Genomic DNA, 55,387 nt, shown 5'->3' with positions numbered 1-55,387 from the left:
GAAGACCGAGTGGCACTCGGTCGTGATCTACAACGAGAACCTTGCCCGCGTGGCGGAGCAGTACCTGCGCAAGGGCTCGAAGGTCTACATCGAGGGCCAGCTCCAGACGCGGAAGTGGACCGACCAGTCGGGCGCCGAGAAGTACACCACCGAGGTGGTGCTGCAGCGCTTCCGCGGCGAGATGACGATTCTTGACGGGCGCGGCGGTGGCGGCGGCGACTTCGCGGGCGACGACGAGGGCGGCGGCCAGATCAGCCGCGGCGGCGACCGGGGTGGCGACCGCGGCGCCGGACGCGACGATTACGGCTCCAGCCGCTCCGGCGGCGGCGACCGCCGGCCCTCCTCGGGCGGTGGCGGCGGCGGTGGCGGCAAGCCGAACTACGACCTCGACGACGACATCCCGTTCTAGGATTTTTTTGGATCGACGGACGGCACGGTGAAGGGACCGGCGCGGACAGCGCCGGTCCCTTTTTCCGTCTCTTGAAGCCGCCGGTATCGGGACGAATGCGAGCCGGAACAGCAACTTGAGCCCTGGCTTTGCCGGTTTTCACCGTCCGAGATCAGGCGTCGGACCGACGACGACTTACGATTCTCAACAACTGTGCCCGGTGGCGTCCTCGAAATCCTGCGTCATAATGGTTTTCGCGCCGCAACGGCGAAAGGAGCAGTCCGGGATCCATGCTGAGCACAGCGTCGAACGCGCCCGTCGTCGAGGAGCGCCCCCTGGAGAAGGCGCTGGGCCATCAGGTGCGCCTGCTGCGGCGCGAGCGCGACCTGTCGGTAGCCGATCTCGGCAGCGCGGCCGGCATCTCGCCGGGCATGATCTCGAAGATCGAGAACGGCGCGATCTCGCCCTCGCTGGCCTCGATCAACGCCATCGCGTCGGCCCTCAACGTGCCAATCACCGCTCTCTTCGCCGCCTTCGAGGAGACCCGCGACTGCAGCCACGTGAAGCGCGGCCAGGGCGTGCCGATCGAGCGGCGCGGCACCAAGGTCGGGCATCTCTACGAGCTGCTCGGCGCCGGCATCCGCGGCGACGTGGTGGTGGAGCCCTACCTCATCACCCTGCAGGACGAGGCCGAGGCCTATACGAGCTTCCGCCATATCGGCACGGAATTCATCTACATGCTGACCGGCGAGGTGATCTATCACCATTCGGGCCAGGATTATCACCTGGAGCCGGGCGACGCGCTGATGTTCGACTCGAACGGCCTGCACGGCCCGGCCAAACTGCTCAAGACGCCGATGACCTATCTCTCGGTCATCGTCTATCCGCGGGCGTGAGCGGTAACGATCCATTCACCATGACCTGCGACGCATCGTCGGTGTGGGAGCGGGAGAGCGATGCGATGACGGGCGGTTGGCAGCGGGCCCTCGGCGCTCTCCTCGCCGTCGGTCTCCTCGGCTCGTCCGCCGCCGCCGCCGACCTGCCGCCGTTCGAGCCGGGTCCTGCCGCCGGTCCGCTCCCGGCGCCGCGCTTCTTCCCCCGCGGGGACGGGGATGCCCTGAGCGACGGGCCGCCCCGGCTTCGGCCGCGACGCCTCGTGGCTTGCGCACCGCGCATCGCCCCGGTGCCGACCAACGCGCCGGACGATCCGAGCTATGTCGGCTCGGAATATGGATTGGGCAAGCCGAGCTATTACGGCTTCCGCCCCGGCCTCGGCTACGACGACCCGTTCGATCGGCCCCTGCGCTACTGCCCTTGAGCCGGGGGTGAAACGCTGGCGTCCCGCGGCCGGGGGGCTTACCTGTGCGGCGCGTGTTTCCCGATGCCGAGCCGCCCGATGTCCGACACCACCCTCCGCTTCGACAATCTTGAGGCCCTGCGCGCGCGGGTCGATGCGTGGCGGCAGGGCGGCGACCGGATCGTGCTGGTGCCGACCATGGGTGCGCTGCACGCGGGCCACCTCGCCCTCGTGGCGCATGCCAAGGCGATCGGCCGGCGCGCCGTCGTCAGCATCTTCGTGAACCCGACTCAGTTCGGCCCGAACGAGGATTTTTCGCGCTATCCGCGCGACACCGAGGCCGACCTCGATCTGCTCTCGCGGGCCGGCACCGACGCGGCGTGGCTCCCCTCCGTCGAGACCATGTACCCGACGGGGTTCTCGACCCGGATCGAGCCCGGCCCGGCGGCGGAGGGCCTGTGCGGCGCGGTCCGGCCCGGCCATTTCTCCGGCGTCGCCACCGTGGTGACCAAGCTCATCAATCAGGTCCGGCCCGATCTGGCCCTGTTCGGCGAGAAGGATTTCCAGCAGTTGCAGGTGATCCGCTCGGTCGTCCGCGACCTCGATCTGGCGGTGACCATCGAGGGCGTGCCGACGCTCCGCGAGGCGGACGGCCTCGCCCTGTCCTCGCGCAACCGCTATCTCGACCCCCGCGAGCGCGAAATCGCGCCGCGCCTGCACGCGGTGCTCGCCGACATGGCCGGTCGCCTCGCCCGCGGCGCCGAGGCGGCTCCGCTCGTCGCGGAGGGCATCGCCGCGCTGGAGTCGGCGGGCTTCGGGCCGGTGCAATATCTGGAGGTGCGCGACGCGCAGACGCTGGCGCCCGTGGCCCGGGCCGAGCGCGAGGCGCGGGTGCTGGTGGCGGCCTATCTCGGCCGCACGCGGCTCATCGACAACGTGGCGGTGGTGCCGGCCTGAAGCGGCTCGACAAGGTTACGGCCGCGCACGGCCGGAGACTTCGCCCCGGCCGTGCGCGTGGAAAAAGCCGTCACGCCGCCCGCAGCGGACCCGTCCGCTCGTGGAAGTCCGGCCCGTTGCTCGTCTTGGCCACGAAGCCGGCGCGGATCACGAAATCGCCGAAATGCTCGCCCGGCTGCCGGTCCTTGGCGTAGGCGGCGAACAGCGGCTCCAGCGTGTCCTTGATCTCGCTGGCCAGCACATCTTCGCGGTAGAGCTTGCTCAGCCGGGAGCCGTCGAAGGCGGCGCCGAGATAGAGGTGGTAGCGCTCGGGGCCGCGGCCGACGAGGCCGATTTCCGAGATGAACGGCCGGGCGCAGCCATTGGGGCAGCCGGTCGAGCGGATCGTGATGGGCTCGTCCTGCAGCCCGTGGCGGGCGAGGCTCTCCTCCAACTCGGTGAGCAGGTCGGGCAGGTAGCGCTCGCTCTCGGCCAGCGCCAGCCCGCAGGTCGGCAGCGCCACGCAGGCGAGCGCGTTGCGGCGGATCGCCGAGGCGCCCCGGGTCAGGCCGTACTCGTCGACCAGCGCGTCGATCTCAGGCTTCTTGCCCGCCGGCACGTTGGCGATGATGACGTTCTGGTTGCCGGTGAGGCGGAAATCACCCTCGTGCACCTCGGCGATGCGGCGCAGGCCCGAGAGGAATTGCGGACCGCCGTCGATGTCCTTGATCCGGCCCGACGGCACGTAGAGCGTCAGGTGGTGGCGTCCGTCCTCGCCCTCGACCCAGCCGTAGCGGTCGCCGTTGTTCTCGAAGGTGAAGGGCTTGGGTTCGCCGAGCTTCTTGCCGATGCGCTTCTCGACCTCCGCCCGGAAGGCGTCGAGGCCGAACCGCTCGATCGTGTATTTGAGCCGGGCGTTCTTGCGGTTCTTGCGGTTGCCCCAGTCGCGCTGGACCGTCATCACCGCTTCGGCCGCCTTTAGCGCATCCTCGGGCTTCACGAAGCCGAGCACGTCGGCGGTGCGGGGGAAGGTGTCGGTCTCGCCATGGGTCATGCCCATGCCGCCGCCGACAGTCACGTTCCAGCCCGTCACCCGGTTCTTCTTGTCGAGGATGGCGATGAAGCCGAGATCGTGGGCGAAGATGTCGACCTCGTTCGAGGGCGGCACCGCGACCACGGTCTTGAACTTCCGCGGCAGGTAGGTCTTGCCGTAGATCGGCTCGATCTCCGCCTCATCCTCGCCGCCGACCACGCGCTCACCGTCGAGCCAGATCTCACGCCACGCGCCGGTCTTCGGCAGCAGGGTGTCGGAGATGTCCTTGGCGAGCTTGAGCGCGGCCTGGTGCGCGCCGGCCTGAGCCGGGTTTGTCGCCGCCATGACGTTGCGGTTGACGTCGCCGCAGGCCGCGATGGTGTCGAGCAGCGCCGAGTTGATCGCCGCCATGGTGCGCTTGAGGTTCGACTTGATCACGCCGTGATACTGGAACGTCTGGCGCGTGGTCGCGCGCAGGGCCCCGCCGGCATAGGTCGTGGCGATGTCGTCGAGGATCAGCCACTGCTTCGGCGTCACGACGCCGCCCGCGATGCGCAGGCGGATCATGAAGCTGTAGGCCTTCTCGAGCTTCTTCTTGGTGCGCTCCGCCCGGATGTCCCGGTCGTCCTGCATGTACATGCCGTGGAACTTGACGAGTTGGCCGTCGTCCTCAGAGATTGCGCCGGTGGCGTGCTTGAGGAGCCCGTCGGCCAAGCCCCCGCGCAGGTAGCGGCTAGCGATCTTCAGGTGCTCGTTATGCGCGAGCCCCGCGGCGCGCGCGGCCTCGGCCTCCGTGATCGGACGGTCGGTCGGCGGCGTCTCGTAGCGGTGCGCGCCGATGCCGGGCGTGTCCACGGCGGGGCCGTCAGGGGTGTCGATCGGCTTGTGGTCGTCCATGGCGGTGATCCGTTTCGCACTCAGCCCTCCCCCCTCTGCGGGGGAGGGTGGCCCTCGCGTCGGCGAGGGTCGGGAGAGGGGAGCGCCCTATCCGGAAAAGTTTCGACAGCACGGGCCGCGCCTTCCTCGGCGCCGTCGCGCTGCCCCTCTCCCGCCTCGCTGCGCTCGGCACCCTACCCCCAACCAAATCGGGCTTGCCCGATTTGGGCAACCCTATTGCAGACCTTGGGCAAGCCCAAGATCTGTCGGGGGGAGGGCTAGGTGAACTTCAGTAAACGTCCTGCTGGTAGCGCTTGGCCCGCTCCAGCGAGGCGACATGCGCCTCGGCATCGGCGCTGCTCAGGCCCTTCACGGTCTCGAAGGCCCGCACCACCGCGGCGCGCACGTCACGCGCCATGTTCTTGGCATCACCGCAGACGTAGAAATGGGCGCCGCCGTCGAGCCACGCCACCACCTCGGCGGCGTTCTGGTCGATCCGGTCCTGCACGTAGACCTTCTCCGGCTGGTCGCGGGAGAAGGCCACGTCGATCTTGGCGAGCGAGCCGTCCTCCAGCGCGTCCTGCCATTCGAGCTGGTACAGGAAGTCGTGGGTGAAGTGGCGGTCGCCGAAGAACAGCCACGAGCGGCCGGGTGCCTCGGTGGCGCGGCGCTCCTGCACGAAGGCGCGGAACGGGGCGACGCCGGTGCCGGGGCCGACCATGATGATGTCGGTGGAGCCGTCCGAGGGCAGGCGGAAGTGCTTGTTCGGCTTCACCCGCACCCGCAGCTTGGCGCCGTTCTTGATGCGGTCGGCCACATGCACCGAGGCGACGCCGGACCGGGCGCGGCCGTGGGTCTCGTAGCGCACGGCGGCGATGGTGAGGTGGACCTCGTCGCCGACTTCCTTGCGCGACGAGGCGATGGAATAGGCCCGCGGCGGCAGCGGCCGGGTCACGGTGTTGAGATGCTCGGCGGTCAGCTCGGCGGGGAAGCGCTCGATCAGGTCGATCAGGTGCCGGCCCTCGATCCAGGCCTTCACCTCGCCGCTCTCCGCGAATGCTTTCGCGTCCGCATGGCCCGTGGCCTTGGCGAAGCGCTCGACCGTGGTGGACGACAGCGTGGTGATGTCGCGCTCGGCGAGCAGGGCCCGGCGCAGGCCCTCGTCACCGGACAGCCCTGTCGCGCGCAGGATCTCGTCCACGAGCTGCGGGTCGTTCTCCGGAAAGATCTCCAGCGAATCGCCTGGCTCGTAGGCCGGCGCCCCGTCCTCGAATTCGAGGGCGAGGTGGATCGTCTCCTTGTCGGAGCGCGAGGAGTTGAGGTTCACGTGGTCGATCACCTCGACCACCACCGGCTCGCGGCTGACCTCGGCGTCCTCATCCTCGCTGCCGGCGCGGAAATCGACCGCCACGACGTTGTCGCTCGGGGCCTCGGCCGGGGCCAGCGCCTTCAGCGCGCCCTTGATCCAGTCGGCCGCCGGCTTCTCGAAATCGAGGTCGAGATCGGCACGGTCATAGGCGCGCTTGGCGCCGAGCGCCTCGAAGCGGGCATCGAGCGCCTTTCCGATCGCGCAGAACTCCGCGTAGCTCGTATCGCCGAGCGCCAGCACGCCGAACTGCACGCCCTCCAGCCGCGGCGCCGCATCGCCCATCAGCTCGCCATAGGCGCGCACCGCGCGGGCCGGCGGCTCGCCCTCGCCCCAGGTCGCGGCGATGGCGATGACCTTGCCGGCCTTCGGCAGCGTGGCGAGGTCGAGGTCTGCGAAATCGACGACCTTCGGCTTGAAGCCCTGCTTGCGCGCGAGCTTGCCCACGTCGCTCGCGAGCTTTTCCGAGTTGCCCGATTCGGACGCGAACAGGATCGTCAGCGGCTCGGCGGCCTTGGGGGGCGCGATGGGGGCGGGCGCCGCCGCGGCCGGCTGGCCGGACGCCGCGTCGAGCCCGGCGAGGAAGCCGGTCAGCCACGCGCGCTGGATCGGCGTCGCCGCGCCGAGCGCCGCGTCGAGATGAGCCCGTTCCTGGTCTCCGAACGGAGCCGTGCGGGGGAGGAGTGCTTGCCTGGACATCGTGGGTGCCATGTCGTCCGCCGGAGCGCCGCTGTCAACGTCGAAACGTCCGTTTTAAAGAACGCCCCGCAGAGAGAAGAGATTGTTCGTTGTTGCGTCGCAAAAAAGAAAATTATTCCCCAACCACCGAGAGCCTCGGCTCGGAGCGCCCCCGTGGCGGGGGGACCGGCAGCGGTAGGGCGGTGGTCGACTTCACCTTCTCCATGGCGAAGCGCGAGGTCACATTCTTGAGAGGAAGCGTCGCGATCAGGTTCTTATAGAAGGTGTCGTAGGCCGCCATGTCGGCCACGACGACGCGCAGCATGTAGTCGACGTCGCCGGCCATCCGGTAGAATTCGAGCACTTCCGGCATGGCCGAGATTCGGTCGGCGAATTGCTCGAGCCAGTCCTTGGAATGGTCGGCGGTCTCGATGGAGACAAAGACGGTGAGGCCAAGGCCGAGCTTGACCGGATCGAGCACGGCCACGCGTCGGTCGATCACGCCGTCGGCCTCAAGGCGCTGGATCCGCTTCCAGCAGGGCGTCTGCGACAGCCCGACCTGCTCGCCGATGGCGGCGATGGAGAGCGTGGCATCCTTCTGCAGGAGCGCGAGGATCTTCAGGTCGATCGAGTCCAAGGGGCCTCTCCGAAGCTGGTGGCGAGGATGCGCTCGTGGGCGGCTTCCGAAGCGCCGCGACAGGCCAGTTCTGGCGCCGCACTGAGAAGATTCTTTTCTAGTCGGGCAACGATCCGCCGCGGCAACCGTTGCCGTGCCATTCGCGCCGCAGCGGTGAATTGCGTTCGCGGCGGGCCCTACGCCTTGACAGCGTTCGTTATAGCGAACATCTCAGAACTCCGACAAGCAGGCAACCGAATTTACGCACATGACCGCTGCCCTCGTCCGGGCGGCCGGGGACCTCGCCGGGGAGATGGCGGGGCTGGACCTCCGGGGGCGCATCCGCCTCGTCGAGGACCGCATCCCGGGCCGGCTCGTCTTCACAACCAGCCTCGGCATCGAGGATCAGGCGCTCACGCATGCGCTCGCCCTGAACAAGGGCCGCACGGAGATCGTCACGCTCGATACCGGCCGGCTCTTCCCCGAGACCTACGACGTCTGGACCGAGACGGAGGCCGCCTACGGCATCCGCATCCGCGCCTACGCGCCCGAGCGTGTTTCGGAAGAAGAGTTCGTCGCGCGCGAGGGCATCAACGGCTTTCGCCACTCGGTCGCCGCGCGGCAGGCCTGCTGCGGCTTCCGCAAGGTCGAGCCGCTGGGCCGGGCGCTGGAGGGCGCGGCGGCGTGGTTCACCGGCCTGCGCGCCGGGCAATCCGCCAACCGGGCCGACACGCCGCTGGCCGAGGCCGACGAGGGCCGCGGCCTGATCAAGGTCAACCCGCTCGCCGACTGGTCGCGCGCCGACGTCGATCGCTTCGTGCGCGACAACTTCATCCCCTACAACACCCTGCACGACCGCGGCTTCCCCTCGATCGGCTGCGCCCCCTGCACCCGCGCCGTGAAGATCGGCGAGGACGAGCGGGCGGGCCGCTGGTGGTGGGAGCAGGAATCCAAGAAGGAATGCGGCCTGCATCTGCACAGGCCCGAAAGCGACGTGGCGCCCGGTCAGGAAGCCGCCGCTTTCGAGGAGCCGGCGAGCGCCGCCACCTTACGCGAACACAGAAGGGAACTGGTCTGATGAGCGCCGCCGTCGCCGCGCCCGCGCGCACCCGCCTGACGCATCTCCAGCGCCTGGAGGCCGAGAGCATCCACATCTTCCGCGAGGCGGTCGCCGAGGCCGAGAACCCGGTGATGCTCTACTCGATCGGCAAGGATTCGTCGGTGCTGCTGCATCTGGCGCTGAAGGCCTTCGCGCCGGGGCGCCTGCCGTTTCCCCTGATGCACATCGACACGACCTGGAAGTTCCGCGAGATGATCGCCTTCCGCGACCGGCGCGCGAAGGAACTCGGCCTCGAACTCATCGTGCACACGAACCAGGAGGGTCTCGCCAAGGGCATCGGCCCGGTGAGCCACGGCTCGGAAGTGCATACCGACGTGATGAAGACGCAGGCCCTGCGTCAGGCGCTCGACAAGCACAAGTTCGACGTGGCCTTCGGCGGCGCCCGCCGCGACGAGGAGGCGTCTCGCGCCAAGGAGCGCATCGTCAGCTTGCGCAACGCGCAGCACCGCTGGGATCCCAAGCGCCAGCGCGCCGAGCCGTGGCACCTCTACAATTTCAAGAAGCGGCGCGGCGAGAGTTTTCGCGTGTTCCCGCTGTCCAATTGGACCGAGTTGGATATCTGGCTCTACATCGAGCAGGAAAACATTCCGATCGTCCCGCTCTACTTCGCCGCCGAGCGGCCGGTGGTGGAGCGCGATGGCCAGCTGATCATGGTGGACGACGAGCGGCTGCCGCTCGAAGCCGGTGAGACGCCGGAACTGCGGAAAGTTCGGTTCCGCACGCTCGGCTGCTACCCGCTGACCGGCGCGGTCGAGAGCCCGGCCGCGACCCTGCCGGAGATCATCGGCGAGACGCTCGCCGCCCGCACCTCGGAGCGCCAGGGCCGGGTCATCGACAAGGACGGCGCCGGCGCCATGGAGCGCAAGAAGCAGGAGGGCTACTTCTGATGACGATCCATCAGTCTCCGGAAGCGTTCGGCTACGAAGCCTTCCTGCGCAAGCATCAGTCCAAGGAAGTGCTGCGCTTCATCACCTGCGGCTCCGTCGATGACGGCAAGTCCACCCTGATCGGGCGGCTCCTGCACGACACCAAGCAGATCTTCGACGATCAGGTGACGGCGCTGCAGCGCGATTCGCGCAAGCACGGCACGCAGGGGGCCGAGGTCGATCTCGCCCTGCTGGTCGACGGGCTCCAGGCCGAGCGCGAGCAGGGCATCACCATCGACGTCGCCTATCGCTTCTTCTCGACCGACCGGCGCTCCTTCATCGTCGCCGATACCCCCGGCCACGAGCAGTATACCCGCAACATGGCGACCGGCGCCTCGACCGCCGACGTCGCCGTGATCCTGGTAGACGCCCGCCACGGGCTGACCCGCCAGACCCGGCGCCACGCGCTGCTGGTCTCGCTGCTCGGCATCCACCGGGTCGCGCTCGCCATCAACAAGATGGATCTCGTCGGCTGGTCGCAGGACAAGTTCGAGGCGATCCTCTCGGGCTTCCAGGCATTTGCCGCGCCGCTGAACTTTTCCGAGGTGCGGGCGATCCCGCTCTCGGCCAAGAACGGCGACAACGTCGTGCTGCCGGGCACCGCCGCGACCTGGTACGACGGCGTTCCGCTGCTGCGCTACCTCGAAGAGGTGCCGGTTAAGTCGGAGGAGCGCGCCGCCGCCTTCCGCATGCCGGTGCAGTGGGTGAACCGCCCGAATTCCGACTTCCGCGGCTTTTCGGGGCTGATCGCGAGCGGTTCGGTGGCGCCGGGCGACGCCGTCACCGTCGCGCCCTCGGGCAAGACCTCGACCATCGCCCGCATCTTCACCGCCGATGGCGATCTGGAGCGGGCGAGCGAGGGACAGTCGGTGACGCTGGTGCTCGCCGACGAGGTCGACGCCTCCCGCGGCGCGGTGATCGCGACTTCGGACGCGCCGCTGACGCTGACCGACAGCCTCGACGTGCGCCTGTTCTGGGCCGCCGAATCCGATCTCGTCCCCGGCGCCAGCCTGTGGGCCAAGGTCGGCACGCAGACGGTCAACGCCGTGGTGAAGGCGGTCCACCGCCGGATCGACCCGGAGACCGGGCAGGCCGGCCCGGCCGACAAGCTCGCGGTCAACGATATCGGCGACGTGACCCTGACCCTCGACCGTCAGATCGCCGTCGATCCGTATGTCGAGAACCGCGACACCGGCAGCCTGATCCTGATCGACCGCGAGACCACGGACACGGCGGCGCTCGGCCTGGTCCAGACCGTCGTTGCCGCACCCAAGGCTTCCGCCCCGGCGCCGACGGCGTCCGAGACGAAGGCGCAGGAGCCCGCCCGCAGCGGCGGCCTGCTCGCCGGCCTCAAGCGGCTGTTCGGCGGATAGGTCACGCACCGGCAGATCCCTCCCCCTTCCGCGGGCCCCCTCCCCCGCAGAGGGGGAGGGTTTGGCGGCGGCCGTCCGCCCCGCTAGAACCACCCCATGATCTCCGCCCCCGACCCGGCCGCTGATGTGTACGAGGGCCGGGACGGCTGGCTGTTCCTGATCCGCGGCAACAACCGAGTGCTGGAGCAATACGGCCGGCCGGGCGTCTCCCGGGCGACGCTGTGGCGCTGGCGGCGGATGATCGAGACGCGGGTGCGGCGCTGTGCCCGGCTCGGCGCGACCTACCTCCACGCCCTCGCCCCGGAAAAGCTCACCGTCCATCCCGAACGCGCGGAAGAGCTCGTCTTCGATCCGGCCCGCGCCCCGGCCCTGCGGCTCGCCCGCTGGCTCACTGCCTCGCCCGGCGCCCGCGCCTGGGTCGATCTCGCGGGCGCGTTCCGGGCGGCGAAGGACGGCCCACCGCTCTATCTGCGCACCGACACCCACTGGACGTTTGAGGGCTGCGTTCTCGCCTACCGCACCGTCGTGGCGCGGATGGGCGTCCGCCCGCGGGACGACATCGAGGCCCGGCGGGACCGCACCGCCCTCCCCTTCTCGGGCGATCTCGGCCGCAAGTTCGCCCCCCATCGCGCGGAGCTCGCGGAGGGCACGGCATTCGCGAGCCGGGCCCGGCGCGTCCACGCCAACGATCTCCTGCGGGAGATGGAGGCCCTCGGGCGCGGCGGCGATGCTCATCTCGGCACGCACGCGGTGTTCCGCAACGACGACCCGAAGGCCGACCCGCGCCGCCTCGTGATCTTCGGCGATTCCTACGCCCAGCACACCGCCCACAGCCCGGTCGCGACGCTGACCGCGCTCTTCGCCGACACCTTCCGCGAGGTGCATTTCCTGTGGTCGACGGGAATCGACTGGCGCTATCTCGAAGAGGTCCGGCCCGATTTCGTCCTCGGCGAGATGGCCGAGCGCTTCGTGATCGACCTGCCGCCCCCGAACATCCGGATCGAGCGGCTCGCGGAACTCGCCCGCGAGCGCAAGCTGATGGGCGAGATCACGGCAGCGGGTTCGCCACCCGCGCCGCTTCCGCCTGACGCGCCCGCATCCGCGCCTGAAGCCGCTGACGCCGCGCCGCGATGATCGTGCCGTTGATCTCGCCGCCGAACAGAAACATCGCCGCGAGCCAGTAGAGGAACACCAGGAAGATCATCGCGGTCGCGAGGCCGCCATAGGTGGAGGCGTAGGCGTTCGAGAACCGGTCGAGGTAGAAGCCGAAGCCGAGGCCGGCGAGGAACCACAGGCCGAGCGTCACGGCGATGCCCGGCAGCACCGACAGGACCGGGCGCCGCCCGGCGGCGACGAATTTGTGGGCGATCACGAGAACGAGCGCGATCAGGAAGGCGGTGACGCCGATCCGGCCGATGGCGACGGTGAGGCCCAGCGGCTCCAGCCCCGGCGCCACGAAGACGAGCTGGCGCCAGATCAGCGGCCCCAGCACCACGAGCAGCGCGAAGGCCAGCATCGCGAAGGCACCGCAGACCACGTAGCCGATCGATTCGAGCCGGGTGAGCCACCAGGGCCGCATCTCGCGGATGCCGTAGGCTCGGTTGAGCCCGACCCGGAGCGACTCGACGCCGGAGGACGAGAAGTAGAGCGCGAGCAGCGCACCGAGCGTCAGCACGCCGCCGCGCTGCTCGGTGAGCAGGCGGTGCACCTCGCCGACGATGGGCTTGGCCACCTCCCGCGGCACGGCGTCGAAGATCAGCGTGCCGGCCTCGTCCGCCAGCGACTTGGTGCCGATCAGGCCGGCGAGCGCCGCGAGCAGGATCAGGAACGGAAACAGCGAGGTCAGCATCGACAGCGCGATGTGGCTCGCGATCGCCCAGCCGTCATGGGCGACGAAGCGCTGCGCGGCCAGCCCCATCACGTCGAGGATCTTTTTGAGGCGGCTCAAGGCGACGGGTTCCGCGACACGCTGAGAAGATTCGTCCGCGACATACGGGCCCCGGCCGCCGGGTCAACGCAGGACAGCCCTCATCGGCCCGCCGCCGCGCGCTCCTGATTCAACGCGAACAGCCGCGCCAGGATCTCGTCATCCGACAGGTCCGCCGGCCAGCCGTAGGCGGCGGCCACCGCCGCGTCGAGCGCCCGGTGGGCGTTGTCGAGCCAGGTCGGACGCTCGTTGTAGAGGTTGGTCAGCGTGCGCTTCTTGAGAACCGCCGCGGCGGCCGCGTCCTTCGGCAGGATTCGGTCGGGGTAGCCGGGCACGACCTCCGGCTCGATCCGCACGAGATCGGGCGGGTTGAGCTAGTTTTCGCGCAGCCGGTTCAGCTCCACCGCTGCCGCTGCAATTTTCTGCGCGCGTGGATCGTCGGCGTAATCTGCGGCCGGGATGTTCGGAGTGAGCCCCTCCGGGAAGGGGAAAGTTTCGAAGGTAGTCGATGGTGTATAGGTCGGATCATTTCCAGCACCTATCCACGCACCCGAGCGAAGAGACCACTTTTCATGAAACGATGAAGAAAGAATCCCCATAGTTATATCATCATCTCTCGCAATAGCTATAATTAGATTGTCCGGCAATATCTTCGACGGAAGCCAAACAAATACCCGTTGCCGTGCCACTTTAGGGGTGGCGATGTATCTTTCAATCCCGTTTAATTTTCTTCGGAATCCAGGCCTGACCTCACTGAAAAGCCACCAATTTTGTCTATATAGATCTCTTCGATTTTTAGATCTCTGCGGATAAACATAGTTTCTGACGTATTGGAACGGCTCTTCAAAAAGCGCAGCATCGGCCTCGCTTATACCTGTAAAATCTATGACCCACCCTGCTTCTTTTTTCCTAACAATATCGCCACCGCTCATAATGGGAGCAAGGACAGCTTGATTCTTTTTTCCATTGGGATTGGCGGGCAAAACTAGCCATGCCCGTGCCTTGTCAGCGTCGACTTCGAAATCAGCACCTTTTGTTATACCCTGAAAAGCTATCTGTGTATTTTCAACAAGCTTCTGCGCGCGAGCAATATTCACTTCATTGGTAAGATCAGGATTGATTGTCCTAACGATCTTGCCGTTGAGGCGACATTCCGAGAAGGCATCTCCAAACCCGATCATCGACACGCGCACGGCAGCGCCTTCGAGCGCCCATGGCTCGTCGGCCCAGGCTTCCCGCAGGGCGCCCGCATCCGCCACCGGCTCCAGCACCCGCCGGCTGGCGCCACCCCGAATCGAGTTGGTCGTCACCAGCCCGGCGCGGCGGCTGTACCCCGCGCCGATGGCCCGCCACGCCTTCTCCACCCAGTAGCAGACGAAATCCGCCTCCGCCGGCACGCGACCGCGATAGGTCTTGAACAGCCGCTCGACGGTCTCGTCGCCGAGGCCGTCGCGCAGCCGCTTGCCGCCGAGGAAGGGCGGATTGCCGACGATGACGTCCGCCTCGGGCCATACCGCCTCGCTGCCATCCGGGTTCAGCAGGGCGTCGCGGCACTCGATCGTGTCGAGGCTGTGCAGGATCGGCTCGGGCGGGTTGGTGTAGCCGTTGCGGCGCTCCCATTGCAGGTTGCCGATCCACAGCGTCACGCGGGCGAGCTCGGCGGCGTAGGCCTCGATCTCGATGCCGCGCACGGCGTCGAGACCGACCCGGGGCCGCGCCTGCGGCACGCCGAGGCGGTCGGCGTCGAGGAGGGCGCGCAGCTCGATGTCGCGCAGGGCGTGCAGCGCCACGTAGAGGAAGTTGCCCGAGCCGCAGGCGGGGTCGAGCACGCGGAAGGTCGCGAGCCGATCGACGAACCGGTCGCGGATCGCCGTCGCCTCGTTCAGGGCGAGCGTCCGGCGCCGGGCGATGGTCGCGAGCTGCTTGCGGCGGCCCGCCTCACCGGCCCGGTAGGCCGCGGCATCCTCCGCCAAAGCCGCCGCTGCCTGCTCCTGCACCGCCTTGCGCTCGTCATCCGCCGCCGCGATGGCCTCGGCCTGCTCGCGGATCGCTGCCAGGGCCGTCGCCCATTCCGCCGCGAGCGGGCGGATGATCACCGGCTCGACGATCTTCAGGATCTTGTCGCGGTCGGTGTAGTGCGCGCCGAGCGCCGCGCGGCGCCCGGTCGTGTTGAGCGCGGCCTCGAACATCGTGCCGAACACCGCCGGATCGATGTTCGACCAGTCGTGCTCGCGGGCGGTGCGGGCGATCAGTTCAAGATCCTGCCGCTCCAGGGGGAGTGCGGGCACCGCATCGAACAGGCCGCCGTTGAACCACGCGATGACATCGGCGCCGAAGAAGCCGCCCTCCCGCATCTTGGCGAACAGCTCGTCGAACTGAGCCGCCGCCTTGGCGGGCTGGTGGTACTGCACCCGCGATAGGGCGAGCACCATGCGGGTGAACAGCTCCTTGGGCAGCAGCTCGGCATCCTCGGCGAACATGCAGAAGATGACCCGGTTGAGGAAATGCGCGACCGCCTGGGGCGCGTGCCCACGCTCCTGTAAGCGCTTGCCGAGATCGCCGAAGCGCTCGGCGACCTTGGCGGTCAACTCCTGCGGGCTCAAGCCCGGTTTCAGAGCGTCCGAGCCGCGGAAGACCTGCCGCAGCTGTTCGAGCTTGGCCGGTTCGCGCAGATCGTCGAAGGTGTAGGTGAGGATGCGCCGGACCGTGTTCGTCCAGTTGGTGTGGACGATGATCCGCTCCATGTCGGAGACGACGAGGTAGGGCGGGTTCTCAAGGTCGGGCGCGTAGATCTGGAGCTGGCGCAGGGCCGCGTTCAGATCCTTGTGCTTGCCCTTGTATTCCCAGCCGAAGCAGCCGCGCTTCCACACATCGGCCCAGCCATCGCCGCCACCGACCTTCGTCGCACCGCGCTCGAAGCAGTAGCTCCGTCCGGTCGGGTCGGCCTTGGCGGGGGTCGGCTCGCCGAGCAGCGCGCACAGGTCGTTGAAATGGGTCTGAGCACCCTGCCGCTCCCGCAGCTCGCTGCGGCTCCACGTCTCAATGAAGGCGGCGGGGGTCATCCGGATCCGGGCACTTTCTCGCTGACAGACAGCCAGATGAACGGGAATGCGTTGACGGGCCGTTTACCCCGATCGCGGCTTCGGCGCCGGGGAGCGGCCCAACATGGGGGCATGGCCGCCCTCAGCTTTTCCCGATTGTCACGGGACCGGCCGCGTGCTGCCTGCCGGGCGCCATGTCGAGCCTTCTCTCCAGCCTGATCCCCGCCGCCTTCGTGCTGATCTGGGCGAGCGGTTTCGTCGCCGCGCGCTACGTGGCGCCCTACGCCGAGCCGCTGGCCTTCGTCGCGGTCCGCCTCGCCCTGGTGGCGCTCGTGCTGGCGGGCCTCGCGTTCGCCCTCCGCGCGCGCTGGCCCCGGACGGGCGCCGCCTGGCGCGACGGCATGATCGCGGGCGTGCTGATGCAGGGCATCTACGTGGCTGGCGTGTTCTGGTCGGTGCATCGCGGCCTGCCCGCCGGCATCGCGGCGCTGGTGGGCAGCCTCCAGCCGCTGCTGACGGCGGCCGTGTCGCAGCCGCTGCTCGGCGAGCGGGTCGGGCCGAGGCGCTGGGCCGGGATCGGGCTCGGCTTCCTCGGGGCGGGGCTGGTGCTCGGGCCGAAGCTCGGCGCGGTTGATGCCGCCGGCATCCCGCCCATCGCCCTCCTCGTCTCGCTCGCCGCCATGCTGGCGATGACCGCCGGCACGCTGTGGCAGAAGCGGCGTGGCGCCGGCACCGACCTCGTCACCAATGCCTGCCTGCAATTCGTCGGCGGCACCGCTTTCGCGGTCCCGCTCGCGCTCGTCGCCGGCGAGACGCAGCTCAGCCCGAGCCTGCCCCTCGGCCTCGGCATGGCGTGGTCGGTCCTCGTGAACTCGGTCGGCGGCATTCTGCTGCTGCTGGCGCTGATCCGGCGCGGGGCCGTGGCCGGCGTCGCCTCGCTGCTGTTCCTCGTACCGCCCGTGTCGGCGGTGATCGCCTACGTCATGTTCGGTGAGACGCTGACGGCGATGCAGGTCGCCGGCATGGCGGTCGCCGCCGGTGGCGTCGGCCTGGCGAGCGGTCCTCAACCCCGTCCAACACGGTGAACCGTATGATGAATTCAGCCTAAAGACGGGGGATGCGGCGATGAGAAACCACTATTGTGCCGGCGATCCTGTCTATAAAGAAACCCACCATCCATCTTCCTAGAAGTCCCGCTCTGTCACACCGGAACGCCATCCACTTCGGCTCAGAGCGCCCGAGAAGAGAGTTCGCCATGGCAGCATCTCCCGCGATCCAGCCCGCCAACGACCCGAGCGATTTCGTCGCCCTGGCCAAGGACGCCGCCGCGGGCGCCAAGGCCCTCGTCGCCGAGGCGACCGCCCGCGTGAAGGCGCGGGTGACGGGTCCCGAGGGCAAGCTCGATGCGGGCGCGCTGGAGCGCGAGCAGCACGCCGCCCACGGCCTGTCCTGGCTCGCCACCTACGGCGAGGCTGTGCGCGAGCTCGCCGACTACGCCGAGCGCCTCCAGGGCGAGGGCATGTTCGGCGAGACCGAGGCGCTGCTCGTGAAGATCGGCGTCGGCGAGTATCTCGACCAGATGTTCGGCGGCATCCCGATGAGCCAGGGCGAGATCGTGCGCCCGACGGCGCTCGGCTTCACCGCGGCCGAACTCGCCGCCCTGCGCACGCCGGCCATCGACGCGGCGATCGCCGAGGGCAACACGCCGGCCAACCGCGCGGCGCTGGTGGCCAAGATCCGCGAGGCCACGACCTCGGGTGCGGCCACGATCGGCGTCTCGGGCCTCGACGAGGACATGGAGGCGATCCGCTCCGAGATGCGCCGCTTCGGCAAGGCCGAAGTGGTGGAGCAGGCCCAGGAGTGGCACCGCGAGAACGCCTACATCCCGATGGCGATCATCGAGAAGATGGCCGAACTCGGCGTGTTCGGCCTCACCATCCCCGAGGAATACGGCGGCATGGGCATGCCCAAGGCCGCGATGTGCGTGGTCTCGGAGGAATTGTCCCGCGCCTATATCGGCGTCGGCTCGCTCGGCACCCGCTCCGAGATCGCCGCCGAGCTGATCCTGTGCGGCGGCACCGAGGAGCAGAAGCAACGCTTCCTGCCGCGCATCGCGTCGGGCGAGATCCTGCCGACCGCCGTCTTCACCGAGCCGAACACCGGCTCCGACCTCGCCTCGCTCCGCACCAAGGCGGTGAAGGAGGGCGACGTCTGGAAGATCACGGGCAACAAGACCTGGATCACCCACCCCGTGCGCGCCGACATCATGACGGTCCTCGTGCGCACCAAGCCGGAGGAGAAGGGCCACCGCGGCCTCTCCATGCTGATCGCCGAGAAGCCGCGCGGCTCGGACGAGAACCCCTTCCCCGTCGACGGCCTGTCCGGCGGCGAGATCGAGGTGCTCGGCTATCGCGGCATGAAGGAGTACGAACTCTCCTTCGAGGGCTTCTCCGTGCCCGCCGGCAACCTGCTCGGCGAGGTCGAGGGCAAGGGCTTCGCCCAACTGATGCAGACCTTCGAATCGGCCCGCATCCAGACCGCCGCGCGTGCCATCGGCGTGGCGCAGTCGGCCCTCGATATCGGCCTGCGCTACGCCGAGGAGCGGGTGCAGTTCGGCAAGGCGCTGGTCGAGTTCCCGCGCGTGGCCGACAAGCTCGCGATGATGGCGGTGGAGATCAATATCGCCCGCCAGCTCACCTACTTCTCCGCCCGCGAGAAGGACGAGGGCAAGCGCTGCGACCTCGAGGCCGGCATGGCGAAGCTGCTCGGCGCCCGCGTCGCCTGGGCGGCGGCCGACAACGCCCTGCAGATCCACGGCGGCAACGGCTTCGCGCTGGAATACCCGATCAGCCGCGTGCTGTGCGACGCGCGCATCCTCTCGATCTTCGAGGGTGCCGCCGAGATCCAGGCCCAGGTCATCGCCCGGCGCCTGCTGGAGCAGTGACGGAGACTTGATCCGACCGCGACCGGCGCTGTGCTGGTCGAGGGCGGGCCTTGGTCTTCGAGCCGTCCTGTATAGCCGGCTCATATACTTCCCTTCAATGAACGCCTGCTAGGCCGTGCCCCGACATCCTCGGAGCACGGCCTTCGTTTGCCCATCCCGACATCGGACGCGCACGCCACCGCGCTGATCCAGCACTGGCGCAACTGTCGAAGCCGCCCCGGGGCGATGCCGAGCTACGACGCCGTCGTTCTGGGCCGTCTCGGACGTCTGGCCGATCGCTGCGCCCTGATCGCCACGCGCGAGGGCCGGGCCGAGCGCATCCTGTGGGGCGGCCCGGGATTTTGCGACTGGTTCGAGGACGAGATCCGCGACCGGCCGCTCGCCCGGATGCCCGACGAGATCCGCCGGCCGATCGAGGAGATCGGCGTTGCCGCCCTGCGCACAGGCGAGCCGGCGAGCGCACGCTGTGACCGCATCACCGACGGCATCGTCACCACCTGGAGCCTCGTGGGCGTCCCGCTCGCCAATGGCGGCGGAACCCCCCTCCTCCTCATCCACGTCGACAGCGAGGGCGTGCGCACCGAATTGATGCAGGCGATGTTCGGTGCCACCGGCCAGGGGCTGATGGCCCTCGGCGCCATCCGCGACGCCGAGGGCGGGGTCGCGGATTTCAAGGTCGTCGCCCTGAATCAGGGCGCCGCCGAGATCTTCGGCCGATCGATCGAGAGCCTGCAGTGGCAGCGGCTGTGCGACTTCGTCCCGGCGCGCCTCGGTGTGGCGCAGCGGCTGTCCGGCATCCTCGGCTGCTCCGAGCGGGCGGTGTTCGAGCTCGCCACGCCGCGCTCCGACGGGACGACGCTCCACCTGAAGGTCGAGGCGCAGGCCATCGGCGACCTCATCGCCGTCGCCATGACCGATGTCGGCGATATCAAGGCGCGGGAGGATTCGTTCCGCTTCCTGTTCGAGAGCAACCCGCTGCCGATGTGGCTGGTCGACCAGGAATCGGCCCGCTTCATCGCCGTGAACGAGGCGGCGGTCGCCCATTACGGCTACAGCCGGGACGCTTTTCTGGCCCGGAGCCTGACGGACCTCTCGGAAGCCGGCGCACGCGGTCCCGCCCGTGACGGCCACCCGCAGCGTCACCTGCGGGCCGACGGATCGCTGATCGAGGTGACGCTGTTCGAGCGGACCCTCGCCTTCGAGGGACGCCACGCCCTTCTCGGCGCGGCCATCGACGTCACCGAGCAGCGCCGCGCCGAGGCCCGCATCACCCACATGGCGCATCACGACTCGCTGACAGGCCTGCCGAACCGGGCTCTGTTCGCCCTCCGCCTCGCCGAGGCGATCGCCGAGCAGGCCCGGACGGGCACAGGCGCCGCCCTGCTGTGCCTCGACCTCGACAAGTTCAAGTTCGTCAACGACACGCTCGGCCATCCGGCCGGCGACGCCCTGCTCCGGGTGGTCGCGGAACGGATCACCGCCTGCCTGCGCCGGGAGGATCTCGTCGCCCGGCTCGGAGGCGACGAATTCGCCGTGCTGCTGCACAGCCCCGACAGCGCAACCGTCTCAGCCGTCACCGGCCGGATCATCGAGGCCCTGTCACGCCCGGTCAGGCTCGGCGACCGGGATTGCCAGATCGGCGTGAGCATCGGCATCGCCCGCCTGCCGGAACACGGAACCGACCCCGATACCCTGCTGCGCAACGCCGATCTCGCCCTCTATCGGGCGAAGGCCGACGGCGGCAGCGTCGCCCATTGTTTCGAGGCGGCGATGGACGGCTGGGCCCGATCGCGGCGCCGGCGGGAAACCGACCTGCACGAGGCCTTTGCCCGGAGCGATCTCGGGCTGGCCTTTCAGCCCGTCATCGGCGTCGGTTCGCGGGCGGTTGTGGGATTCGAGGCGCTGCTGCGCTGGCACCATCCCATCGAGGGCGCAATCCCGCCGGCCGAATTCGTGCCGCTCGCCGAGGAAGCGGGCCTGATCGTGCCGATCGGCGCCTGGGTGCTGCGGCAGGCCTGCGCCGAGGCCAGCCTGTGGGCCGATCCGGTGCGCGTCGCGGTGAACCTCTCGCCGGTGCAACTCCGCGATCCCGGCCTCGTGGCGACGGTGCGCGAGGCGCTCGCCCTCTCCGGGCTCGCACCGCACCGGCTCGAACTGGAGGTCACCGAATCGGTGCTGCTCGCCGCGAGCGAGGCCAATGTGGCGACTCTGCACGCCCTGCGGGGGCTCGGCGTGCGGATCGCGATGGATGATTTCGGAACCGGCTACTGCTCGCTGAGCTACCTGCAGAAATTTCCGTTCGACAAGATCAAGATCGACCGCTCCTTCGTCAGCCAGATCGGCGAGAACCCGCATTCGACGGCGATCGTGCGGGCGGTGATCGGCCTCGGCGCCAGCCTCGGCATCGTCACCGTGGCCGAGGGCGTCGAGACCGAGGCCCAGTTCGCACATCTGCGGGCCGAGGGCTGCGGGGAGGTGCAGGGCTACCTGTTCGGCCGGCCGAGCCCCGCCTCGACGGCCCGCGGGCTGACCCGGCAGGAGCCGGATCTCGCGGCCTGAGCCCGAGCTACTTCGTGATCTTGACGGAAACCGGATCGCTTGAGGGGAACGTCTCCTCCAGCGCCTCGTCGAGGCGCTCGTCCTTCTCGTCCTTACGGTTCTCGGGGATCGCCTTGTCGCCCTTTCCGTCCTGCTGGAAGCCTTTGGACTTGGTCTCGTCGGTCGGCTGGGTCTTGTCGGACACGTCTACCTCGCGGTCTGTCGTCATGCGTCGCGCGTGGCCGCGCGGCTCTGATGCGGACCAACGCGAGCGCGGCCTTCCTGTTTCGTGCGATCGCGCGATCGGTCACGGTCCTGCGGGCGCCGCGCCGCGCAGGCCCGGCCGCTCGGTCGGGTGCGGAGCGGGACGGACCTCGCGCATCACGAGGCCGTAGACCTGCTCCAGGCGATCGAGATGTGCGTCGACGCTGAGCGGCGCCGACCAGTAGCGCTCGTAGGCGCGCTCGGCCATGCGGGTCGCCAGCACGTCGTCCGACAGCCGGGTCAGGTGGGCGGCCAGCGCCCCGGCATCGCCCGAGCGGAACCAGAACCCGTTCTCGCCGTCCTCCACCGCCTCGCGCCCGGCGCAGGCGTCGGAGACGATGACCGGGCAGCCGCAGGCGAGCGCCTCGTAGACGGTGAGCGGCTGGCCCTCGTACCAGATGCTCGGGAAGACAAGGGCGCGGGCGCGCCGCATCAGGGCCTGCACCTCGGGCCCGCTCTTCCAGCCGAGCATCACCGCCTCGGGATAGCGCGCCTTCAGCGCCTCCGCGCTCGGGCCGTCGCCGACGAAGACCGGGCGGATGCCGGCCCGCCGCGCGGCCTCGGCGAAGATCGGCGCCCCTTTCTCCGTCGAGATGCGGCCGACGAACAGGACGTCTTCGCGCGCGCCGCGTTCGGGCGGCTGCCGCTCGACCGAGATCGGGTTGTCGATCCGGTGGAACACCGTGCGCGGGGGCAGGAGCGGCGCGATCACCCGCTCCTGCAGCGCGCTGATCGTGATCACGTGGCGGAACAGGCCCGGCAGCCCGGCGACGTGCTCCAGGCCGAGATGGCGCACCACCCGCAGCAGCTTGCGCGGATAGGAGCGCGCGTCGCAATTCGTCGTGAGGCAGGCCGCCGACATCGGCGTGCGGTGGCAGATCCGGTCGGCCGGATACTCGTAGAATCCCCCGTTGGGGCAGACGAGGAAGAACTCGTGCATCGTGTAGAGGCACGGCAGCCCCGAGCGCCGGATCGCCGTGCCGATCGCGGGCGAGAGCGCCTTGGCGAAGGCGTGGACGTGGACCAGCGTGTCGCGGGGATCGCACAGCCGCAGTTCCGCGGCGAGGCGGGCGGAGGCGCGGGCGTTCCAGATCGCCTGGACGGCGAAGGCGAGCTTGTTGGTGGTGGAGGTGATGTCGTCCTGCCCGAGGCAGACCACCCGCGCACCGCTCGCGGCGAGACGGGGATCGACCGGGCCGACGGCGGCAAAGACCGTGACCCGGTGGCCGCGCTGCCGCAGGCCGACGGCCGAATCGAGGGCGACCTTGGCCTGCCCGCCATTGATATGGGCATGGTCGAGAACGAGGACGACGTGCACGGCGGCTCCCGACTCTTTCCCACGCGTCTTCCCGAGAGCCGACGCGCCGCTCTCGCGATGATCCGCGAACGATCCAGACCCGTTTACCAGCCGGCAGTTGATCTCCCGTAAACCTTGCGGGCGGATCTTCGCCGCGCTGTCTCGGCCTCGTCCCCGGAGCGCCACCTTGCCCGAGAACGGGATCTCCCGTCGCGACGACGCCCTTACCTCCGAGCAGGGCACGGCGATGCATGTCGTGATCCTCGCCGAATTCGCTGCGGCCAGCGGCGGCGCCGAGAAGGTCGCCGTCGAATCCGCCCGCGCCCTGGCGGAGGCCGGCGCGGAGGTGACCTACATCCAGGCGATCGGCGGCCCCGTCGACCCGCTGCTCGACCATCCGCGCCTGCGCCGGATCGAACTCGGCCTCCCGGATGTATGGTCGTTGCCGGCATGGCGCGGTGCGGCGTCGGGGATCTGGAACGGCGCGGCCGCCGCGCGCCTCGCCGCGACGCTCGACACGCTCGACGCCCTGCCGCGCCCCCCCGACTGCCTCCATCTGCACCAGTGGACCCGCGCGCTCTCGCCCGCCGTGCTGCCGGTGCTGCTCGCCCGCGGCATCCCCGTCGTGCTGACGCTCCACGACTACGCTCTCGCCTGCCCGAACGGCGTTGACTACCGCTTCGACCGGGCGGAACCCTGCACCCTCACTCCCCTCTCCGGCGCCTGCCTCGCGGCCTCCTGCGATCCGAAGAGCCGGCTGCACAAGCTCGTGCGCGTCGGCCGCGCCGCCGCCCTGCGGCTGGCGGTCGGGCGGACCGCGCTCGACGTCGTTCATGTCTGCGACGGCAGCCGCGCACGGGTGGAGGGACGGCTCGGCACCTTGCGCGTGCGCCACCACCGCGTCGACAACCCCGTGCGGATCGAGCGCGGGCCGCCGGCGGAGCCGGCCGCCAACGACGCTGTCGTCTATGTCGGGCGCCTCACCCCGGAGAAGGGTGCCGACCTCGTCGCCGAGGCCGCGCGCCGGGTCGGATTGCCCGCGCTCTTCGTCGGTGCCGGCCCGCTGGAGGCGCGCCTGCGGGCGGAGGGCGCGGAGGTGCTCGGCTGGCGCAGCCCGGAGGCGGTCGCGGCGATCCTGCGCCGACGGGCGCGCGCGGTCTGCGCTCCGTCGCGCTGGCTCGAGACCGGGCCGCTCACCGTCTACGAGGCGCTGGCCCAGGGGCTTCCCGTCGTCGCCTCGCGGCGTTCCGGCGCCGCGGAGAAGGTCGTCGACGGCGAGACCGGCTTCGTCGTCGAGCCGGAGGCGGCGGCACTGACCGGTGCGTTCGGCAGCCTCAAGGACGATGCGCTGACCGCCCGATTCGGCCGTGAGGCCTATGACCGGTACTGGCGGGCGCCGCTGACGCTCGCCGCCCACGCTCGATCCCTGCTGACCCTCTACAGCCGGCTGAGAGATGAATACCTTATGCGGCAGTGCGGTATGGTCGGGCACGACACACAGCTTCCGACCGCCCATCCCCGCGGCGCCTCCCTTGGCAGGGACCCCTTTTCGTCATTATAGTGCCGGCCTCGCAAGCCGATCCGGAGCGGTGCCGTCGCGGGATCGAACCCAGAAACTAGATCTATAACAAAAGCATAAACCCCGCCCCACCATCGGACGGACATTGTTCAGAGCCTGTCGGAAACTGTCCTTGACTTTTATGTTGCACCGCAACATATGGGGTGCGGGCCGGTTAGCCGCGGGGAGGCCTACGAGGCTCCCCGAAACCGAATTCTCCCGGTCCGTCTGACAGGAGAGACAGATGAGCACCCAGAGCTTCGAGATCCCCGCCGAGTTCCGTGACTTTGCCGACAAGAGCGTCGATCAGGCTCGCAACGCCTTCGGCACGTTCCTGAACGGTGCGGTGAAGACCTCCGAGCAGATCCGGAACTCGGCCTCGACCGTTCAGTCGACGCTGCACGCGGCGGTGCTCAAGAGCCTCGACCACGCCAAGGTCAATGCCGACACCACCTTCGACTACGCGCAGCGCGTCGTGCGCGCGAAGGACCCGCGCGAGGCCTTCGAGATCCAGTCCGAGTTCCTGAAGACCCAGTTCGCCGCGCTCCAGGCCCAGGCCAAGGAGTACGGTGCCCTCGCTCAGAGCGCCGCCCGCTAATCCGGTCCGGCTTCGGGCCACGGCGTCGAAGGCGCCATGGCCCGTCGCGGGAGCACGGGGCCGAATCCGCACCCTACGGGCTCGGCATACCCCGTGCTCCGACGCTATGCTCCGCGCAGCGCCAATCGGCCCCGTAGCCGTATTGAGAGCGGGCGGGGGCACAGGGTTTCGAACGAGGAGAAGGCCCATGTCGTCGAGCCGCCGCAGAGGACGCTCATCCGGAGCGCCCGTCAATTCCCAGCCGCCGACGCTGACCGCGCCTCAATCCGAGGTTGCCGACGCGCTGCTCGCCGAGACCCAGGGCGACCAGGACCAGACCGGTCCGGGTCAGCAACCGGAAGTGCCTGAGACGACCGCGGCGGACGTCCCGACCGTGGAGGCCGCCGCGCCGGCCGCGGACGCCGCTCCCGAATCCTCGGGCCCCACCGCTGAACCCACCGAGGCGCAGGCGGCCGAAGGCGGCCTGACGATCGAGCATCCCGTTCAAGATGCGGCAGAGGTCGCCGCCGTGCCCACCGTGCCGGAGCCAATCGTGTCGGAGGCCGCCGAAGCCGCGGAGACGGCGGTGGAAGCAGCGAACGAGACTCTCGCGCGGACGCTGGCCGAAACCGAGGCCGCCCTGGGCGCCCCGCCGAAGCCGCACAGCGTCCATATCGGCGCAAGCTTCGCCTTCGTGCCGACCTTCGCGCCCCTTACCGAGATCAACGCGAAGCTGTTCGCCTTCGCCCGCGGCGAGGGCGAAGCGGCGATCGCGCACATCCAGGCGCTCGCCCGCGCCAAGTCCCCGGCGGAGGCGATTCGTCTCCAAGTCACGGAGATGCAGCGCGCCGCCGACGCCTCGCTGACCTGCTTCAGCGAGATCGTGCGCAGCGCCAACCGCTTCAGCGACGGTGCCCGCCGGCACTGAGGCGGGCTCTCAACACCGGGAACGATCGGGGCGGTCGCCTGAGGGGCGGCCGCCCTTTTTCACGTCCGACGGCGGCGCGCCGCGGCCGGATCACGCGGGCGAGGCAGGCGCGTTTCCGCCTCTCGCCCGCCGCTGCCGAGGGGTCTACATAGCCCGCATCATAGCCCGCACCGCTCCAGCGATCTCCGGGAGACCTCGCATGCCCTCCTCGCCGCTTCTGCCGGCCTGTCTCGTATCCGCACTGCTCCTCGCCGCCGCGCCCGCCGGGGCGCAGATGGCGAACACGCCCGCGAAGCCCGCGCCGGAGAAGGCGGCGTCCGAGAAGCCGTCGGAGAAGGCCGTGCCCCTGTCGAAGGGCGAGATCCAGCTTTCCTTCGCCCCGGTGGTGAAGCGGGCGGCGCCCTCCGTCGTCAACGTCTACGCCTCGCATGTCGAGAAGCGCTCCGCGCGCTCCAACGCCATGGAGGAGTTCATGCGCCGCTTCTTCGGCGAGGAGCGGCCGGGCCGCGGCCCCGGCGGGATGCCCGGCGAGCGGGCGCAGCGCTCTCTCGGCTCCGGCGTGATCGTCGATGCCTCGGGCCTCGTCATCACCAACAACCACGTCATCGAGAACATGAACGAGGTGAAGGTGGCGCTCGCCGACAAGCGCGAGTTCGAGGCGCAGTTCGTGCTGCGCGATCCCCGTACCGACCTCGCCGTGCTCAAGATCAAGAGCCCGGCCGACATCGCGCCGATGCCGATCGGCGATTCCGACCACCTCGAGGTCGGCGACTTCGTGATGGCAATCGGCAATCCCTTCGGCGTCGGGCAGACCGTGACGCAGGGCATCGTCTCGGCGCTGGCCCGCACCCAGGTCGGCTCGTCGGACTACCAGTTCTTCATCCAGACCGACGCAGCGATCAATCCGGGCAATTCCGGCGGCGCGCTGGTCGACCTCAAGGGACACCTCGTCGGCATCAACACCGCGATCTACTCGCAATCCGGCGGCAGCCACGGCATCGGCTTCGCCATCCCCGCCAGCATGGTCCGCGCGGTGGTGGAGACCGCCAAGAGCGGCGGCAGCCTCGTGCGCCGGCCCTGGCTCGGCGCGCGCGTGCAGACCGTGACGCCCGACATCGCCGAGAGCGTCGGGCTCGACCGGCCGACCGGCGTGCTGGTGGCGAGCATGCAGGCCAAGAGCCCGGCCGAGGAGGCCGGCCTCAAGCGCGGCGACGTGATCCTCTCGGTCGACGGCCAGACCGTCGACGATCCGGAGGCCTTCGGCTACCGCTACGCGCTCAAGGGCATCTCCGGCACGACCGATCTCGGCATCCTGCGCGGCACCAAGCGGCAGACCATCCCGGTCAAGCTCGGCCCGGCACCGGAGACGCGCCCCCGCGACAGCCTCAAGATCCGTACCCGCACACCGTTCTCGGGCGCGACCTTCGTCAACACCTCGCCCGCGGTGAGCGAGGAGCTGCAGACGGATCTGCCGGAGGAGGGCGTGGCGGTGACCGCCGTCGATGACGGCTCGCTCGCGGGCCGGGCGGGCTTCCGCAAGGGTGACGTGATCGTGGCCGTCAACGGCATGCCGATCACCTCGACCAAGGACCTGGATCGGCTGACGCAGCGCAATCTCGGCCTGTGGGAGGTCGCGATCAGGCGCGGGGGCGAGGTGCTCACCTCGGTGTTCGGCGGATAGGACCCTGATCGGCCCGGGTGCGAATCCGGGCCGCGGCACGACGTGCGTTTTCACTCATCGGTCCGGCGGGCTTCCCGCTAGTCTCTCCAACAGGTGCTCGGCGACGCTCGTTGCTCCGGATGTTTCTTCGGCCTTCCGGCCGACGCAATCCGGTAACCGTACGAAGCAATCCGCTGGCAACCCGGCGTCCCTAGAACGGCGCCATACGAGAGCCGGAAGGGCTCCGAACGGTGGGGCGGACATCATGCGGGACCTGATCAAGATCGCGGCGGCCGGAACGGTGATGGCGGCCTATGCCCTGTTCGCCCCCTCGCTCGTCGAGGCGGTGCCGGGCGCGACGGGTTCGGCGAAGGTCTTCACCCAGCGCCTGCCTCAGGCCGGCGGCGCCGTTCCGGTGAGCGCCCGGATCGACGGTGAGGCGCCGATTCCGGGACAGGTCGTGGTCACCCGTCGGCCGCTTCTGGTCGGCATCTCGACGGGCGAAGCCTCCCGATGACCGCCGCAGACACATCTCTGCTCGCGGCGGCGTTCCTGCTCGGCCTCGGAGCGGCCGTTCTCCTCAACGCCCTTCTCGCCTGACGTCGGTCCGGTCGCCTCGGGCGTTACGGTCCTGCTTCAGGCCGCCACACTCGCCAGGGCGTGTCGGTTTCCATGCAGGCCCGCGCAGAGATCGTCGATCTCGGTCACGTCGAGGGCCTCACCGCTGCTGGCGGCGATGGTGTCGATGAGGTCGTCCTTCCGGGGATCGAACGGGTGACCCTGCATCCGGTAGAACTGGTAGTAGCGCAACGCCGCCAGAAGCGTGTCGCGCTCGCGGGCGGTGACGGTGAGGTTCTGCGTGGTCATGGGCTTCCCCTTGGCTTGCAACGAACGCCGAGGCGAGACCGCGCGCGACTCGCCTAGCTTGACCGTTGTAGCCGCCGGGCGGCAGCTCCGTCTATGACATGTGCGGGGATCGCGCCGGTCGTCGCCCGAGGCTTAGCCCGACGTTGCCGCCGCCGCCGGCAGGCCGCCGGAGGAGGCCCGAAGGGCCGCAGGGGCCGCTTCGCCGAGCCCGTAATAATCCTCCAGGATCCGCGGATAGACCGTCGGCCGGAACGGCTTGCGCGCGGCCCAGAGCGCCTCGATGGGAAGCGCGAGCAGAGCCGCATTCAACCGCTGCGGATCCTCGGCGAGCGCCGGATCGAGCCTGTGGCCCTCCCCTGTCTCGCGCAGCCGCTCGGCTTGGGCACCGAGGTCGAACACCACCGGCGGCACCCCGGCCGCCAGCGCGAGGGACAGGGTGTAGCAATAGGTCTCCGGCCAGATCGAGGGCAGCAGGGCGATGTCGGGATCGAGACGGGCGATCTCCCTGAGGGCCGCCGCGTCGCTGCCGTAGAGTCCCGTCTCGCGTACGCCCGCTGCCTCCATGGCGCGCGGCTCGGCGGAGTGGCCGACGATCGTGAAGACGATCGGCAGCTGCCGCAGCCGGGCGTCGAGGGCGAGGTTGTGGACGACGTCGTAGCCCTTGTGCGCGCCGATCGATCCGATCACCGCGACCCGCAACGGCCCCTCCCTGCGTTGGCGGAGCTTGAGCGCGCCGCCGCTCAGCGTCTCCTCGTGCGGGCGCAGCAGGATGCGGTCGAGATGCAGCGCCGGACCGATGCGGCCGGCGAGATCGGCGGACGGGGCGAACACCGTTCTCGCTCGATCGAGGAATCCGGCCCAGAGCCGCCGCCGGTCGGCCGGATCGGGCAGGACCATCCCGTCCGCGTCGCGATCGAGACGGATGCAGTCGCGGCAGGCGGCGGGTTCCGCCAGCCCGCAAAAAACGCCGTCGGGCCGCACGAGATTGTTGCGGTGGCAGACCGCGGCATAGTCGTGCAGCGTCACGTCGTAGTCGGGACCGGCTTCCTCGATCAGCCGCATTGCCGCACGGGTCGAGGGCGCATCGAGCCCCGCCAGCGAGTGGACATGCACCATGGCCGGGCCGAGCCAGCCGATCAGTTCGGCGAGGAGGTCGGCGTCACGGTCGAGGGAGAGCGGGTCGAGGATGGAGACGGGAAAGTCGATCCCGCCTGCCCCGGGCAGGCCGAGCTTGAACCCGCCGGGCTCGTCGGTGCGCAGGTAGACGACGCCGAATCCGGCCTCGGCAAGCCGGAGGCTCAACATTTCGATATGGGTCTCGACGCCGCCGCCGAAATCATGGGTCACGATCAGGGCGAGGCCGCGCTCGGTGCTCTCCGCCGCACGCTTGGCGAACCGGTAGAGGTCGAGCCGGCGGCGGGCGAAGCGGGCGGGATCGACTTCGATGTGGTTGTGGACCCGGCGCTGGTAATCGGGATGCTTGGTGAGGATGGTGCGGAAGATGTCCGCGCCCTTGGTCGCGAGCAGCGCGCCGAACGAGACGCTGCCTGAGTGGAACACGAACACGTCGTGCGCCAGGAGGTTGGTGAAGCCCGCCTTGAGGGCGCGCATGCAGAAGTCGTTCTCCTCGCCGTAGCCGCGCCCGAAGGTCTCGGCGTCGAGGAGGCCCACGGCGGCGATCGCCTCGCGGCGCATCGCCATGCAGAAGCCGACCCCTGTGGGCACCGGCGAGCTCGTGCGCGCGTTGCAGACGCGGGTGAAGGCGTCGATCTCGTCCGGCATGACCTCGAGCCGGGTCTGATTGTCGACATTCGGCCGCGGATAGCTGCAGATCGTGGCGTTGTTGGAAAACGGCGTGACCGTCGCGACGCCGGGGTCGGCGTCGATGTGCCAGAGCAGACGGTCGAGCCAGTCGCCGTAGACGACGATGTCGGCGTTGAGGAGCACCACGTCCTTGCCCGCCGCGAACGCCAGGCCGCGGTTGCAGGTCCGCACGAAGCCGAGATTCTCCGCGTTGACGAGGTGGACAAACAGGCCGCGCGCGGCGAGGTCGGCCAGAGTCGCGCTCAGGCGCGGGTCGGGGCTGCAATCGTCGATGACGAGGAGGGCGAAGGGCGTGGCCTGCCTCGCGCTCAGCACGGCGTGGATCGCCCGCAGGGTGTCGTCGTAGCCCTTATAGACGGGCATGATCAGCACGGCCCGCGCCGCCGCGATATCGGCGGCGGCCTGCGCCTCCTTCCACTCGTCCGGGGTCGGCGCGACCTGCGCGGGCCAGGTGCCGAGACCGAACGGCGTCGGGCGAAATCCGCGCGCCCGGCCCACCGCGAGGTAATGGAAGAACGGGTTGACCCCGGCGCCGACTTCCCGGCGGTAATGCTTGCGGTAGAACCGCACCGAGAAATCGGGACTCGGATCGCGGTCCTCGCGGGCACCGAAATCGAGAAAGTGGCGAACCGGATCGACGCCGGAGCGGCGGATGTCGGCGTTGGTGTCGAGGTAATGCTCGCGGTCGAAGGCGGCCGCGACCGTCTCGTAGATCTGCGCGTCGGTGGCCTCCGCCGGGTCGGTGGGGAGCAACGTCGCCTGCGGCTTGCCGCGCCGCACGGGCGGGGCGGCGGCCTCCGAGGCCTGGAGCCGCCGCGTCGCGGCGAAGTGATAGAGCGGGCTGACACCCAGGCGCCGCATATGGGCGTGGCGCTGAAGGTAGGCATCGCCGGAGAAGGCGTCGCTCGGGTCGAGCCCTCGCCGCCAGCCCTTGGTCAGGTAGTGGGCGAGCGGATCCTCTCCTCCCTCCAGACCGGCGAGGCGGGCGTAGTACGGCGCATCGAAAAACGGTTCGACCACTGCGGCCTGGAGTGCCGGAAAATCCGGACCGGGCTGCGTCGGGACCCGTAGCCGCTCCGCCCCGGAGAGGCCCGCATAGTGCAGAAGCGGATTGATCGGCGGTCGGTCGGAGAGGTGTCGGTCGAGGTAGAACAGGGTCGAGAACACCGCGGAGGGATCGCGGCCTTCGAGCCAGCCGTGGTCGAGGTAATGCCGAAGCGGATCGCCCCCGCCCGCGGCCACGTCGGGATAGGCGGAACGATAGAAGGCCGGATCGAAGAAGGGGGCGGCGGCCGCGGCATCGCGGCGCTCGGGCCGAAACAGCTTCGGCAGCTTGATCACGGCCACATCCCTCGAAAACGCAGATTCCGGGCCCCGCCGCCGGGATCGGCCCGTGGGAAAGCATGGGAACGAAGTGTGGCGCGGCCGGGGCGACAAGGTCCGCATACACCATCGCCCCGAACGATGGCGACAGGCCTGCGGACGAAGGCGCCGCGGGCCGATCCGACGACGCAGACGGGTCGCCCAAGCGAGAATGCGCCCGAACCTCTTCCCCCGCGACCGGGTTCGGCTCTAAGCATCGGTGCCGCCGTCGGGTTGCGGCCATGGGTTGCGGCTTCGCCCGGGAGGGCACGATTTCGGACGGTCTCTGGTCATCGGCGCTCGGCCTCTTCGCGGTCATCGCGCTCGTCTTCGCCAACGGCTTCTTCGTCGCGGCGGAATTCTCCCTCGTCGCGGTGCGGCGCAGCCGGGTCGCCGAGCTGGTCAACGAGGGGCGGGCCAACGCCCGCGCGCTCCAGCGCGCCACCGACCGGCTCGACGCGCATCTCGCCGCGACCCAGCTCGGCATCACCCTCTCGTCGCTGGCGCTCGGCTGGGTCGGCGAGCCGGCGCTGGCCCACCTGATCGAGCCGCTGTTCCACTGGCTGCCCGACAGGGCTGCCGGCATCACCGCGCACACCCTGGCCGTCGCCCTGGCGTTCGCCGTCATCACCACGCTGCATATCGTGCTGGGTGAGCTCGCGCCGAAGAGCCTCGCGCTCCAGCGCAGCGAGCGCACCGCGCTCGTGATCGTGCGGCCGCTGACCCTGTTCCTGCTGATCTTCGGCCCGGCGATCCACCTCCTCAACGGCCTCGGCAACGGCGTGCTGCGCATGCTCGGCCTGCGGCCCGGCGAGGGCGAGGGCCATCTTCCCTCCCCGAAGGAGCTGAGCCTTCTCGTGACCGCGAGCCACGAGGCGGGCCTGCTGCACGAGGCGCAGGAGGACGCGGTGGCGCGCATCCTCGCCATCGGCGAGCGGCGCATCCGCGAGATCATGACGCCGCGCAACGAGGTCGATTGGGTCGATCTGGACGATAGCCAGGAGGAGGTCATCGAGGCGGTGCGCGCCTGCCGCCACGAGCAGCTCGTGGTGAGCCGCGGGCAGATCGACGACGTCGTCGGCGTGCTGCGCAAGCAGGATCTCCTCGACCAGTTCCTCGACGGAAAGCCCCTTGACGTGAAGGGGGCGACCCGCGAGCCCATCGTCGTCCACGAGGGTCTGGCGATCCTGAAGGTGCTGGAGATGTTCCAGACCAAGCCGGTGCGCATGGCGATCGTCGTCGACGAGTACGGCAGCCTGGAAGGCATCGTCACCCAGACCGACCTGCTCGAGGCGATGGCCGGCGAGATTCCCGAGCCCGGCGAGGAACGGATGGTGGTCGAGCGCGAGGACGGCTCGCTGCTCATCGACGGCATGATGTCGGCGACCGACGCCTTCGATCGCCTCGGCCTCCCGGAGCGTCCGCGCTCGGACGACTTCTCCACGCTGGCCGGCTTCGTCATCGTCCAGCTCGGACGCATCCCGTCGGAGGGCGATGCGATCGAGACGCAGGGCTGGCGGATCGAGGTCGTGGACATGGACGGACGGCGCATCGACAAGGTGCTCGCGACGCGCCTGTCGGACGCTTGAGCGATGTCATGACCCGTAACGTCTTCGTCCTTACCGGCGCCGGGATCTCGGCGGAGAGCGGGCTCGGCACGTTCCGCGACACGGAGGGCGTGTGGGCGCGCTTCGATCCGATGCGCCTCGCGACGCCCGAGGGCTTCGCCGCCGATCCGGTGCTGGTCCACGACTTCTACAACCATCGCCGCCGCGACTCGCTCGCCGCCGCGCCCAACCCGGCGCATGCGGCGCTGGCCCGGCTGGAGGCCGGGCTGGCCGAGCGCGGCGGCCGGCTGTTTCTCTGCACGCAGAACATCGACGACCTGCACGAGCGGGCGGGCTCCCGCCACGTCGTGCACATGCACGGCGAGCTCCTGAGAGCCCGCTGCACCGCCTGCGGAACCGAGCCCGTCTGGCACGAGGATCTCACCCTGGAGACGGCCTGCCCGCATTGCGGCCGAAGCGGCGGGATGCGGCCCGACGTGGTGTGGTTCGGCGAGATGCCCAAACACCTCGACGCCATCGACGAGGCGCTCGCCGAGGCCGACCTGTTCGTGGCGATCGGTACCTCCGGCGCGGTCTACCCGGCGGCGGGCTACGTGGCCCAGGCCCGCGCCTTCGGCATCCCGACACTCGCCCTCACCCTGGAAGCTGCCGACAATGCTAGGATGTTCGAGGCGGCCCGGCTCGGGCGCGCCAGCGAGACGGTGCCGGCTCTCGTCGACGAGATTCTGAGCGCGACGAGGTAGCCCCGCCTAGAGCATCATCCCGAAAGGTAGTTTCCGGCTTTCGGAAAAAGATGATGCAAAAACAAAAGCCTAGCGCACCGTGCTGGATCCGATATCCGGCACGATGCGCTAACGCTGCGGCCCGTAGGGCGGGCGCGGGATCGCGCGGTGCGCCGCCCTCAGCGCCGCCGACCAGCGCTCGCGCAGATCGTGGAAATAGCTCTCGCCGGCCTCGATGCGGTGGTTCACTTCGAGGTCGAGGGTCCCGCGGCGCTGGAGGGCGATGTCGATCGGCAGGCCGACGCCGAGATTCGAGCGCATGGTCGAATCCATCGACACGAGGCCGACCTTCAGCGCGTCGTAGAGATCGGTCTCGTAGGTCACCGCCCGGTCGAGGATCGGCTTGCCGTATTTGTGCTCGCCGATCTGCAGGAACGGCGCCTCGCGGCTACACTCGATGAAGTTGCCCGCCGAGTAGATCATGAACAGCCGCATCGGCTCGTCGCCGATCTGCCCGCCGAACAGGAACGAGACCTCCATGCGCAGGTTGGCGGCCTCAAAGCCGGCCTGCTCGATCTCGCGCACCCGGCGGATCGCCCGGCCGACGAGCTGGGCCGCCTTGAACATGGTCGCCGCGTCCTGGAGCTTGGGCGGCGTCTCGCCCTCGACGTCGTCCACGCCCTCGCGGAGCATGCTCAGCACCGACTGCGTCATCGAGAGGTTGCCGGCCGAGGCCAGCATCATCACGCGCTCGCCGGGCACGTTGAACATGTGCAGCTTGCGGTAGGTCGAGATATTGTCGAGACCCGCGTTGGTGCGGGTGTCGGCGATCATCACAAGCCCGTCCTCGACGAGCACTCCGACGCAGTAGGTCATGGCGGCACCCGCCTCAGCAGAGGGGCCCGGTTGATCCGGGCGGAACCAGGCGGATCGCTTCGCACGCGCCGAGCGCGGGCCGCAAGACAACTTTTCCGAAGCCGATCCCCCGACGCGGGAGCTCCGGCTCAGCCCTGCGACTGGCTCTGACTCTGCTGGCCTCGCGCCTGATGCTGTGCCTGCACCTGCTCGACCCGCAGGGCCACGTCGAGGGTTTCTGTGCCCCCGCCCATGCGGCTGCCGCGGATCGGCGCGGCGCCGAGATAGTCGAGGCCGACGGCGACGCGCACATGCGCCTCCGTCGCCGAGAGGCCGTTGGCGGGGTCGAAGCCGACCCAGCCGAGCTCCGGAACCAGCGACTCCGCCCAGGCATGCCCCGCCTTCTGGTCGTCGCCGCCGTCATTGCGGCGGAAATAGCCGGAGACGTAGCGTGAGGGGATCTCCAGGTGCCGGGCGGCCGCGAGAAAGATGTGGGTGAGATCCTGGCACACGCCCTTCCCCGCCTCGAAGGATTGGGCGGCGCTGGTGCTGGCGCTGGTCGGACCCGGCTCGAAGATCACCGTGTCATGCACGGCGGCGAGCAGGCGGTGCAGGATCGAGAGAGGATCGCCCTCCCCCTCCCCAGCGACCCGCTCCGCGAAGGACTTGATTTCAGCGCTCGCCTCGGTGAGCGGGGTGTCGCGCAGGTAGAACAGGTCGGGAAGGCGCTCGACCGCACCGCGGACGATGCCGCTCGTCTCGAAGGTCTCGATCTCGCCGGTCACCCGCACGGTGAGCGCATCGGTCGGATCGTCGGCGGTGAACCAGTGAACGAGGTTGCCGAACCCGTCCTCGCGGGCGGTGAGCCGCCCGTTCACGGAGGGCTCGATCCGCCACTCGCGCACGTGTTGCCCGTCATGGTCGCGCGGCGTCAGCCGCAGGATCTGGATCAGGCCGCGGGCCGGCTGCTCGTAGGTGTAGACCGTATCGTGGACGATCCGGATGCGCATGCCTTGATCCTGCCGGGACGACTTGCGGCAAGCTAGGACAAGGCAGGCGATTTGGAAATCGGGCGGCTTGCCCAAAGCTTTGGCACGGCGCGATTTCCCGGCTGCGGACCCGCTTCCTCGCCCCGCTCAACCGCACCAAACCGCCCTCGGGGCGGAGATGCGCCGTCGGCTCGGCCCGCCTGCGCTGCGCTCACAGCACCGGGCGCTGCGCGGCAGCGAGCGCGACCGGCCCGCCCGATCCGGAGACCGGGTTCGCGCCGCCGTTTCCGACGAGATCGTGCGCCTCCTGCTCGCTCGCGGCGGCGGGCGGAGAGCCCCACATGCTCGTCCCGTTGGGCTCACGGATGACGAGGATCGAGACGACTCCGATCACGCCGGCGATCATCAGGTAGTAGGCGGGCCAGTTGAGGTCGCCCGTGTAGGCCACGAGCGATCCGACGACCACCGACGTCGTTCCGGCAAACAGGGACACCGAGACGTTGAAGGCGATCGAGAGGCCGCTGGCCCGGACATTCGTGGGAAAGAGGGCCGGCAGCGTCGAGGGCATGGTGGCGCTGAAGCAGATCAGCAGCAGCCCCATGATGAGCAGGCCCAGGAAGACCGCGGTCTCGCTCTGGCTCCGGATCAGAAGGATCATCGGCAGCGCCAGGACCACGAGGCCGATCGCCCCGATCAGGACGAAGGGCTTGCGCCCGAAACGGTCGGACAGGCGACCGATGAACGGGATCGACAGGAGCGCGAGCAGCATCACGACGAGTTGCAGGATCTGCGACGCCGTCGGGGAGATGCCGCCGGAATGCTGCATCATCGGCAGGGTCTGCGTGACATAGGTCGGCATGTAGGAGGTCAGCATGTAGTTCGGCACGTTCCAGGCGAGCGCCAAGCCCATGCAGACCAGGACGTAGGGCCAGAGGGCGAGGATGTCCCGCGCGGTCTGCCCCGCCCGCAGACGCTTCTCGCGATCCTCCGCCTCCTGCTCGAGGGCCGCGAAGGCGGGTGTCTCAGCCAGTTGCGAACGCATGTAGACGCCGACGAGTCCGAGCGGCAGGGCCAGGAAGAACGGCAGGCGCCAGCCCCAGTCGAGCAGCTGCTCCTCGGTCAGGGCGACGCCGGCCACCGTCACGACGATCGCGCCGAGCAGGTAGCCGGTGAAGGTGCCGAATTCCAGCCAGCTGCCGAGATAGCCGCGCCGCCGGTCCGGCGCGTACTCGGCGATGAAGGTCATGGCGCTGCCGTACTCGCCTCCGGTGGAGAAGCCCTGGACCAGGCGGGCGACGAGGAGAAGAAGGGGCGCGGCGACGCCGATGCTCTCCTGGCTCGGGATGCAGCCGATGGCGAAGGTGCCCGCCGCCATCAGAATCATGGTCGCCGCGAGAACCTTGTTGCGGCCGATGCGGTCGGCCAGGGGACCGAAGAACATGCCGCCGAGCGGCCGGATCAGGAACGCGACCGCGAACAGGCCGAAGGTGGCGATCTCACCCATCGTGTGGGAGAGATTGGAGAAGAACACCTTCTGGATCGTCGGCTCGAAGAAGGCGTAGACGCCGAAATCGTACCATTCGGCGACGTTTCCGATCGAGGCCGCCGAGATGGCCCGCCGGATCGTCGACGGTTCGGTCACCGTACAGTCCGAAGCCTTCCAATCCTTGTCGTCGTCAACATGCATTGACAGCATATTCGGCACATCTCCGCAGGGCTACTGAGAAGAAAAATGTTCTCTTGAAATGACAGGCGCGCCGATGCGCTCACCGCCGTATCGAACCACGCGACGACGGCGCTGGACAAATTCATCCGGAGGCCGGTTCTGGTCTTCCTCCCGGTCGGCGATGCCGAATATTCTTATACGTTTGCGCTGCGGCCAGCGCCCACACTGTCTGCAACCGATAATGAGTTTGATCGAGTCATCCGAAACGACTTGTCAGGGACCGACACATTTTTTCGATTTGCTACGATGCGGGCGGATCATCCGCGTCGATCATCCGCGCCCAGCGCCGAGTTTCATCGCCGCAGCGTGATGCGATGTCTTCGTGAAAAGCGCTCTCAAATCACCGAGAGGACAAGCCTCGACAGTATTCGGGCGCGAATCGGCGCGATCGAATGTCGGCGTTCGCGGCCGTCGGCAATCGAAATCAGAATCGTGGCCGATATCCTATCCCGCACCGCGGGCGCGGGGATTCCCGGAAACGGCCGATTCCCGAAGGCTCGCGCCGCCGGCGTCCCGTGCGGAGAGGCGCCCCGGCGGCGTCCGTGAACGGGGCGTCAGACCAGATACTGCTCGCTGATCGCGGCTCCGAGCCCATTGTTCTCGACGATGAAGCCCTGGATGAACTCGTGCAGGCCCGAGGCGAAGATGCGCTCGATGTCGGCGCCCGCGAGCTTCGCCCGCATGTTGCTGGCCAGACGCTGGCTCTCGCCGCGACGGCCATAGGCGTCGGCGATCAGATCGAGATGCTCCACCAGCATCCGGTAGCAGCTCGCGAGCGAGCGCGGCATCTCGGGATTGAGGATCAGCAGGTCGGCGACCAGCACCGGCTTGATGCTCTCGCGGTAGACCCAGTGATAGGCGTTGAAGGCCGAGACCTCGCGCAGAATCGTGGTCCACTGGAAGTAGTCGAGCGAACCGCCGACCCGCTCGGAGGCCGGCAGCAGGATCTGGTACTTCACGTCGAGGATGCGCGCGGTGTTGTCCGCCCGCTCGATGGCGGTGCCGGCGCGGGTGAACCAGTAGGCGTCGTTGCGCAGCATGGTCCGATAGGCCGAGCCGTCGAAGGTCAGCGAGACCCGCTTCACCCAGTCGAGGAACTGGGTGAACTCCTCCCGGGAGAGATCGCGCCCCTCGTAGGAGCGCAGTTCCAGCCACGCACCGTTGATCGTGTCCCACATCTCCGTGGTGAGCGCCGTGCGGATCGAGCGGGCGTTCTCGCGCGCGGTGGCGATGCAGGAGCGGATCGAGGACGGATTCTGGGCGGAGAAGGCCAGGAAGTTGCAGACGGTGTGCTCGTTGACGGCGTCGTAGAGCGTCTTGAACAATTCGGGATCCCCCGCCGAGGAGAGGGCCGAGGCCCACTCGTTCGAGGTGCGGCCGCCGTAGTTCGACGGCAGCGCCGTGAGCCGCAGGGCCGCATCGAGGATGCGCGCCAGGAAATCCGCCCGCTCGGCGTAGCGCGAGAGCCAGTAGAGGTTGTCGGCAGTCCGGGACAGCATGGCGTCAGCTCGCGGGCTCGGTGGCGACCGAGGCGGCACTTGCGCGGTGTTTGCGCACCGACGCCGCCCAGTCTGCCGGAAGAGTGCTGGAGAAACGGGCGAAATGTTCAGGCATCGAGCACCCAGGTGTCCTTGGTGCCGCCGCCCTGGCTCGAATTGACGACCAGCGAGCCCTCTTTCAGGGCAACGCGGGTCAGGCCGCCCGGCACGATGCGGATCTCGTCGGCGCCGGCCAGCACGAAGGGGCGCAGGTCGACGTGGCGCGGGGCGACGCCCGAGGCGACGAAGGTCGGGCAGGTGGAGAGCGAGAGGGTCGGCTGGGCGATGAAGTTGTCGGGGGCGTGCCGCAGCTTCTTGGCGAACTCGTCGATCTCGCGGCGCGTGGCGTGCGGGCCGACCAGCATGCCGTAGCCGCCCGAGCCGTTGACCTCCTTCACCACGAGGTCCTTGAGGTTGTCCATCACGTAGGAGAAGGCTTCCCGCTCGCGGCAGCGATAGGTCGGCACGTTGTGCAGGATCGGCTCCTCGCCGGTGAAGAACTTCACGATCTCCGGCATGTAGCTGTAGACGGCCTTGTCGTCCGAGATGCCGGTTCCGACCGCGTTCGAGAGCGTGACGTTGCCGCGCTCGTAGGCGTTCATCAGGCCGGGCACGCCGAGCACGGAATCGGGACGGAAGACGAGCGGATCCAAAAAGTCGTCGTCGAGGCGGCGGTAGATCACGTCGACCCGGCGCGGCCCCTCGGTCGTGCGCATGTAGACGACTTCGTCCTTGGTGAAGAGGTCGCCCGCCTCCACCAGTTCGACGCCGAGCTTGTCGGCCAGGAACGAGTGTTCGTAGAAGGCCGAGTTGTAGCGCCCCGGCGTCAGCAGCACGACCGTCGGGTCGCGTGTGGCGGAAACGGGCGCGAGGCTGCGCAGGGTCGCGAGCAGGGCGTCGGGATAGTTTTCGACCGGCGCGACGCGGTGGCGGGAGAACAGCTCGGGGAAGAGCCGCATCATCACCTCGCGGTTCTCCAGCATGTAGGAGACGCCGGACGGCGTGCGGGCGTTGTCCTCCAGCACGAAGAAGTCGTTCGCGCCGGTGCGCACGATGTCGATGCCGGCGATGTGGACGTAGAGGTCGTGCGGCACGTCGAAGGCGCGCATCTCCATGCGGTAATGCGGATTGCGGTAGACGAGGTCGGGCGGGATGATCCCGGCCTTGATGCACTCTTCCGCGCCGTAGATGTCGTTGATGAAGGCGTTGAGCGCGGTGACGCGCTGCTTGAGGCCGCGCTCGAGGAAATCCCATTCCGGCTTCGTCAGCACCCGCGGGATGATGTCGAAGGGGATCAGCCGCTCGGTCGATTCGTTGGCGCCGTAGACCGCGAAGGTGATGCCGATGCGCCGGAACAGCATCTCGGCCTGGCTGCGGCGGGTGTTGAAATGCTCGGGCGGCGTCTTGTCGAGCCAAGCCTTGAGGATGTCGTAGGCCTCACGGACAGTGGCCGACCCCGGCTGCCCCGATCCGCCTCCGTTCATCTCGTCGAACGCCGTGAGCGCCATCCGCGCGATTCCCCCTGATGTCTCGTCTTGCCGGAGCAAGAGGCAGGCCACCCGGAAGGCTGCCGGCCCGCCTGACCCCGTGCGTCCTCAACTTGCCGTGGCATCCTACCGCGGACCGCGTCACCCGCGCTCCGCTCGTCGGCAGGTTTGCCGGACAACCTCTCGGAGATGTAGCGGAGGCTCGGCGCGTGCCTATCCCTCGTTCGGAGCCGATGAAAGCCAGGACGGGTCGGAGCCGGGGGCGCCGAGCGGTGTCACCCTCGCCCTGCGCAGCCGCAGCGCGGCCGCTCCTCTCCATCAGATCAGCTTGAGCCCTTTCAGGCTCGCATGGCCGTCGCGGCCGAGGATGACATGGTCGTGCACGACGATCCCGAGGGGATCGAGCACCGAGACGATCTCCCGCGTCATGCGGATGTCGGCGCCCGACGGCGCCGGATCGCCGGAGGGATGGTTGTGGGCAAGGATGATCGCGGTGGCCGAGAGTTCGAGCGCGCGGCGGGCCACCTCGCGGGGATAGACCGGGGTGTGATCGACGGTGCCGCGGCCCTGCACCTCGTCGGCGATCAGGTGGTTGCGCCGGTCGAGGAACAGCACCCGGAACTCCTCGCGGCCGGAGAAGGCCATGGTGGCGCGCAGATATTCGAGAAGCGCGCTCCACGATGAGAGCAGCGGACGGCCTGCGATGGCGCCGCGGGCGAGTCGACGGCCGGCGGCCTCGATCAGCTTCAAGTCGGCGGCGACACCGGCGCTGACGCCCTCCACCTCGGCGAGCCGGGCGGGCTCGGCGCTGACCACTTCGGCGAAGGAGCCGAACCGGCGGATCAGTGCCTTGGCGAGCGGCTTCACGTCCCGCCGCGGGATCGATCGGAACAGGGCGAGTTCGAGGAGCTCGTAATCGGCCAGCGCCTCGGCGCCGGCCTCGGCGAAGCGGGCGCGCAGGCGCTCGCGATGGCCGTGATAGTGCGGGGCGTCCCCGGCGGAGGCCGGAGCCGCCTCGGCGAGACCCGGCAGGGCGGGCGGTTCGGCCGTCCGGCGGACCATCTCCCGGCGGGCCGTCAGTCGGCCTGGGTACCGTGCGGCTTGGGCTGATCGAGCCCCTTGGGCGAGAGCGTGAAAATCTCGAAGCCGTCCTCCGTCACCGCCACCGTGTGCTCGAACTGCGCCGAGAGCGAGCGGTCGCGAGTCACCGCGGTCCAGCCGTCGGAGAGCACCTTCACCGCCGGGCGGCCGAGATTGATCATCGGCTCGATGGTGAAGAACTGGCCGGCTTTCAGCGGCACGTCGTAGCTCGGCTCGACGTAGTGCAGGATCGTCGGCGCGTCGTGGTAGACGCGGCCGAGCCCGTGGCCGCAGAAATCGCGCACCACCGAGCAGCGCTCGGCCTCGGCATAGGTCTGGATTGCACGACCGATATCGTTGGTGGAGCCGCCGGGCCGCACCGCGCGGATGCCGCGCATCAGCGCCTCGTAGGTGATCTCGCACAGGCGCTGCGCCTTGCGCGGCACCTCGCCGATATAGGCCATGCGGCTCGAATCACCGTGCCAGCCGTCGAGGATCAGGCAGCAATCGAGGTTGACGATGTCGCCCTCGCGCAGGGGCTTGTCGTTGGGGATGCCGTGGCACACGACATGATTGATCGAGGTGCAGATCGACTTGCGGTAGCCGCGGTAGAACAGCGAGGCCGGATAGGCGCCGTGGTCCATGCCGAACTCGAAGGCGAGCCTGTCGAGATGCTCGGTCGTCACGCCGGGCTGCGCGGCCTCGACCAGGAGGTCGAGCGCTTCCGCGGTGAGGCGGCCGGCGCGGCGCATGCCCTCGAACCCCTCCGGACCGTGGATCGGCGGCTCCGGGGCGCGGCGGCCGCCTTCGGCGACGGCTTGCTCTTCACGGCTCATGGGCGTTCGGGCGCTTTTGCAGGAATTGGAGGCTGAACTCCGTCTTACGCTGCCGCAGGGCCGCCGCCAACCCGAGTGCACGCTTCGCCGCCACCCCTCGGCGAAAGTATTGCCCAACTTGAGGCTCGAGCAACTGGGTATCGTGAGCAGAATGCCGATGCATCGAGGTGATTATCATTCAAAACAGCGACCATAAACGTCTTCCTCATGGCACCCTGCAAGATACCGTTGCGTTTCACGCTCTCTGTCAGCAACCTGCCGACGGCACTCTCGCCCGGAGCTTGAAACATCGTGTCCGCCGAATCGATCAAAGGACCGGCCTCATACTTCCCATCCATCGAAAAGAAGTACGGGCGGCCCATCAACGAGTGGCAGGAGCTCGTCCGTTCGAGGCTGCCGGCGAAGCACATGGAACTCGTCGCGATGTTGAAGACCGATCACGGCCTGGGCCATGGGCACGCCAACGCGATCGTGGCGCACGTCCTGGCGGAGCAGAAGGCGTGATGTCCTTGCGAGACGCCTCTGCGCCCGCATTCGCCGGCCGCAGCCCTGCATGGAATGGTCAGACGCGTCGGGAGCGGGCCTAGGCTTGCGACCCCGAACGCGCTAGACCACGGCCTCCGTTTTCAGGGACGTGCGATGGCTGACAAGGCGGTTCCCCACTTCCACAATCAGGCCGGCGTGACCGTGATCGCGGTGGGCTCGAAGGAGTTCATGTGCATCGGGGCGCTGCCGCCTTTCGATCACCCGCACGTCTTCCTCGACATGGGCAGCGACAGCGAGATCATCTGCCAGTACTGCTCGACCCTGTTCCGCTACGACCCGCGGCTGAAGCCGGGTGCCGCGGATCCGGCCGGATGCGTCTGGCACGACGCGGCGCCCCAGGAGGCTCCCAGGGCGGCCTGACGGGCGACGTTGCCGGTGACGGCGCTCTCCATCGCCATCGTCGGCGCCGGAATCGGCGGGCTCACCGCCGCGCTGGCGCTGTCGGCGGCCGGCCATTCGGTCACGCTGATCGAGCGCCGCACCGGGTTCTCCGAGGTCGGGGCCGGCCTCCAGCTCTCGCCGAATGCCAGCGCGGTGCTGATCGGCCTCGGCCTCGGCGCGGCCCTGCGCCGGGCGGGCGACGAGCCGCCGGGCGTCACCGTGCGCGCGCTGGCCTCGGGCCGCGTCATCGGCGGCATCCGTCTCGGACCGGGCATGCGCGAGCGCCACGGCGCGCCCTACTACGTGTTGCATCGCGCCGACCTTCAAACGCTCCTGCTCGACGCCGTGCGCGGGCGCCCCGGCATCCGCCTCTGCGTCGGGCGCGAGGTGTCGGAGGTCGAGGAGACGGCGGACGGCGTCGGCCTGACGATGAAGAGCATCGACGGCGACCGCAGCGAGAGCCTCAGAGCCGATCTCCTCGTCGGCGCCGACGGGGTGCGCTCGACCCTGCGCCAGCGCTTCGACGCGCGCCCGCTGCGGCTCCACCGGCAGGCGGCGTGGCGGGCGGTGATTCCGCGCGAGGCCGCGCCCGAGGTGCTGCAGGGAAACGAGACCGGGCTCTGGCTCGGACGCAGGCGCCACGTGGTCCATTACCCGATCAACGGGGGCAAGCGGCTCAACGTCGTGGCGATCGTGCCCGAGCGCGAGGGCGACGAGGATTGGGGCCGGCTGGGCGATCCGGCGGTCCTGCGCGACCATTTTCCCGATGCGGCCGGTCCGCTGGGCGAGTTGCTGAGTCTGCCCGATACCTGGGTGGTGTGGTCGCTGGTCGACCGCCCGGCCGTGCGGCCGATGGCGCGGGGCCGGATCGCGCTTCTGGGCGACGCCGCCCATCCGGTGCTGCCGTTCCTGGCCCAGGGCGCGGCGCTCGCCATCGAGGACGCGGCGGTGCTGGCGTCGAGCCTCTCCGGCTTTGCAAGCGTGCCCGAGGCGCTGGCGGCTTACGCGGCGGCGCGCCAGCCGCGCGTCCGCGCGGTGCAGCGGGCCGCCCGCCGCAACGGCCGCTTCTACCACGCCGGCCGCCTGATCGGCTTCGCCCGGGACACGATGATGCGCCGTCTCGGGCCGGAGGGCATGAGCGCCCGCTACGCCTGGGTCTACGGCTGGCACCCGCCCGCTTGATCTGGCCCCGCCGGACGGCTACCGCTGCCCCGATGCGGACGTGGCGAAACCGGTAGACGCACGAGACTTAAAATCTTGCGGCCGCAAGGCTGTGCGGGTTCGAGTCCCGCCGTCCGCACCAGGGGTTTGAAACGGCACCCTCGAGGCGTCGCGCCGACAGTCCCCCCTGCCCCCCGCTTCAGCGCGCCATGCCCGGCTGAGCCGCCGCGAGTCGAACGCGGGGCTGGGCCAGGGCGAACGTCGCGCTCGACTGACCGGAATGGCTGAGGAACTGGAGCGTGGCCGTGCGGCCGACCAGTTCGGGCTTGGCAGCGGTCGAGCCCTGAGGCGCCGTGAAGCTGTCCGCGAGCATGCCCGGCCGGACGAAGCCGTCCCGGGTCAGCACCCGCCATGTCACGGTCTGGGCGCTCTCGAGTTCGGCCATGCCGGCCGCAGGCGAGAAGACCGCCGCGTAACTCTGGCGAAAGCCGCCGCGCTCCGCCGTGAAGACGCATTCCGCGACCGGCGTGCGGCCGAAGACGAGGGTCGCCTCGGGCTTGGTCACGCAGGTCAGGGTGCCGGCGGCCTGCGGGGCGGCGGGCGCGGCGCCGAGGCTGTGCGCACCGGCGGCGCCCGCAGCGAGGATGCCGGCGGTGAAGGCGAGAGTGAGTGAACGCATCGGAGCCCCCTTGGCGGTTCGTCGTGGTTGGCCGCTTCGTTTCGAAGCGTTGCGTTAACCATGAGGGGGTGTCGTTGCGGGCGTATTCCGTCGATTGTTGCGTCGGCGTAAGGCCGCGTTCGAGGCGGAACGAAAGCGCTTCTCCGAAGGCGCCCTCCACAGCGCATGAGGGGCGGCGGCTCGACGCCGGCGGCCACGGCATGCGAGCCTTTCGCGGTGTCGATAACCAAGTCCCAACTCTGCGCGTTGCTGGCCGACGCGCACGCCGTCCCGGAGCGCGAGCGCATCGCGGCGTTCCTGCGTGACCCCGCCACGCAGCTCATCGACAACCCGTTCTCGGCGACCCGCGCCGCCGCCGCGCGCAACACCTGGGCAGGACGGAGCTTCGACTTCCGCGTGATGGGCGTCGAGGCGGCGGGCCTGTCCGATCTGGTGGGCGCGCTGGCCGCGCTCCCGGTCGCGGAGCCGCTGATCGAGGAAGTCGCCCGGTCCGGTCCGCACACCGCCTCCGTGATCCTCGGCGCGGACCGTCGCCGCGTAATCGGCGTCGCGCTCTACGGCAAGCCCGGCGTCCCGCTCCCCCGCTTCGTGGCGCGCCGCCCCCGCCGCCGCGCGGCCGCCACGACGCAACTCGACCTGTTCGCCGATCTTCGCTGAGGCGCTGACGCGGCCGCCCTACCCACCTCCGGCCGGGGCAGGGCTTCTCGCCTCGATCGGGCGGATCCGCGAAGGCGGGTCAGGGACCGGCTCCATCGCCGGGCTCGACCGCGCGACCCGGCGCGCGCGCGACGCCTCGAACGGCCGCGCGTGCCGGGCACGGTGATAGGCCACCAGACCAATCCCCATCAGGGTCCCGGCCAGCACATCCGGCAGGTAGTGCCCGCCCGCGCCGAGCGTGGCGAGGATGATCGCGCCGTTGAGCAGGCCGGCGAGCGGTCCGATCACCGGCACGGGAGCGAGCGCCCAGGCGGTGAGCACCGCGAGGCAAGCGTGGAACGAGGGGAAGGTGACGAGGCCGCGGATCTCGGAGAGTGCGATCACCGGCAGCGTGCCTTCGCGCAGGGCCCGCAGGGCATCGAGATGCCAGAGGGCGCCGACCGTTTCGAGATGTCCCTGCGGATGGATCTGCGGTGCGTAGTGGGCGTAGGGGCCGACCGCCGGAAACAGGGCCGAGACAGCGATCGAAGCGAGCAGCGCCAGCGTGAACAGGCGGGCATAGGCCCAGAGGCGGGCGACCCGCGACATCGCGCTGAGGACGATGACGACGAGGCCGACCTGAGGCCCGCTCGAATGGTAGGCGAGCGCCAGCCACCAGGACAGGTCGGGGTGGTCGGCGAGAAAGCCGACCCAGCCGCGCCAATCAAAGCCCAGAACCGCCTCGACACGGGCGAGGGCCGGATCGGCGAGCGGCAGCGCCAGTGTGGCGCTCAGGTAATGCAGCAGGGCCGCCGCGGTGGTGAAGGCGGCGAGATAGGCGCTCGACAGGGCCATGGCCCGCAGCTTCGGCTCCGGCTTGACGGCGCTGAACAGGAGCGCGAGCCCGAGCAGGACGGCGACGGCGCCGGACAGGACGAGCGGGCCGGGCCAAGCGAGGTCGATCCCCGCGACGGCGAGCCAGAGGGCATCGAGCCCGACCAGACCGCCGACGAGGGCCCAAGAGCCTCGACCCGGCGCGGCCAGCCCCGCACTCGGCCGCGACGGGGCCGTGCCGGCCCCAGGGCGAGCGGGTCGGCCGGACGGCGGATCGGCGATCCGCGCACCGGCCCCGCGTTCCTCGTCGAGCAGCATCCGTCCGTCGCTCCCTGCGGCGCGCGCCCGGATGGCCGCTCCGGACGGGAAGACGCGGCAGCGCCGGTTTTGTTCGGAATGCGGGCCGTTTCAGACGGACGGGACGGCGGCGTGGCTGCGGCCCTTGCCCTCGGCCGGCCGGTTCGCATTCGCGGCGGGCATGAAGCTTTCGACCCGGTTGCGGCCCTCGTTCTTGGCCGCGTAGAGCGCGAAGTCGGCGGCCCTCAACAGGTCGGAGGCCTGGATGCCGAAGTCCCGCGTGCGTCCCCGTGCGGCGGTGACGCCGACGCTCACGGTCACCGGCGTTTCCGCAGAGAGTCCCGGATGGCGGATCCCGAGATCGGCGACGGCCGTGCGGATCGCTTCCCCCGCGAGCCGCACCGCAGCCGATTCGGCGCCCGGTAACAGGGCCGCGAATTCCTCGCCGCCGTAGCGCGCGGCGAGACCGCCATGGGCCTCGACGGAAGCTTGGACCGCCGCCGCGACCGCCACCAGGCAGAGATCGCCCTCGGCGTGTCCGGCCGTGTCGTTCAAGAGCTTGAAGTGATCGATGTCGATCAGGATCACGCCTAGCCACGCATCCTGCTCGCCCGCGAGATCCCAGGCCGCCTCCAGCCGTTCGGTGAAATGGCGGCGGTTCGACAGGGTGGTCAGCGAATCGGTCTCCGAGAGCACGGTGAGCCGCGCATTGGCGCGGGCGAGCGCCTCGGCCTGAAGCTTCACCCGCAGGGCGATCAGAAAGGTGTTCCGCGCCGCCCATTCCCGCGAGTAGCAGAGCTTCAACGGAACCAGGATCAACCCGGAGACGAGCAGGGGCAGGCCGCTGCGCTCCGCGGTGCAGAGGCCGAAGCCCAGGACCAGACCGACATAAAGGGCGAACGAGCAGCCGCAGAACCACAGACAGTGCCGGAACGGCAGCGGCGCGATCAGGCCCACCACCAGCGGCACGATGGTCGCGATGATGATGTAGACGTCGGTGTGCGGGGCCGGCGCGAGGTATGCGCAGTTGAGGACGACGACGATGTCGACGAGGGCCGTGGCGAGGACGGCGCCGGAGATGCGCACCATCGTCGGTCGCCCCCGCAGGGAGGCGATCGCGATGAGTGCGACCGGGCAGAAGACGCCGAGCGTCATCGCCAGCGGCACGATGAACCCCTCGGGACCGAACACTTCGCGGTCCATCACGAGGGACAGGACGTTGAACAGGGTGAAGATGGCGAGCCAGGACTGGACGTAGAAACCGTCCTGCCGCGCCGTCTCGGCGCGGTACTGCGCTTCGAGCACCTCCGGCAGCTTGAGCCGGTACCAGGGACGGCTCAGGCCGGCTTCGATCGGCTGTAGCATCGATGCGCCAAGTCAAGCCTCTGCTGTTCAAGCATTACCTTAAGAGGCCGAGTTCGCTCAATGCCGAATGTCAATCGGGATGCGCGGAAGTGGATGTCATCCGCACGGAATCAACCGCTTTGCGGCGTCGAGACCGGATCGCCGGCCAAACCGTAGCCGCGCTTGGCCGCGGTGCGGTTGACGATCCCGAAGCGGAGAACTGCCTCCTCCAGATAGTCGATCGCTCTGACAAGTCCGCGGCGCGCCCGCTCCCTCTCATCCGCCTCCGCGTCGGCGGGCGTCTCGGCCAGGGTCACAGACGCGATCAGCACGCGGTCGCGTTCGTCCTCGATGCGCCGGTCGCGCTCGACATGGCCGCGCACGTCGGCATCGAAGGCGGCGATCACCGCCCAGGGCAAGTCGTCCTTCCGGGTGCCCGCAGGAAATGCAGCCGCGAGACGCCGGCCCTCCGCGGCTGCCCCGCGCATCAAATCTGCCAAGCTCACCGTCACGTCAGCGCCTCACCTCGCATCGAACCGTCCTTCCGGCCCCCTCTCGGCCCAACGCCGGTCGCACCATTCCTGTTCGGCGAGGCCGGCGATGGAGCCGGGCGGATCACGGCATCAACGGTTTCGGTGCCATGATCTTGCACGAAACCTCGCCCGAATGCCCTCGATTGCGCCTTATTGCCTTCACACTCACCGCCGATCTGCGCCTGCCTCCGTTCGGGGAAGCAAAGATCAGTGTCGGCGCCCGTGATGATTGATTTCGAAAACCTGCCCTCGTGGGCGCGTCGTCGTCTGAACCGGCACTGCGCGCGCGGCGGCACCGGGTTGGTCGTGCGCTGGATCTCGGTGCCGGCCGGACGCGGCAGCCGAAGCGAGCGCGCGGATCAGATCTCGCCGCCCCCCAGAGCGCAGGGCGGCACGTCGGACTGAGACCATCAACGCTCGCGCCCGCCGAACGGCTTGGGGGCATTGCCGTCCGGTGGGCGCGGGCGACCGGCGGGCGAACCGGCCGGCGCGGCGGAGGATAGGGCCGACGCCCCGGTCCGACAGGGGTGCCCGAGACAATTCTCGTCGCGCGACCCCGGGAGAACGACACCCTCGGTTGCGGGGCTGCTCCCGGCCCGCTGCCTCACGACGAGAGGCGCGGCACCGGCATGATGCCAAGACATGCCGCCGGTCACGAAAAGGGCATAAGCCCTGCTTTAGGTTTGCCGACTTACGCCCGCCCCCTGCCGAAGCGCGGCGCCGGGGGAAACGGGTGCTTCGTCGGACAGGCGAAGAACGGACGCGTGAGAGTCCTCGGCAGAGCAATCGACCGGCGCCTCCGCAGGGGCACGCCGGAAACCCATGGTGTTTCGATGAGACGAACGGGAATCCTCGGCCTCGGCATCCTCCTCCTCGCCGCAGCCGGCGCGCACGGCATCGGTCCCTCTCAGGCCGGCGAGAGCGTGAGCGGGCGCGCACGCATTCTGAGCGGCGACACGCTGGTCGTGGGCGGACGGGTGGTCGGCCTCTACGGCGTGGCGGCGCCGGGCCTCAAGCAGACCTGCCTGAATGCCAAGGGCCAGAGCTACGCCTGCGGCGCCTCCTCGGCCAAGGCGCTGGCCGCGCATCTGAAGGACGCGACCATCACCTGCCAGATCCGCGAGACCGACAGCTACGGCCGCGCACTCTCCGTCTGCCACCGCGACAAGGAGGATCTGAGCGCCTGGATGGCCGAGAAGGGCTTCGCCATGGCGGAGCGGGGCGGGCAGGCCGCCTATGTCGGTGCGGAGACCGTCGCGTGGGGCAAGCGTCTCGGCCTCTGGGCGGGCTCCTTCGAGGATCCCACCGGGCGGCCGCGCACGAGTTATTCGAAGGCCAACACGGTGGCCGACGCGCAACCCGAGACGCACTGACGCCCCCTCTCCCCGCGCAGGCGGTGCTCGCGCGACGCGTCAGGCCTTGCGCGGGTGCGTCTTCGCACGGGACCGGCCGACGCAACGCCGCAGTGCCGCTTGCCGCCGGCGCGGTCCGGTGCCACCTAGGTCACTCACGCGCGTGGCAGGCAAGCGACGGGAACGCGACGCGCTGCGGCAGGCACGTCCCCCCGGCGCCCATCGCCGAAAGAGTGCCCGACGCGCCAAGCCGTGCCCGCCCCGAGTCCAACGGCACGGTGGCCCGCGCCAGGGAGTGATTGAGAAGCCATGCGTCGTCCGATCGCCGTCTCCGCCCTCCTGCTCTCCAGCCTCATGGCAGCCGCCCCTGCCCTCGCGCAGGACGGGAGCGACACACGCCTGCCCCCGACCGGCCGCACCGTCACGGCGACGGGGCAGACCAAGCCGCCGGCGCCCGGCATCGTCCAGGGCCAGCCTGCCGCGTCCTCCCAGGATCAGATGCTCAAGGCGCAGCGTGCCGCGCAGGCGCGCGACAAGGCCTGGGACGCCAAGATGAACAAGACCATGGGGTCGATCTGCAAGGGTTGCTGAGAGACGGACCCTCGGTCAGCGCAACCGAACCCGACAGGGGCCCGAGAACGCCCTTCCACAGGGCGAATCCCGCCGGCGATCTCCCTGGTGGCATTTCGGTGAGCCGGCCGAGCCCTTCCCGGCGCAGGCCTCAACCTCCCCACGGCGCCCGCCTGCGGCTCGCGCACGGGCCTGACGGCCGGCCTCGCCGCACGATTTCGCATCGCTCCAGGCTTGCACGCCGCCCGCGTCCGTAGTATCGGGCACGCCTTCGCGACAGTCCTTGGGATGTTCGCATCCCTTCGTACGCGGTGACCGCGCCGGCGTTCCCACGCCGATAGCGCGGTCTCTCACATGAGCCGGGGACATCAGATCCCCATCAGGCGTCGTCCGCCGGGCAATACCGTCCGTGTGCGGAAACCCGCCTGAAACAAGGAAAGGTCACTCCCGTGATCCAGATGCAGACGAATCTGGACGTCGCCGACAATTCGGGTGCGCGCCGCGTGATGTGCATCAAGGTGCTCGGCGGGTCGAAGCGCAAGTATGCCGGCGTCGGCGACATTATCGTCGTCTCCGTCAAGGAGGCGATCCCGCGCGGCCGCGTGAAGAAGGGCGACGTCATGAAGGCGGTCGTCGTTCGCACCGCCAAGGACGTGAAGCGCGCCGACGGTTCGGTGATCCGCTTCGACAAGAACGCCGCCGTTCTGATCAACAATCAGAAGGAGCCGGTCGGCACCCGTATCTTCGGGCCGGTGCCGCGCGAGCTGCGCGCCCGCAACCACATGAAGATCATCTCGCTCGCTCCTGAGGTGCTGTGATGGCCGCCAAGATCAAGAAGGGCGACACGGTCGTCGTTCTCACCGGTCGCGACGCGGGTCGCTCCGGCGAGGTCATCCAGGTCATGCCGAAGGACGGCAAGGCCTTCGTGCGCGGCGTCAACCTGGTCAAGAAGCACCAGAAGCAGACGCAGAACGCCGAGGGCGGGATCATCTCGAAGGAGGCTGCGATCCAGCTCTCCAACCTCGCGTTCCAGGACGTGAACGGCAAGCCGACCCGCGTGGGTTTCCGCATCCTCGAAGACGGACGCAAGGTCCGGTTCGCCAAGACCACGGGGGATCAGATCGATGGCTGAGGCCGACAAGAACGCCTACGTCCCGCGTCTGCGCAAGCACTACGACGAGGTCGTCCGGCAGAAGCTGATCGAGCAGTTCGGGTACAAGAACCCGATGCAGGTTCCGCAGATCGAGAAGATCGTCATCAACATGGGCGTCGGCGAGTCCACCGCGGACTCGAAGAAGGCGACCGTGGCTGCCGGCGACCTCGCTCTGATCGCTGGCCAGAAGCCGGTCATCACCCGCGCCCGCAAGGCGATCGCGACCTTCAAGGTCCGCGAGGGCATGCCGATCGGCTGCAAGGTGACCCTGCGCAAGGCCCGCATGTACGAGTTCATGGACCGCCTGATCACGATCGCGCTGCCGCGCGTTCGCGACTTCCGCGGCCTGAACCCGCGCTCCTTCGACGGCCGCGGCAACTACGCCATGGGCCTCAAGGAGCACCTCGTGTTCCCGGAGATCTCCTACGACAAGGCGGAGCAGACCTGGGGCATGGACATCGTCGTCCAGACGAGCGCCACCACGGACGAAGAGGCCAAGGCTCTCCTCGCCCATTTCAAGTTCCCGTTCCGGCAGTAAGCGGCGGCAACGTCGCTTAGACGCGGACACTGGAGACAGACATGGCTAAGAAAAGCTCAGTCGAGAAGAACAACCACCGCAAGGAGCTGGTGAAGCGCTTCGCCGAGAAGCGTAAGGCCCTCCTCGCCATCGCCAACGATGAGTCCCGTGAGATGGAGGAGCGCTTCGAGGCGCGCCTGAAGCTCGCGGAACTGCCGCGCAACTCGTCGGCCACCCGCATCCGCAACCGCTGCGAGATGACCGGCCGTCCGCGGGCCTACTACCGTAAGCTCGGCATCTCGCGCGTCGCTCTGCGCGAGCTCGGCAACCGGGGCCTCATCCCCGGTCTCGTGAAGTCCAGCTGGTAAGGGGAGGCATCCATGGTGAACGATCCCGTGGGTGATATGCTCACCCGCATCCGCAACGGTCAGAGCCGTCGCCGCAACGTCGTCCAGACCCCCGGCTCGCGCCTGCGCGCCTCGGTTCTCGACGTGCTGAAGTCCGAGGGCTACATCCGCGACTACGCGGTGCAGGACCTCGGCAACGGCCGCACCGAGTTCGCGATCGAACTCAAGTACTACGATGGTCGCCCGGTCATCCGGGAGATCAAGCGCGTGTCGAAGCCCGGCCGCCGCGTCTACTCGTCGGTTGGCGAGCTGCCGCGGGTCGCCGACGGCCTCGGCGTCACCATCATCTCGACCCCGCAGGGCGTCATGGCCGATCACGAGGCGCGCGAGCGCAACGTCGGCGGTGAAGTGCTCTGCAAGGTGTTCTGATCCGGAGGACAGCGACATGTCTCGCGTAGGCAAGAAGCCCGTCCCCGTCCCGTCTGGCGTCACCGCCACGGTCACGGGTCAGACGGTGAAGATGAAGGGCTCGAAGGGCGAACTCCAGTTCGTCGTCCCGCCCCAGGTTATCGTCGAGTTCAAGGACGGCGCCGTCTCGGTGCAGCCCAAGGACCAGACGAAGCAGGCCCGCTCCCTGTGGGGCACCTCGCGCGCCCAGGTGGCGAACCTCGTCGAGGGTGTCTCCAAGGGCTTCGAGAAGAAGCTCGAGATCACCGGCGTCGGCTACCGCGCCGCGATGGCCGGCAAGGCGCTCAAGCTCTCGCTCGGCTACAGCCACGACATCGAGTACGAGATCCCGGCCGGGATCACGATCACGACGCCCAAGCCCACGGAGATCGTGGTGGCGGGCATCGACCGGCAGCGCGTCGGTCAGGTCGCGGCGGAGATTCGTGAGTACCGCGGTCCCGAGCCCTATAAGGGCAAGGGCGTGAAGTACGCCGGCGAATTCATCTTCCGCAAGGAAGGCAAGAAGAAGTAAGGGGGGCGATCATGTCGAACAAGAACGAAGCCCTCCTGCGCCGCAAGGCGCGGGTCCGTCGGGCCCTCAAAGCCACCGCCAACGGCCGTCCGCGGCTGTCGGTGTTCCGCTCGTCCAAGCAGATCTACGTCCAGGTCATCGACGATGCCGCGGGCCGCACGCTCGCTGCCGCGTCGAGCCTCGACAAGGATCTCAAGGCCAGCCTCAAGACCGGCGCCGACAAGGCGGCGGCCGAGGCGGTGGGCAAGCTCGTCGCCGAGCGCGCCAAGGCCGCGGGCGTCACCAAGGTCGTCTTCGACCGTTCGGGCTACATCTTCCACGGCCGCGTCAAGGCTCTCGCCGACGCCGCCCGCGAGGGTGGTCTCGACTTCTAAGACGCCGTGTTCCCTCCCCTGACCGGGGAGGGAAGCACATCGAGCGAGCGGGTCGTTTCCGGCCCGCGTCAGTGAGATAACGGGAATCAGATATGGCACGTGAACGCGAGGGTCGTCGCCGCGACGACCGCGAGGAGCGCGACAGCGAGTTCGTGGACAAGCTCGTCCACATCAACCGCGTCGCCAAGGTTGTGAAGGGTGGCCGCCGCTTCGGCTTCGCGGCGCTCGTCGTCGTCGGCGACCAGAAGGGCCGCGTCGGCTTCGGCCACGGCAAGGCCCGTGAGGTGCCGGAGGCGATCCGCAAGGCGACGGAAGCCGCCAAGCGCGGTCTGATCCGCGTGTCGCTCCGCGAGGGCCGCACCCTGCACCACGACGTCAACGGACGTCACGGCGCCGGCAAGGTGATCCTCCGCGCGGCGCCGCAGGGCACCGGCATCATCGCCGGCGGCCCGATGCGCGCCGTGTTCGAGACGCTCGGCATGCAGGACGTCGTCGCCAAGTCGCTCGGCTCGTCCAACCCCTACAACCTCGTGCGCGCCACCTTCGACGCGCTCAAGAACGAGGACAGCCCGCGCTCGGTCGCGGCCCGTCGCGGTCTCAAGGTGTCGGCCCTCCAGGCCCGTCGCCGTGACGCCGACCCGGCCGACACCTCCGAAGCGGCCGTCGCGTAAGGGAGGGCAGCATGGCAACCAAGACTGTCCGCGTCGAGCAGATCGGCTCGCCGATCCGCCGCGAGGCCTCCCAGCGTGCGACGCTGATCGGCCTCAAGCTGAACAAGCTGCACCGCGTGTCCGAGCTGGAGGATACTCCCTCGGTGCGCGGCATGATCCGCAAGGTCGCGCACCTCGTGCGCGTCCTCGATGACGCCGCGGCGTGAGGAGGGCTCCACCATGAAGCTCAACGAAATCCGCGACAACGAAGGCGCGACCAAGAACCGGATGCGCGTCGGCCGGGGCATCGGCTCCGGCAAGGGCAAGACCGGCGGACGCGGCGTGAAGGGTCAGAAGGCCCGCACCGGCGTCTCCATCAAGGGCTTCGAGGGCGGCCAGATGCCGCTGCATCGTCGCCTGCCGAAGCGCGGCTTCAACAACATCCACGCCCACGACCTGAATGAGGTGAACCTCGGTCGCGTCCAGGCGGCGGTGGATGCCGGCAAGCTCGACGCCAACGCCCCCGTGACGGTCGATGCGCTGGTCAAGGCCGGCATCATCGCCCGCGCCCGTGACGGCGTGAAGCTGCTCGGCGTCGGCGAGCTGACCGCGAAGCTCAGCTTCGAGGTCACCCGCGCCTCCAAGTCGGCCGTCGAGGCCGTCGAGAAGGCCGGCGGTTCGGTGACCACGACCTTCGCCGCCGGCGTCGCCCATCGCGGCGCGACCGACGGCGCGGTTGCGTCCGCCTGACACCACGATTAAGTCGAACGCCGAAGCGGCGGCCCGTGCTCGCACGCGGCCGCCGCTTCCGCTTTCAGGGACCGCTCGAGACGCGTC

At 69.2% G+C, this 55,387-nt stretch carries 56 protein-coding genes and 1 tRNA gene (1 of these 57 only partly in view); 36 read left to right on the top strand and 21 right to left on the bottom strand.

Annotated features, from left to right (window positions below; all coding sequences use genetic code 11):
- The 4 genes from ssb to panC all read left to right on the top strand — a co-directional run.
- Positions 1–409, top strand: partial view of a single-stranded DNA-binding protein gene (gene ssb / locus MPPM_RS11615; protein ID WP_096485194.1) — the 3' portion only. Its footprint begins 149 nt before the window's first position; 409 of the gene's 558 nt are visible here — the last part of the coding sequence; its start codon lies beyond the left edge, outside the window; its stop codon occupies positions 407–409.
- Positions 410–678: 269 nt separating this feature from the next.
- Positions 679–1,284 (top strand): helix-turn-helix domain-containing protein, encoded by a 606-nt coding sequence (locus tag MPPM_RS11610; protein ID WP_096485193.1) that lies wholly within the window; start codon positions 679–681, stop codon positions 1,282–1,284.
- A 65-nt stretch (positions 1,285–1,349) separates the two neighbouring features.
- The gene (locus MPPM_RS11605) at positions 1,350–1,706 is read left to right on the top strand and encodes a hypothetical protein (protein ID WP_096487814.1); all 357 of its coding nucleotides are present in this window, start codon (positions 1,350–1,352) and stop codon (positions 1,704–1,706) included.
- Between the two features lie 63 nt (positions 1,707–1,769).
- Positions 1,770–2,642, top strand: coding sequence for a pantoate--beta-alanine ligase (gene panC / locus MPPM_RS11600; RefSeq protein WP_432419847.1), 873 nt, complete (start codon positions 1,770–1,772; stop codon positions 2,640–2,642).
- Positions 2,643–2,712: 70 nt separating this feature from the next.
- Here panC and MPPM_RS11595 read toward each other — a convergent pair whose 3' ends face one another.
- The 3 genes from MPPM_RS11595 to MPPM_RS11585 form a co-directional block, all read right to left on the bottom strand.
- Positions 2,713–4,551 (bottom strand): NADPH-dependent assimilatory sulfite reductase hemoprotein subunit, encoded by a 1,839-nt coding sequence (locus tag MPPM_RS11595; RefSeq protein ID WP_096485191.1) that lies wholly within the window; start codon positions 4,549–4,551, stop codon positions 2,713–2,715.
- 268 nt (positions 4,552–4,819) lie between these two features.
- Positions 4,820–6,595 carry a diflavin oxidoreductase gene (locus MPPM_RS11590; RefSeq protein WP_096485190.1) on the bottom strand — a complete coding sequence of 592 codons (1,776 nt, stop codon included), beginning with the start codon at positions 6,593–6,595 and terminating at the stop codon, positions 4,820–4,822.
- 112 nt (positions 6,596–6,707) lie between these two features.
- Positions 6,708–7,211 (bottom strand): Lrp/AsnC family transcriptional regulator, encoded by a 504-nt coding sequence (locus MPPM_RS11585; protein WP_096485189.1) that lies wholly within the window; start codon positions 7,209–7,211, stop codon positions 6,708–6,710.
- Positions 7,212–7,458: 247 nt separating this feature from the next.
- Between MPPM_RS11585 and MPPM_RS11580 the strand changes: the two genes are divergently transcribed.
- From MPPM_RS11580 to MPPM_RS11565, 4 genes are all read left to right on the top strand, one after another.
- Positions 7,459–8,268 carry a phosphoadenylyl-sulfate reductase gene (locus tag MPPM_RS11580; protein WP_096485188.1) on the top strand — a complete coding sequence of 270 codons (810 nt, stop codon included), beginning with the start codon at positions 7,459–7,461 and terminating at the stop codon, positions 8,266–8,268.
- Complete coding sequence (cysD, locus tag MPPM_RS11575) at positions 8,268–9,197, top strand: sulfate adenylyltransferase subunit CysD (protein ID WP_096485187.1); 930 nt, start codon at positions 8,268–8,270, stop codon at positions 9,195–9,197. Before MPPM_RS11580 ends, cysD begins: the two co-directional genes overlap by 1 nt.
- Positions 9,197–10,609, top strand: a complete 1,413-nt coding sequence (gene cysN / locus MPPM_RS11570) for a sulfate adenylyltransferase subunit CysN (RefSeq protein ID WP_096485186.1) — start codon at positions 9,197–9,199, stop codon at positions 10,607–10,609. Before cysD ends, cysN begins: the two co-directional genes overlap by 1 nt.
- 96 nt (positions 10,610–10,705) lie before the next feature.
- Positions 10,706–11,743 carry an alginate O-acetyltransferase AlgX-related protein gene (locus MPPM_RS11565; protein ID WP_096485185.1) on the top strand — a complete coding sequence of 346 codons (1,038 nt, stop codon included), beginning with the start codon at positions 10,706–10,708 and terminating at the stop codon, positions 11,741–11,743.
- Here MPPM_RS11565 and MPPM_RS11560 read toward each other — a convergent pair.
- The 3 genes from MPPM_RS11560 to MPPM_RS11555 form a co-directional block, all read right to left on the bottom strand.
- Entirely contained in the window at positions 11,658–12,527 is an 870-nt protein-coding gene (locus tag MPPM_RS11560; protein WP_244573569.1) for a YihY/virulence factor BrkB family protein, read from the bottom strand. The two genes, MPPM_RS11565 and MPPM_RS11560, sit on opposite strands and share 86 nt — an antisense overlap.
- A gap of 110 nt (positions 12,528–12,637) precedes the next feature.
- Positions 12,638–12,892 carry a type IIL restriction-modification enzyme MmeI gene (locus MPPM_RS28690; protein ID WP_197705073.1) on the bottom strand — a complete coding sequence of 85 codons (255 nt, stop codon included), beginning with the start codon at positions 12,890–12,892 and terminating at the stop codon, positions 12,638–12,640.
- A gap of 18 nt (positions 12,893–12,910) precedes the next feature.
- Entirely contained in the window at positions 12,911–15,598 is a 2,688-nt protein-coding gene (locus tag MPPM_RS11555) for a class I SAM-dependent DNA methyltransferase (RefSeq protein ID WP_197705072.1), read from the bottom strand.
- Between the two features lie 173 nt (positions 15,599–15,771).
- Here MPPM_RS11555 and MPPM_RS11550 point away from each other — a divergent pair, with 173 nt between their 5' ends.
- The 3 genes from MPPM_RS11550 (at position 15,772) to MPPM_RS11540 (ending at position 21,080) form a co-directional block, all read left to right on the top strand.
- Complete coding sequence (locus MPPM_RS11550) at positions 15,772–16,662, top strand: DMT family transporter (protein ID WP_096485183.1); 891 nt, start codon at positions 15,772–15,774, stop codon at positions 16,660–16,662.
- A gap of 170 nt (positions 16,663–16,832) precedes the next feature.
- Positions 16,833–18,521, top strand: a complete 1,689-nt coding sequence (locus MPPM_RS11545) for an acyl-CoA dehydrogenase family protein (RefSeq protein WP_096485182.1) — start codon at positions 16,833–16,835, stop codon at positions 18,519–18,521.
- A 147-nt stretch (positions 18,522–18,668) separates the two neighbouring features.
- Positions 18,669–21,080, top strand: a complete 2,412-nt coding sequence (locus tag MPPM_RS11540; RefSeq protein ID WP_096485181.1) for a putative bifunctional diguanylate cyclase/phosphodiesterase — start codon at positions 18,669–18,671, stop codon at positions 21,078–21,080.
- 7 nt (positions 21,081–21,087) lie between these two features.
- On the opposite strand, the gene MPPM_RS27970 is transcribed toward MPPM_RS11540, so the two are convergent.
- Both MPPM_RS27970 and MPPM_RS11535 read right to left on the bottom strand, forming a co-directional pair.
- Complete coding sequence (locus MPPM_RS27970) at positions 21,088–21,288, bottom strand: hypothetical protein (protein ID WP_157914169.1); 201 nt, start codon at positions 21,286–21,288, stop codon at positions 21,088–21,090.
- A 78-nt stretch (positions 21,289–21,366) separates the two neighbouring features.
- Positions 21,367–22,641, bottom strand: a complete 1,275-nt coding sequence (locus MPPM_RS11535; protein WP_096485180.1) for a glycosyltransferase family 4 protein — start codon at positions 22,639–22,641, stop codon at positions 21,367–21,369.
- Positions 22,642–22,867: 226 nt separating this feature from the next.
- On the opposite strand from MPPM_RS11535, the gene MPPM_RS11530 reads away from it, so the two are divergent.
- The 5 genes from MPPM_RS11530 to MPPM_RS11510 all read left to right on the top strand — a co-directional run bounded on the left by MPPM_RS11530 (position 22,868) and on the right by MPPM_RS11510 (position 27,860).
- Entirely contained in the window at positions 22,868–24,181 is a 1,314-nt protein-coding gene (locus MPPM_RS11530; RefSeq protein WP_244573568.1) for a glycosyltransferase, read from the top strand.
- 241 nt (positions 24,182–24,422) lie between these two features.
- The gene (locus MPPM_RS11525) at positions 24,423–24,776 is read left to right on the top strand and encodes a phasin (RefSeq protein WP_096485179.1); all 354 of its coding nucleotides are present in this window, start codon (positions 24,423–24,425) and stop codon (positions 24,774–24,776) included.
- Positions 24,777–24,963: 187 nt separating this feature from the next.
- Entirely contained in the window at positions 24,964–25,683 is a 720-nt protein-coding gene (locus tag MPPM_RS11520) for a phasin family protein (RefSeq protein ID WP_096485178.1), read from the top strand.
- Positions 25,684–25,882: 199 nt separating this feature from the next.
- Positions 25,883–27,364 carry a DegQ family serine endoprotease gene (locus tag MPPM_RS11515; RefSeq protein ID WP_096485177.1) on the top strand — a complete coding sequence of 494 codons (1,482 nt, stop codon included), beginning with the start codon at positions 25,883–25,885 and terminating at the stop codon, positions 27,362–27,364.
- Between the two features lie 244 nt (positions 27,365–27,608).
- Positions 27,609–27,860 carry a hypothetical protein gene (locus MPPM_RS11510; RefSeq protein WP_096485176.1) on the top strand — a complete coding sequence of 84 codons (252 nt, stop codon included), beginning with the start codon at positions 27,609–27,611 and terminating at the stop codon, positions 27,858–27,860.
- A gap of 119 nt (positions 27,861–27,979) precedes the next feature.
- Here the strand turns inward: MPPM_RS11510 and MPPM_RS11505 are convergent, their stop codons facing one another.
- Positions 27,980–28,210, bottom strand: coding sequence for a hypothetical protein (locus MPPM_RS11505; protein WP_096485175.1), 231 nt, complete (start codon positions 28,208–28,210; stop codon positions 27,980–27,982).
- Between the two features lie 132 nt (positions 28,211–28,342).
- The gene (locus MPPM_RS11500) at positions 28,343–31,375 is read right to left on the bottom strand and encodes a glycosyltransferase (RefSeq protein ID WP_244573542.1); all 3,033 of its coding nucleotides are present in this window, start codon (positions 31,373–31,375) and stop codon (positions 28,343–28,345) included.
- Positions 31,376–31,638: 263 nt separating this feature from the next.
- Here MPPM_RS11500 and MPPM_RS11495 point away from each other — a divergent pair, with 263 nt between their 5' ends.
- Together MPPM_RS11495 and MPPM_RS11490 are read left to right on the top strand one after the other, a co-directional pair.
- Positions 31,639–32,985 carry a hemolysin family protein gene (locus MPPM_RS11495; protein WP_244573541.1) on the top strand — a complete coding sequence of 449 codons (1,347 nt, stop codon included), beginning with the start codon at positions 31,639–31,641 and terminating at the stop codon, positions 32,983–32,985.
- A gap of 8 nt (positions 32,986–32,993) precedes the next feature.
- The gene (locus MPPM_RS11490; RefSeq protein ID WP_096485174.1) at positions 32,994–33,707 is read left to right on the top strand and encodes an SIR2 family NAD-dependent protein deacylase; all 714 of its coding nucleotides are present in this window, start codon (positions 32,994–32,996) and stop codon (positions 33,705–33,707) included.
- 108 nt (positions 33,708–33,815) lie between these two features.
- Here MPPM_RS11490 and MPPM_RS11485 read toward each other — a convergent pair whose 3' ends face one another.
- The 7 genes from MPPM_RS11485 to map form a co-directional block, all read right to left on the bottom strand.
- Positions 33,816–34,562: a proteasome-type protease gene (locus MPPM_RS11485; protein WP_096485173.1), complete on the bottom strand. Its 747-nt coding sequence runs from the start codon at positions 34,560–34,562 to the stop codon at positions 33,816–33,818.
- Positions 34,563–34,690: 128 nt separating this feature from the next.
- Positions 34,691–35,551, bottom strand: coding sequence for a transglutaminase family protein (locus tag MPPM_RS11480; protein ID WP_096485172.1), 861 nt, complete (start codon positions 35,549–35,551; stop codon positions 34,691–34,693).
- A gap of 190 nt (positions 35,552–35,741) precedes the next feature.
- Positions 35,742–37,172, bottom strand: a complete 1,431-nt coding sequence (locus MPPM_RS11475) for an MFS transporter (protein WP_244573540.1) — start codon at positions 37,170–37,172, stop codon at positions 35,742–35,744.
- 638 nt (positions 37,173–37,810) lie between these two features.
- Positions 37,811–38,755, bottom strand: coding sequence for an alpha-E domain-containing protein (locus tag MPPM_RS11470; RefSeq protein WP_017485539.1), 945 nt, complete (start codon positions 38,753–38,755; stop codon positions 37,811–37,813).
- A 107-nt stretch (positions 38,756–38,862) separates the two neighbouring features.
- Positions 38,863–40,302 (bottom strand): circularly permuted type 2 ATP-grasp protein, encoded by a 1,440-nt coding sequence (locus MPPM_RS11465; protein WP_096485170.1) that lies wholly within the window; start codon positions 40,300–40,302, stop codon positions 38,863–38,865.
- A gap of 297 nt (positions 40,303–40,599) precedes the next feature.
- A complete protein-coding gene (radC, locus tag MPPM_RS11460; protein ID WP_096485169.1) occupies positions 40,600–41,343 on the bottom strand; it encodes a RadC family protein in 744 nt (247 codons plus the stop codon).
- Between the two features lie 14 nt (positions 41,344–41,357).
- Positions 41,358–42,197: a type I methionyl aminopeptidase gene (gene map / locus MPPM_RS11455; RefSeq protein WP_096485168.1), complete on the bottom strand. Its 840-nt coding sequence runs from the start codon at positions 42,195–42,197 to the stop codon at positions 41,358–41,360.
- Positions 42,198–42,488: 291 nt separating this feature from the next.
- Here map and MPPM_RS11450 point away from each other — a divergent pair, with 291 nt between their 5' ends.
- From MPPM_RS11450 to MPPM_RS11435, 4 genes are all read left to right on the top strand, one after another.
- Positions 42,489–42,701, top strand: a complete 213-nt coding sequence (locus MPPM_RS11450) for a DUF4287 domain-containing protein (protein WP_096485167.1) — start codon at positions 42,489–42,491, stop codon at positions 42,699–42,701.
- 135 nt (positions 42,702–42,836) lie between these two features.
- On the top strand, positions 42,837–43,103 hold the full coding sequence (locus tag MPPM_RS11445; protein WP_096485166.1) for a zinc-finger domain-containing protein: 267 nt from the start codon (positions 42,837–42,839) through the stop codon (positions 43,101–43,103).
- Positions 43,104–43,118: 15 nt separating this feature from the next.
- Positions 43,119–44,306 (top strand): FAD-dependent oxidoreductase, encoded by a 1,188-nt coding sequence (locus tag MPPM_RS11440; protein WP_096487811.1) that lies wholly within the window; start codon positions 43,119–43,121, stop codon positions 44,304–44,306.
- A gap of 34 nt (positions 44,307–44,340) precedes the next feature.
- Positions 44,341–44,427: transfer RNA gene (locus MPPM_RS11435), tRNA-Leu, on the top strand.
- A 57-nt stretch (positions 44,428–44,484) separates the two neighbouring features.
- On the opposite strand, the gene MPPM_RS11430 is transcribed toward MPPM_RS11435, so the two are convergent.
- Entirely contained in the window at positions 44,485–44,964 is a 480-nt protein-coding gene (locus tag MPPM_RS11430; RefSeq protein WP_096485165.1) for a DUF992 domain-containing protein, read from the bottom strand.
- 216 nt (positions 44,965–45,180) lie between these two features.
- Here MPPM_RS11430 and MPPM_RS11425 point away from each other — a divergent pair, with 216 nt between their 5' ends.
- Positions 45,181–45,621 (top strand): hypothetical protein, encoded by a 441-nt coding sequence (locus tag MPPM_RS11425; RefSeq protein WP_096487810.1) that lies wholly within the window; start codon positions 45,181–45,183, stop codon positions 45,619–45,621.
- A gap of 18 nt (positions 45,622–45,639) precedes the next feature.
- Here the strand turns inward: MPPM_RS11425 and MPPM_RS11420 are convergent, their stop codons facing one another.
- From MPPM_RS11420 to MPPM_RS11410, 3 genes are all read right to left on the bottom strand, one after another.
- The gene (locus MPPM_RS11420) at positions 45,640–46,752 is read right to left on the bottom strand and encodes a phosphatase PAP2 family protein (protein ID WP_096485164.1); all 1,113 of its coding nucleotides are present in this window, start codon (positions 46,750–46,752) and stop codon (positions 45,640–45,642) included.
- A 90-nt stretch (positions 46,753–46,842) separates the two neighbouring features.
- The gene (locus tag MPPM_RS11415; RefSeq protein WP_096485163.1) at positions 46,843–48,096 is read right to left on the bottom strand and encodes a GGDEF domain-containing protein; all 1,254 of its coding nucleotides are present in this window, start codon (positions 48,094–48,096) and stop codon (positions 46,843–46,845) included.
- Between the two features lie 110 nt (positions 48,097–48,206).
- Entirely contained in the window at positions 48,207–48,587 is a 381-nt protein-coding gene (locus tag MPPM_RS11410; RefSeq protein ID WP_096485162.1) for a hypothetical protein, read from the bottom strand.
- Between the two features lie 243 nt (positions 48,588–48,830).
- Between MPPM_RS11410 and MPPM_RS11405 the strand changes: the two genes are divergently transcribed.
- The 13 genes from MPPM_RS11405 to rplO all read left to right on the top strand — a co-directional run bounded on the left by MPPM_RS11405 (position 48,831) and on the right by rplO (position 55,300).
- Positions 48,831–49,013, top strand: coding sequence for a hypothetical protein (locus MPPM_RS11405; RefSeq protein WP_162296266.1), 183 nt, complete (start codon positions 48,831–48,833; stop codon positions 49,011–49,013).
- 428 nt (positions 49,014–49,441) lie between these two features.
- Positions 49,442–49,981: a thermonuclease family protein gene (locus MPPM_RS11400; RefSeq protein ID WP_096485160.1), complete on the top strand. Its 540-nt coding sequence runs from the start codon at positions 49,442–49,444 to the stop codon at positions 49,979–49,981.
- A 288-nt stretch (positions 49,982–50,269) separates the two neighbouring features.
- Positions 50,270–50,551 carry a hypothetical protein gene (locus MPPM_RS11395; protein WP_096485159.1) on the top strand — a complete coding sequence of 94 codons (282 nt, stop codon included), beginning with the start codon at positions 50,270–50,272 and terminating at the stop codon, positions 50,549–50,551.
- 428 nt (positions 50,552–50,979) lie between these two features.
- A complete protein-coding gene (gene rplN / locus MPPM_RS11390; RefSeq protein WP_012253654.1) occupies positions 50,980–51,348 on the top strand; it encodes a 50S ribosomal protein L14 in 369 nt (122 codons plus the stop codon).
- Complete coding sequence (gene rplX, locus MPPM_RS11385; protein ID WP_017485523.1) at positions 51,348–51,662, top strand: 50S ribosomal protein L24; 315 nt, start codon at positions 51,348–51,350, stop codon at positions 51,660–51,662. The genes rplN and rplX overlap by 1 nt, the downstream gene beginning before the upstream one ends.
- On the top strand, positions 51,655–52,221 hold the full coding sequence (rplE, locus tag MPPM_RS11380) for a 50S ribosomal protein L5 (RefSeq protein ID WP_012454049.1): 567 nt from the start codon (positions 51,655–51,657) through the stop codon (positions 52,219–52,221). The genes rplX and rplE overlap by 8 nt, the downstream gene beginning before the upstream one ends.
- Before the next feature lie 41 nt (positions 52,222–52,262).
- On the top strand, positions 52,263–52,568 hold the full coding sequence (gene rpsN / locus MPPM_RS11375) for a 30S ribosomal protein S14 (RefSeq protein WP_012454048.1): 306 nt from the start codon (positions 52,263–52,265) through the stop codon (positions 52,566–52,568).
- Between the two features lie 12 nt (positions 52,569–52,580).
- A complete protein-coding gene (gene rpsH / locus MPPM_RS11370) occupies positions 52,581–52,976 on the top strand; it encodes a 30S ribosomal protein S8 (protein WP_012454047.1) in 396 nt (131 codons plus the stop codon).
- Positions 52,977–52,992: 16 nt separating this feature from the next.
- Positions 52,993–53,526, top strand: a complete 534-nt coding sequence (gene rplF / locus MPPM_RS11365; RefSeq protein ID WP_096485158.1) for a 50S ribosomal protein L6 — start codon at positions 52,993–52,995, stop codon at positions 53,524–53,526.
- A gap of 11 nt (positions 53,527–53,537) precedes the next feature.
- Positions 53,538–53,900, top strand: coding sequence for a 50S ribosomal protein L18 (rplR, locus tag MPPM_RS11360; protein WP_017485522.1), 363 nt, complete (start codon positions 53,538–53,540; stop codon positions 53,898–53,900).
- A 92-nt stretch (positions 53,901–53,992) separates the two neighbouring features.
- Positions 53,993–54,571, top strand: a complete 579-nt coding sequence (gene rpsE, locus MPPM_RS11355; protein WP_012253652.1) for a 30S ribosomal protein S5 — start codon at positions 53,993–53,995, stop codon at positions 54,569–54,571.
- Positions 54,572–54,582: 11 nt separating this feature from the next.
- On the top strand, positions 54,583–54,777 hold the full coding sequence (gene rpmD / locus MPPM_RS11350) for a 50S ribosomal protein L30 (RefSeq protein WP_096485157.1): 195 nt from the start codon (positions 54,583–54,585) through the stop codon (positions 54,775–54,777).
- Positions 54,778–54,790: 13 nt separating this feature from the next.
- The gene (rplO, locus tag MPPM_RS11345; RefSeq protein ID WP_096487809.1) at positions 54,791–55,300 is read left to right on the top strand and encodes a 50S ribosomal protein L15; all 510 of its coding nucleotides are present in this window, start codon (positions 54,791–54,793) and stop codon (positions 55,298–55,300) included.
- Positions 55,301–55,387: the final 87 nt, after the last annotated feature.

Origin of the sequence: Methylorubrum populi (assembly GCF_002355515.1) — a bacterium.
Lineage (GTDB): Bacteria > Pseudomonadota > Alphaproteobacteria > Rhizobiales > Beijerinckiaceae > Methylobacterium > Methylobacterium populi_A.
Note: the sequence above shows the minus strand (reverse complement) of the source record. Positions and strands in the feature narration are given on the sequence as shown.

Coding starts and splice junctions, on each gene's coding strand:
- rplF (WP_096485158.1), top strand. CDS start 52,993: ATGTCTCGCGTAGGCAAGAAGCCCGTCCCCGTCCCGTCTGGCGTCACC.
- MPPM_RS11590 (WP_096485190.1), bottom strand. CDS start 6,595: ATGTCCAGGCAAGCACTCCTCCCCCGCACGGCTCCGTTCGGAGACCAG.
- MPPM_RS11610 (WP_096485193.1), top strand. CDS start 679: ATGCTGAGCACAGCGTCGAACGCGCCCGTCGTCGAGGAGCGCCCCCTG.
- rplE (WP_012454049.1), top strand. CDS start 51,655: ATGGCTGAGGCCGACAAGAACGCCTACGTCCCGCGTCTGCGCAAGCAC.
- map (WP_096485168.1), bottom strand. CDS start 42,197: ATGAGCCGTGAAGAGCAAGCCGTCGCCGAAGGCGGCCGCCGCGCCCCG.
- rplR (WP_017485522.1), top strand. CDS start 53,538: ATGTCGAACAAGAACGAAGCCCTCCTGCGCCGCAAGGCGCGGGTCCGT.
- MPPM_RS11545 (WP_096485182.1), top strand. CDS start 16,833: ATGGCAGCATCTCCCGCGATCCAGCCCGCCAACGACCCGAGCGATTTC.
- radC (WP_096485169.1), bottom strand. CDS start 41,343: ATGGTCCGCCGGACGGCCGAACCGCCCGCCCTGCCGGGTCTCGCCGAG.
- MPPM_RS11465 (WP_096485170.1), bottom strand. CDS start 40,302: ATGGCGCTCACGGCGTTCGACGAGATGAACGGAGGCGGATCGGGGCAG.
- MPPM_RS11420 (WP_096485164.1), bottom strand. CDS start 46,752: ATGCTGCTCGACGAGGAACGCGGGGCCGGTGCGCGGATCGCCGATCCG.
- MPPM_RS11470 (WP_017485539.1), bottom strand. CDS start 38,755: ATGCTGTCCCGGACTGCCGACAACCTCTACTGGCTCTCGCGCTACGCC.
- rplO (WP_096487809.1), top strand. CDS start 54,791: ATGAAGCTCAACGAAATCCGCGACAACGAAGGCGCGACCAAGAACCGG.
- MPPM_RS11400 (WP_096485160.1), top strand. CDS start 49,442: ATGAGACGAACGGGAATCCTCGGCCTCGGCATCCTCCTCCTCGCCGCA.
- MPPM_RS11555 (WP_197705072.1), bottom strand. CDS start 15,598: ATGACCCCCGCCGCCTTCATTGAGACGTGGAGCCGCAGCGAGCTGCGG.
- MPPM_RS11580 (WP_096485188.1), top strand. CDS start 7,459: ATGACCGCTGCCCTCGTCCGGGCGGCCGGGGACCTCGCCGGGGAGATG.
- rpsN (WP_012454048.1), top strand. CDS start 52,263: ATGGCTAAGAAAAGCTCAGTCGAGAAGAACAACCACCGCAAGGAGCTG.
- MPPM_RS11595 (WP_096485191.1), bottom strand. CDS start 4,551: ATGGACGACCACAAGCCGATCGACACCCCTGACGGCCCCGCCGTGGAC.
- MPPM_RS11530 (WP_244573568.1), top strand. CDS start 22,868: ATGCATGTCGTGATCCTCGCCGAATTCGCTGCGGCCAGCGGCGGCGCC.
- rpmD (WP_096485157.1), top strand. CDS start 54,583: ATGGCAACCAAGACTGTCCGCGTCGAGCAGATCGGCTCGCCGATCCGC.
- MPPM_RS11520 (WP_096485178.1), top strand. CDS start 24,964: ATGTCGTCGAGCCGCCGCAGAGGACGCTCATCCGGAGCGCCCGTCAAT.
- MPPM_RS11415 (WP_096485163.1), bottom strand. CDS start 48,096: ATGCTACAGCCGATCGAAGCCGGCCTGAGCCGTCCCTGGTACCGGCTC.
- MPPM_RS11515 (WP_096485177.1), top strand. CDS start 25,883: ATGCCCTCCTCGCCGCTTCTGCCGGCCTGTCTCGTATCCGCACTGCTC.
- MPPM_RS11490 (WP_096485174.1), top strand. CDS start 32,994: ATGACCCGTAACGTCTTCGTCCTTACCGGCGCCGGGATCTCGGCGGAG.
- MPPM_RS11605 (WP_096487814.1), top strand. CDS start 1,350: ATGACGGGCGGTTGGCAGCGGGCCCTCGGCGCTCTCCTCGCCGTCGGT.
- MPPM_RS11430 (WP_096485165.1), bottom strand. CDS start 44,964: ATGCGTTCACTCACTCTCGCCTTCACCGCCGGCATCCTCGCTGCGGGC.
- cysD (WP_096485187.1), top strand. CDS start 8,268: ATGAGCGCCGCCGTCGCCGCGCCCGCGCGCACCCGCCTGACGCATCTC.
- MPPM_RS11395 (WP_096485159.1), top strand. CDS start 50,270: ATGCGTCGTCCGATCGCCGTCTCCGCCCTCCTGCTCTCCAGCCTCATG.
- MPPM_RS11525 (WP_096485179.1), top strand. CDS start 24,423: ATGAGCACCCAGAGCTTCGAGATCCCCGCCGAGTTCCGTGACTTTGCC.
- MPPM_RS11560 (WP_244573569.1), bottom strand. CDS start 12,527: ATGGGGCTGGCCGCGCAGCGCTTCGTCGCCCATGACGGCTGGGCGATC.
- MPPM_RS11495 (WP_244573541.1), top strand. CDS start 31,639: ATGGGTTGCGGCTTCGCCCGGGAGGGCACGATTTCGGACGGTCTCTGG.
- rplX (WP_017485523.1), top strand. CDS start 51,348: ATGGCCGCCAAGATCAAGAAGGGCGACACGGTCGTCGTTCTCACCGGT.
- rpsE (WP_012253652.1), top strand. CDS start 53,993: ATGGCACGTGAACGCGAGGGTCGTCGCCGCGACGACCGCGAGGAGCGC.
- MPPM_RS11485 (WP_096485173.1), bottom strand. CDS start 34,562: ATGACCTACTGCGTCGGAGTGCTCGTCGAGGACGGGCTTGTGATGATC.
- MPPM_RS27970 (WP_157914169.1), bottom strand. CDS start 21,288: ATGACGACAGACCGCGAGGTAGACGTGTCCGACAAGACCCAGCCGACC.
- panC (WP_432419847.1), top strand. CDS start 1,770: ATGCCGAGCCGCCCGATGTCCGACACCACCCTCCGCTTCGACAATCTT.
- MPPM_RS11480 (WP_096485172.1), bottom strand. CDS start 35,551: ATGCGCATCCGGATCGTCCACGATACGGTCTACACCTACGAGCAGCCG.
- MPPM_RS11565 (WP_096485185.1), top strand. CDS start 10,706: ATGATCTCCGCCCCCGACCCGGCCGCTGATGTGTACGAGGGCCGGGAC.
- cysN (WP_096485186.1), top strand. CDS start 9,197: ATGACGATCCATCAGTCTCCGGAAGCGTTCGGCTACGAAGCCTTCCTG.
- MPPM_RS11445 (WP_096485166.1), top strand. CDS start 42,837: ATGGCTGACAAGGCGGTTCCCCACTTCCACAATCAGGCCGGCGTGACC.
- MPPM_RS11550 (WP_096485183.1), top strand. CDS start 15,772: ATGTCGAGCCTTCTCTCCAGCCTGATCCCCGCCGCCTTCGTGCTGATC.
- MPPM_RS11505 (WP_096485175.1), bottom strand. CDS start 28,210: ATGACCACGCAGAACCTCACCGTCACCGCCCGCGAGCGCGACACGCTT.
- rpsH (WP_012454047.1), top strand. CDS start 52,581: ATGGTGAACGATCCCGTGGGTGATATGCTCACCCGCATCCGCAACGGT.
- MPPM_RS11510 (WP_096485176.1), top strand. CDS start 27,609: ATGCGGGACCTGATCAAGATCGCGGCGGCCGGAACGGTGATGGCGGCC.